A 57671-nucleotide genomic window follows, 5' to 3' on the forward strand; every position below is an offset into this window, starting at 1 on the left:
GGAAGCGCCCCCGGCCGGCGGCGAGGGCTTCACCATCGAGCGTACCTACTACACGCTCGACGGCGAGGAGGCGAACGTCACCGAAGCGCAGCAGAACGAGCGCTACGTCGTCGTGCTGTCGGTCACCGAAGCCGACAGCTGGCCCTCGCAGATCCTTATTAGCGACCTGCTGCCGGCAGGCTTTGAGATCGACAATCCAAGCCTCGTCGACAGCGCACAGCTCGAAAACTTCGACTGGATCGGCGAAACCGAGCCGGCGCATCTCGAATTCCGCAACGACCGTTTCGTGGCGGCGATCGACCGGCCTGCCGACAATGACGAGGAAATCACCCTCGCCTATGTCGTGCGCGCCGTGACGCCGGGCACCTACGCCCATCCGGCGGCGCAGGTCGAGGACATGTACCGGCCGGAATACTCCGCGCGGACCGCGACCGGCCGCATGGAGGTCAAGGCGGCACCCTGATGCCCGGCTGGAAGAAAATCTCCGCGGCCGCCGGCCTCGCCGTCCTCATGACGGCGGGTGCCCTTTGGGGGCTCGACGCCCTCGACGCGGCATATCCGCCGCCGATTGCGGCGGACGACGCCGTATCGGCGGGACTTCTGGATGCAGACGGGCAACTGCTCCGGGCCTTCGCCACCCCCGAAGGGCGTTGGCGGCTGAAGACGACGAGCACCGACGTCGATCCGCGCTTCGTCGAGATGCTGATCGCCTACGAGGATCGCCGGTACTACGACCATCCGGGCGTCGACGTCGTCGCCCTCGCGCGCGCCGCGCTGCAGTTTGTCTCGAACGGCCGCATCGTCTCGGGCGGTTCGACGCTGTCGATGCAGGTCGCCCGCCTCATGGAGCCGCGCCGTGAGCGCTCCTTTTCGGCAAAGTTCCTGCAGATCCTGCGGGCACTGCAGATCGAGCGACGGTTGTCGAAACAGCAGATCCTCGATCTCTACCTCACCCATGCCCCCTACGGCGGAAACCTCGAGGGCGTGCGCGCGGCAAGCCTCGCCTATTTCGGCAAGGAGCCGAAGCGTCTGACGGTCGCCGAGGCGGCGCTGCTGGTGGCGCTGCCGCAGCTTCCCGAACTGCGCCGGCCCGACCGAAACCCGGCCGCCGCTCAGGCCGCGCGCCAGCGCGTCCTCGAACGCATGCAGGCCTACGGCATGATGGAGGCGCGCGAGGTTGCCCGCGCCAACCTCGCACCCGTACCGCAAGAGCGGCTGGCACTGCCCGCCCTTGCCGCTCATCTCGCGGAAGCGGCGCGGCGCGATGACCCGCAGGCCCGCATCCATCACTCGACACTCCGGAAATCCGTGCAGGCAGAACTGGAAGCCGTCGCCGGTCAAGCGGCCGTCGACCTGCCGGCACGGACCTCGCTCGCCATGCTGATGGCCGATGCCACGACCGGCGAAATCGTCGCGGAGGTGGGCTCCGCCGACTATTTCGATGCCGCCCGTTCCGGCTGGATCGACATGACGCGCGCGGAGCGTTCGCCCGGCTCGACCCTCAAGCCCTTCATCTACGGTCTCGCCTTCGAGCAGGGCCTGATTGCGCAAGAGACGATCATCGAGGACCGTCCAGCCGATTTCTTCGGTTACCGGCCGCGCAACTTCGACATGACCTACCAGGGCGACGTCAGCATCCGCCAGGCGCTCCAGCTGTCGCTCAACGTCCCGGCTGTCCGCCTGCTCGACGCCGTCGGCGCGGCCGAACTGCTGTCCCGGCTGCGCCGGACCGGTGTTCGTCTGGCGCTGCCGACCGGCGAGGCGCCGGGATTGGCGATCGCGCTCGGCGGTGCCGGCGTGACGTTGAAGGATCTCGTCCAGGCCTATGCGGCGCTGGCCAATCGCGGCTCGCCGATCCGCCTCGGCGACGGGGTGCGCGACACTGCCGAAACGATCATCGACGGCGCGCCGCTGATGGAGCCGGTCGCCGCCTGGAACGTCACGGATATCCTGCGCGGCGTCCTGCCACCACTCGGCAGCCGTCCGCTCGGCATCGCCTACAAGACCGGCACCAGCTACGGCTACCGCGACGCCTGGTCCGTCGGCTACGACGGACGTTACGTGCTGGGAGTCTGGGTGGGACGGCCGGACAATGCCGCCGTTCCCGGCATCACCGGCTACGGTTCGGCCGCACCGATCCTCTTCCAGGCTTTTGCCAAATCCGGTGTGGGTGGCACACCGCTGCCCTCCCCGCCGCCCGGCGCTGAACGGATCGCGCAGGCCGATCTGCCGCCCGCCCTCCGACGCTATTCGATGGGCGCCAACGGCCTGCTCGCGACATCCTCGCGGGAGAAGGCGCCACGCATCGTCTACCCGCCGGAAGGCGCCCACGTCGAACTCGGAGCCGGCCCCGACGGCAAGCCGCTTCCCCTCGTCGTCAAGCTGCAGGCCGGCCGCGCGCCCTTCCGCTGGCTTGCGAACGGCGTCCCGCTGGGCGACCGCTCGCGCAGGCGCACGGCGGAATGGACGCCGGAGGGCGTCGGCTTCTCGACGCTGACCGTCATCGACGCCGCCGGACGGGCAGCGAGCGTCGGCGTCTTTCTCCACTGAAAACGGCCGTTCGCCGCGGTTGTAACGGAATGGCACGCGATCTCCTCGTCGAGGCCACCTCAAGCTCCTGTTCATTGGGAGAAGATGGCGCCATCCCGTTAACCTGATTCAACTTTTGCGGTTAACAACCGCTCTTTCCAGCTGCAGCGCTCCCCGTTTGCCGCTATCTTGAATGGCCGACCAGACAGTCCTCAACACGGAATACGGGAGGCGGCGGATGAGACTTGCACAGCTGACAATCGGGGTCCTTCTGGTCGGACTTGCGCTGTTCGTGATCATCGGCGAACATTTGGCCGGTGCCAGCGCGGATGCGGTCATCAATGCCAGGCTGACCACGGCGAGAGCGCCGATCGCCGGTCTGCTGACCTTCGACGCGCCGGTCCTCGGAGCAAGGTTGCGCGCCGGCCAGACGCTCGGCTTCATCGACGACGATCTCGCCAACAATTCCCGCCTCTCCGACCTCGCCGACGAAAGGGCGAGGGCCGAGGCCGAGCGCGCGCGGCTCGAAGGCGCACTCGGCGCGGTTCGCGAGGCGATCGCCAAGCTGCAAGAGCGCGCCAACGTCTATCAACGCGAGCGGCAGGAACAGATGAAGGCGGAGCTTGCCGCGTCGAAGGCCGCCGAAGAGGCGTGGCAGGCGCAGATCCATCTCTACCAACATATGCTGGACCGGGCGAGCAAGCTCACCACGACCGGGGCCGAGAGGATGAGCGAGCTCGAACAGGCCGAATCCCGCCTGCAGGTCGCCGAGCGCGAGCTCGAAAGGGCGCAGGCGGAAACCGCCGCCGCACAGGTTGGTCTCAACGCCGGAGGGCGCGGCGTCTTCCTCGGCGACGGCTACAATGACGCGCCCTATTCCGAGCAGCGGATCAGTGAACTGCGCTGGCAGGAATCGGAACTGACGACCGCCCTCACCGCTCAGATCGCCATCCTTGCGGCACAGCGCGAGCGCCTGAATGCAGAGCGCCTGCGCTTTACCCGGACCTCCCACGCCACCCTCTCCGCCAATGTCAACGGCATCCTCTGGACGCTGATGACGACCGGTGGCGAGCGGATCGGGCAAGGACAGGAGCTGTTCCAACTGGTGGACTGCGATTCCACCATGGTGACGCTGAGTGTGAGCGAAAGCACCTACAACACCCTGCAGCACGGCCAGGCCGCCCAGTTTCGCCCGACAGGAGAAACACGCGTCTTCGATGCCACGATCATCCGTCTCGCGGGTTCGGGTGCGGAGAGTGTCTACCGAAATCTCGCCGTCGCCGCGAGCCCGCGGCATCTCGAGCGATTCGATGTCACCCTTTCCGTTCCCGGCCTCCTCGGCGACGACAAGCTGCGCTGCGCGATCGGTCGCACCGGCCGGGCCTTCTTCGAGGCACGGCCGCTCGACTGGCTGCGGCGGCTCTGGCGGTAGCCCATGCTCGAGCTGCATCCGACGGAGCTGCAATCGGCTTACGCAGTGGTCGCGATCGTCTTCGGCATCACCCTCGTCGCCCCTTTCGTGTTGCGCCGGGAGACCGTCTCCCACCGGGCTCTGATCTTTGCCGTCGCCATCATCCTTTCGGCCCGCTACATCGTCTGGCGCGCGACCGAGACGCTCGCCCCCTTCGGGGCGACCTGGGATTGCGTAGTCACCTGGAGCTTCTTCCTGATCGAGGCCGCCGCCCTCGCCTCCTCCTTCAGCGCCTTCGTCATCCTGATGCGCCGCAAGAACCGATCGCCTGAAGCGACGGCGGCCCGCAACTGGTGGCACCCCGCCCCTCCTCCCAAGGTCGTTGTGCTGATTGCCACCTATAACGAAGAAGAGGAGGTGCTCGCCCGGACGATCGCCGGCGCCAAGGCACTCGACCACCCGCACACCGCGGTCTACGTCCTCGATGATGGCCGGCGCGATTGGCTGGCGGACTATTGCCGCGAACAGGCGGTGAACTATCTCCGCCGACCGGACAACAAGGGCTCGAAGGCCGGCAATCTCAATCATGCGATCGCCTGGCTCACCGAGCGTGGCGAGGTCCCTGACTTCGTCGCCGTCCTCGACGCGGACTTTGTTCCGCATCGCAATTTTCTGAGCCGCTCCCTTGCGCTGTTTCATCGCCACAACGTCGGGCTCGTCCAGACACCACAGCACTTCTTCAATCCGGACCCGATCCAGCACAATCTCGGGCTGAGCCGCTCCTATCCCGATGAACAGCGCTTCTTCTTCGATCACCTGCAGCCGAGCCGCGACGCCTGGGACATCGCCTTCTGCTGCGGCACCTCCTCCGTCGTCCGCTGGACGGCACTCGTCGATGTCGGCGGTTTCCCGACCGAGAGCGTGACGGAGGATTTCCTGATGACACTGGTGCTGGAGGCCAAGGGCTGGCACACCGCCTACCTCAACGAGGCGCTGACGGAAGGCCTCGCGCCGGAGGGCCTCAAGGAATACGTCACGCAGCGGGCCCGCTGGTGCCTCGGCCTGATGCAGATCGTCCGCAGCGACTATGGCCCGTTCTCGTTGCGCAAGCCTCTACGCCTGCGCGACCGCTGGAGCGTCCTCGACAGCCTGCTCTACTGGGTGACGACCTACCCCTTCCGTCTCGCCGCCTTCGTCTATCCCCTGCTCTACTGGTATTTCGGCACGATCGCCGTCTATGCCTCGGTGCCGGAAATCCTCTCGCATTTCGGCGCTTACTACGTCTGGACGCTCTTTGCCCTGAACTTCATCTCGCGCGGCCTCGTCATCCCGATCGTCAACGACGTCAGCCAGTTGCTCGGCGCGATCCCGATCATCCGCGCGACCTGGACCGGCCTCATCCGACCTAGGAACCGCAGTTTCAAGGTGACGGCGAAGGGCGGAGATCGCAGCCAGTTCGTCGTGCAGTGGCGCATGATGGCGCCGTTCCTCATTCTCGCGGCGCTGACGCTCCTCGGCCTCGTCATAGGCCTCCTCTCCGACCGCTTCGTCTTCAACGACGCCGGAGAAGGCAAATCCATCGTACTCTTCTGGAGCCTCTACAACCTGATGACGCTTGCCGTGACGATGACGGTCTGCGTGGAGATGCCCCGCGTCGAAAGCCATCTCGACGACCGGCCGCAACGGGTGCGGATGCGCCTCGACGACGGGCTGCACCGCGTCTGGCTGACCGACCTCACCCAGCAATCGGCTCGTGTGCGCGGCTTGGTTCTGGCGGAGGGTTCGCCTGTCGAAGTCGCCGTAAGGGATGTCGGGGATGTCTCGGGCTACGTCATCGAGACGACGTCCGACGGTGGCCTGATCTCGCTCGATACCACCGACCGGCAGTACGAAGCACTGCTCCGTCGCCTCTACGCCGAGGGATCGGCGCCGGGTGTCACACGGACCCGGATCGGCGCGATCCTGCACGATCTCGTCTTCGGTTCTCACGCGCGGTAGACGTCGGGCTCAGTGCCGGTGCAGCCGGGTCTGGAGGCGTACGATCGCCGCCGTGATCATCTGCAATTCACGTGTGCGATTGGTGTCCGGCGGATAGATCTCGGCACCATCGGCGATCTTGCTTGCGATCCGCGCCAGCACACCGAACGGACGGATGAAGGACTCCACGAAGATCATCGTCAGCAAGAGCAACATCAATCCGAAACTCGCGAGGTAGAAGATCATGCCCCGGGAAAGCCGCTCAGCCGACACCGCCGCCACGTCTGCCGGAATGCTCGCAACGAGGCTCCACCCGAGCGAGGGAAGATCGCGGTAGGAAATGCTGGGAACCGATGCGCTGAAATAGAGCCGGCCGTCCGGCCAGCGTTCGAGACTGATGGCCGGCGCTCCTGTTTGCGCCGCCCGAACACTGGGGAGATCAGGCATTTCCTCGACGTCTCCACCCGTCGCCACGATGATATTGCCCTTGGAATCGATGAGCAGAACCTCGATATCCAGCGCCCTTGCAACGTCCCGCAACTGCCCAGCGGCCCACGACCGATCGAGATGAGCAGAAAGCACGCCGCGAACCTGACCGTCGGCGTTGCGGACAGGTGCAGCCAACAGCACGAACGATGGCAGCCTTCCATGCCCTCGCGGCAGTTGAAGGGCTTGCGGCCCGTCCTGCGCCGTAGGTTTCGTAACGCCGGTCTCGAACCACGACGTCGTGGACACGTCCTCGCCGAGCAAGACGTTATTGTAAGATGCCTGAATTGTTCCATCGAGACCGGCATAACCCGCCCACGAAAGCCGCCTCCCCTCGCCCACCAGCATCTGCAGCTTCTGGTGGATCGTCTCGGGGTCGTCCGTGGCCACATCCTGCGCCATGGCCTTGACGGTCGACCACTCCTCGTGCAGGAGATGGGCAAGCGCTGTCTGAACACCTGTTGCGCGGATGCCGATCTCCGTCGCAATGGTCTCGCGTCCATAGGTTTCGAGGCGCTCGCGCATCAGCAGGAACAGCAAGAGGCCGGCGACGACGACACTGGCCGCCACGAAACCAAACGTGACGGCGGTGAGCGACGGTGCCTTCCGGTGTAGTCTCCGTATCGACATCTGCGTTGTTTCCTCGCCTCCCGTTCAACCACCGGAAGCATAGCGCCAGCGGTCCATGGCGCAATAGATGCGATCGAAATCCCTTTCGGTCTCAGTCATTTGTCGCCAGTTTCCCGCAGAAGGACACGCTTTCACCCTTGATCCCGGACGAAGCGGTCGCCATCCTGCCCGGTGAACGCAAGAGAGGAACCACGATGGCCCGAGCCCTGCTGCTGATCGATATCCAGAACGGCTTCTGCCCCGGCGGAAACCTGCCGGTCGCCGGCGGCGACGAAATCGTACCGGTTGCCAACGCCCTGATGGCGAGCGGCAAATACGACCTCGTGGTCGCCTCGCAGGACTGGCATCCACCGGGCCACGGCAGCTTCGCCTCCTCCCATCCCGGCAAATCGCCCTTCGAGATGGGCGAACTCTCCGGCAAGCCGCAGATGCTCTGGCCGGACCATTGCGTGCAAGGGACGCAGGACGCCGCCTTCCATCCGGACCTCGACGTGGGCCGCATTGACCATGTACAGCGGAAGGGTCAGAACCCGGCCGTCGACAGCTATTCCGCCTTCCGCGACAATGACCGTGCGGCGCTGACCGGGCTTACGGACTACCTGAAGGCAAAGGACGTCAGAGAGGTCGACATCTGCGGCCTTGCAACCGACTATTGCGTGAAGTTCTCGGCGATCGATGCCGTGGAAATGCTGCCCGGCGTGAAGGTCCGCTTCGTCGAGGATGCGAGCCGCGGCATCGACCCGGAAGGCGTCAAGACGGCGATCGCCGAGATGCGGGAAAAGGGTGTCGAGATCGTCCGCAGCGCCGACATACTCCTATAGCCGAAGGGCTGCACCCGATTTCATCAATTGCCTTTTTTTCACGCGCGCGCTAGTGAGCCTTCGCAAGTGCGAAAAGGAGGAGGCCGGATGGAAACGGTCAGCACCATCGAGGAGTTGCGCCTGCGCCTGGCACCGCTCAGAAGGGCGGGAAAGACAGTCGGCTTCGTGCCGACCATGGGCTACCTCCATGACGGGCATATGACGCTTGTGGCAAATTCCAGGGCCGGGAACGACGTGACGGTGGTCTCCATCTTCGTCAACCCGCTGCAGTTCGGCGCCAGCGAGGACCTCGACAAGTATCCCCGCGACCTTGCGCGCGACAGCGCGCTGCTCGAAGCCGCCGGCGTTGATTTCCTCTTTGCCCCGGCCGTCGCGGACATGTATCCGCGGCCGATGGAAACGGTGGTCGACGTGCCGAAGCTCGGATCGGAGCTTGAAGGTGCGGCCCGCCCCGGCCATTTCGCCGGCGTCGCCACTGTCGTCACCAAACTCTTCAACATCGTTCAGCCGGACACCGCCTATTTCGGCGAGAAGGACTACCAGCAGGTCGCGGTCATCCGCCGCATGGTCGAGGACCTCGCCCAGCCGGTGCGGATCGTTCCGGTCCCGACCGTGCGCGAGGCGGACGGCCTCGCCTGCTCGTCGCGCAACGTCTATCTCTCGGCGGAGGAGCGCCGTGCGGCCGTGATCGTGCCGCGGACCCTCGACGAAGCCGGCCGCCTGATCCGTGAGGGTGTCCGTAACCCGGCCGAACTCGAAGCCAAGCTCGACGCCTTCATCCGCGGCGAGCCGCTCGCGATACCGGAAGTCGTCGCCGTGCGCCACCCGGTCACGCTGGCGCGGCTTGAAACCATCGAGGACGCCGCACTGATCCTGCTCTATGTGCACATCGGCAGGACAAAGCTGCTCGACAACCGCGTGATCGACATCGCATCCGAAAACGGCATGGAGGCCGCCTGACATGAGCACCCCGCCCCGCCAGAAGCGGCTGACCCCGAATGACATCACGGCACTCAAGGGCCAGCGTCCGGTCGTTTCGCTCACCGCCTACACGACGCCGATGGCGCGCCTGTTCGACCCGCATTGCGACTTGCTGCTCGTCGGCGACAGCCTCGGCATGGTGCTCTACGGTCTCGACACCACGGTCGGCGTCACCGTCGAGATGATGATCGCCCATGGCCAGGCCGTCATGCGCGGCGTCAACCGCGCCTGCGTCATCGTCGACCTGCCCTTCGGCTCCTATCAAGAATCGAAGGAACAGGCCTTCCGCACCGCCGCCCGCATCATGAAGGAAACCGGCTGCGACGGCGTCAAGCTCGAAGGCGGCGAGGAAATGGCGGAAACCGTCGCCTTCCTCGTATCCCGCGGCGTACCGGTCTTCGGCCATGTCGGGCTGATGCCGCAGCAGGTCAACACCTCGGGCGGCTACCGCTCCAAGGGCCACACCGACAAGGAAGCTGACAAGATCCGCAGGGATGCCCGCGCCATCGACGAAGCCGGCGCCTTCGCCATGGTGATCGAGGGAACGGTCGAGCCGCTGGCCCGGGAGATTACCGGGGCGGTATCGGCCGCGACGATCGGCATCGGCGCATCGCCCGCCTGTGATGGCCAGGTGCTCGTGTCGGACGACATGCTCGGCCTGTTCAACGATTTCAGGCCGCGCTTCGTCAAGCATTTCGCCGAACTGGCCGACGTCATCTCCAGGGCGGCCGAGGACTATGCGACGGAGGTCCGCGCGCGGACATTTCCGGGACCTGAGCATACCTTTCAGGTTCGCCCGAAGAAGTAGGACCGGAGGCACGATCTGGCCCGGCGCCTTTCAGTCGCCGGGCGTCTTCTCGAGCTGGTAGATTGCGTCGTTGATGACGTCCACCTGGTTCACGATCACCGACTGCGCGTCGTAAAGTCCGCGATTGTAGAAATGGGCGCCGATCTCCTTGGCGAAAAAGGTCAGGATCGCCTCGGCCTCGAAGCGCCCGACGTCGAGGTCGAATTCGGAGAGGAAATAGTCCCTCACCCGCGCGACGATCGCCGCCTGATCGTCATTGGAGAAATCGAGTTTCGGCATCCGCCTGCTCCTTGGGAGAGGATCGCTATCGCCGGAACCTGCCACGACCGGTAAGGCGAATCAATCGATCCATCAGGCAAATTCAATTGTCCGGCAGGCGCCTCGCCTCTATCTGTTCGGCAAAAGGAAGCCTTCCATGAAATCCGACCTTTTCGACGGCCTGCGCGGCAGTTCGCCGATCCTGATCTCGACAATTCCCTTTGCCGCGCTCTACGGAGCCGTCGCCGTCGCCAACGGGCAAACGGTCGCCGAAGCGACCCTGATGAGCGCGATCGTCTTTGCCGGGGCGAGCCAGCTCGTCGGCATCGAGCTCTTTGGCCACGACGTGCCGATGTGGGTGATCGTGCTGTCGATCTTCGCCGTCAACTTCCGCCACATCCTCTATTCGGCGGCGATCGCGCCCTTCATCCGGCATTTTTCGCCGCTCCAGAAGGCGCTCTCCTTCTTCTTGCTGACCGATCCGCAATTCGCCGAGACGCTGACGCGCGGCGAGACCGGACGGTCCGTCTCGTTCGCCTGGTATTTCGGCTTCGCCGCGACGATCTATGTCGGCTGGGTGGCGACGACGACGGTGGGCGCCTACTTCGGCAGCATGATCGGCGATCCGGCGGCGATCGGCATCGACGTGCTGCTGCCGATCTATTTCATGGGGCTCGTCCTCGGCTTCCGCCGCCGGGCGAACTTCCTGCCGGTGGTCGCCGTCAGCGCCGCCGTCTCCATCATCGCCTACCGCATGGTCGGCACGCCATGGCATGTCAGCATCGGCGCGCTCGCCGGCGTGGCGCTCGCCGCACTGCTGCCGCCGAAGGCTGCAACGCCGCTGCCGGCACCGGCCAGCGCGGAGGCCGGCGAATGAGCGAGTTCCTCACCCCCTACATGACGCTCCTGATCGTCGCCGCCGCGGTCGCGACCTACCTCACCCGCATCGGCGGCTATCTGCTGATCGCGCGGCTGAAGACCGTGCCGCCGCGCCTGGAGGCAGCACTCAGCGCCGTGCCGGCGGCGGTGCTGACGACGCTCGTCGCGCCCGCCTTCTTTGCCGGCGGCACCGACGTCAAGGTCGCCATGGCGGTCGCCCTTGCCGTCGGTCTGCGGTTCTCCGCCATCCCGCTCCTCGTTTCCGGATGGGTCGCGGTGATGGCGATGCGCTATTTCATCGGCTGAACGGCTCGGTCACCCGTTCGAGCCAGGCCCGCGTCTCTTCATCCGAGATGAGCGGCATCAGCTCCTCGCGCGTGCGGCGATGATAGGCATCGAGCCAGTCGAGCTCCTCCGCCGTCAGGAGGTCGGTGACGACGAGGTACTTGTCGATCGGCACATAGGTCAGCGTCTCGAAGCCGAGCATCGGCATGTCGCCGCCCTCGACCGGCTCGGCGTCACGCACATAGACAAGATTTTCGATGCGGATACCGAAGGCGCCGGGGCGATAGTAGCCGGGCTCGTTCGAGAGGATCATGCCCGGCAGCAGTTCCTGCGTCGAAAGTCTTGCAATGCGCTGCGGCCCCTCATGAACCGAAAGATAGGAGCCGACGCCGTGGCCGGTTCCATGGGCGAAATCCGCCCCCGCCTTCCAGAGCGCGATGCGCGCAAGGGGATCGAGGTCGCAGCCGCGCGTCCCCTTCGGGAACCGTGCCGCGCTGATCGCGATCATGCCCTTGAGGGCCAGCGTAAAGAAGCGCTTCTTCTCGTCCGACACCGGCCCGACGGCGACGGTGCGGGTGATGTCGGTCGTGCCGTTCACATATTGCGCGCCGGAATCGATGAGGAAAAGTTCGCCGGAATCGATCGTCCGGTCGGTCTCGGTCGTCACCCGGTAGTGCATGATCGCTGCATGGTCGCCGGTGCCGGAAATCGTGTCGAAGGAAATGTCCTTGAGCGGGTTCTGCATGCGCTCGCCGACGCGCCGACGCGCCTCTTCGAGCGCCTGGATCGCACCGATCTCCGTCACCGTGCCCGGCCGCTGGCGGTCGAACCAGGAAAGGAACTCAACGACGGCGACACCGTCCTGGACATGGGCGACGGCCGAGCCGTTGAGTTCGACCGTGTTCTTGACGGCGCGCGGGATCTTCGCCGGGTCGTTGCCCTCCACCACCGTGCCGCCGTGATCGCGGATCAGTTCCGAGAGCGCGAACGGCGTCAGGTCGGGATCGACGAGGATGCGGGCACCGGAGGCGGCGAGCGCCTGCAGCCGCGGCGAAAGCTCCAGCGGCTCGACCTGCGTGCACAGCCCGGCGAGATAGGTTTCCGCCTCGAGCCCCGTCTTGCGCTTGTCGAGGAAGAGCACGGCATGTCCGTTCGCCTCGATGATCGCGCGGGCCAGCGGATGCGGCGTATGCGGCACGTCGCTGCCGCGGATGTTGAAGATCCAGGCGACCGATGAGGGATCGGTGACGAGTGCGGCGGACAGGTCCTTCTCCCCGAGCTCCCGGGCAATGCGGGCGATCTTCTCCTCGGCCGGAACACCGGAATAGGACTGCGACTGGATCGAGACGGCGCCGAGCGGCTCGGCCGGCCGCTCCGTCCAAAGGGCATCCAGCGGGTTCTCCCTGAGCAGCACCAGCGCACCGTCCTTCTCCGCGAGCGCCTTCTCCAGCCGCCGGACTTCCGCGCCGGTGTGCAGCCACGGATCGATGCCGAGGCGGAACCTCTTCGGCGCGCGGGCCGCGATCCACTTGTGCGGCGGCTCGCCGACGAGATCCCCGCCCTTGAATACGGAAGGATCGACCTGTTCGGCAAGCTGCGTCACATAGCGGCCGTCGACGAAGACGATCGCCTCCGCCATGGTGACGAGCACCTGCCCCGCCGATCCTGTGAAGCCCGTCAGCCAGGCGAGCCGCTCGGCGGATTCGGGAACATACTCGCCCTGATACTCGTCGGCACGCGGCACCAGGAAGCCGTCGATGCCGAGCGCGGCAAACCGCGCCCGTAGCGCCTCGACACGCGCGCGACCGAACTGTGGAGTGGACTTCACCTCGAAGGACTGGAACATGGCGGACTCGCTCTGACTGATGACTGATTTGCCTTATAGCAAGAGCCGAGCCCGGTTCATCAGGTTTTCTCGGATCGGCGAACGCGGGACAAAGCAGCGTCAGCCGACATCAGCGGCAGCCTGCCTCGTTTTTGTTCAGAACAGCAGGGGCAGTGCCCAAGCGGCGAGCGATCCATGCGCAAGACGCATAACACCCATGAGGGATTACCCTCTGCCGCCCCGCGCCGGAGTCACTATATTCAACTCATCGAACGGGCGGGATCGCCGCCCGGCACGAAAGGAACACGAAGATGGCAAGCTCCTTCCTTCGCAGGGCGTATCAGCGGATCATCGAAGCGCGCGAGCGTCAGGCCAGCCGTTATGTCAACGACGCGCTGCTGTCTCTGGACGACAAGACGCTGGAAACCATCGGCACCAGCCGCGCGGAACTCCGCCGCAAGCGGGCGACAGGCTCCGTATTCTGATTGAACGCCGCGCAGGCCCCTCCTCCTCCCAGGTCTGCGCCGGTGCCGGAATACGCGACACGCATGGGCTTCTCCTCCTCCCAGGCCCATGCATCGATCAGTCGATCTGATCGGAAAGGCGGCATCCCCGGATGCCGCCTTTCGTATTTCGGGACCTGCCTTGAGCTATGCGTCAGAAGCAATACTGCAATGCAGCAGAACTTCGACCCCACCCGCCTCAGCCGCGCAGGTGGATCGTCACCCAGCCGTTGCGCCAGATCGTGCGGACGTGCTTCAGCCCGGCGCCGTTATAGGCGGCGATCACCTTCCACCGCTGGCTCGCGAGAATCCCCGACAGGATGACCGAACCGCCGCTCGAAAGGTTGGCGACCAGTTGCGGCGCCATCTTCATCAGCGGTCGTGCAAGAATGTTGGCGATGATCAGGTCGAACGGGCCGTATTTGCTGAAAGCCGTGGAGTGAAAGCCGGGAGCGACCCGGAACTCGATGCCGGCGGCAATGCCGTTTCGGCGGGCGTTTTCCTTGGCGACCCGGACCGCGATCGGATCGATGTCGGTCGCAAGCACCGGGATCGGCAGCAGGCGTCGCACGGCAATCGCCAGAACGCCGCTTCCCGTCCCTAGGTCGAGCGCATTGCGGGGGCGCTCCGCCCGCGTAACGTCGGCGATCATTTCGAGGCATCCCGCCGTCGTGCCGTGATGGCCGGTCCCGAAGGCCTGGCCGGCGTCGATCTCGATGGCGAGGTCGTTGACCTGGACCTTGTCGCGGTCATGCGAGCCGTGGACGAGGAAGCGCCCGGCGCGGACCGGCGTCAGTCCTTCGAGCGACTTGGCGATCCAGTCGATGTCGGGGATGACTTCGCGCTCGATCTCGAGCGACGAAAAATCTTCGGCGAGCATTTCTCGAAGGCGTTCGTGGACCTCCGCCTCCTCCTCCGCCATCAGGTAGATCGAGGCTTCCCAGACGTCGTTCTTCTCGTCGACCTCGGTGGTCGCGATCGCGTAATCCTCCTCGCCGAAGAAGTTGGTCATCAGCTCGAGGATGTCGTTCGCCACTTTTTCGGTGACGGTTACGTAGAGGCGGATTTCACTCACGACGGGCCTTCCTGGTCATGGAAACGGGCAGGACCACCGGCCCTGCCCTCTGTCGTCGTCTCCGGTACAACGCCCGGCCGCCGCTGGCAACCTGGGAGATGCCAGCGAGGCCGGCGTCGGCATCAGCCGTTCTTGAGATTTTCGAGCTTCTGCACCGCCACGTCCGGGTTCTCGCCGTAGGAGATGGTGCCCTTGAACCGGCCCCCGGCGTCGAGCAGAAAGACGGACGCCGTATGATCCATGGTGTAGTCGCCGTTCGGGTCGTTCTCGTCGAGCGGAATCTTCTTGGCGTAGACGCGGAAGCCCTTGACGACCTCGGCCACCTTCTCCGGCGGGCCGCCGATGCCGATCACGCGCTTGGTGACGTTGGAAATGTAGTCGTTGAGCATTTCGGGCGAATCCCGCTCCGGATCGACGGTCACGAAATAGGCCTGCAGCCGGGTGCCGTCCGGATCGACCTTCTCCAGCCATCCGTTGAGCTCGAAGAGCGTCGTCGGGCAGATTTCCGGGCAATGGGTGAAACCGAAGAAGAGCGCCGTCGGCTTGCCGCGGAAGGCCTGTTCGGTGATGGGCTTGCCGGTCTGGTCGATGAGCTGGAACGGCACGCCGAACGGCGCTTCCGCGATCTGCTCCTTCGACTGTGTGACCTGGAAGGTCAGCCATCCGAGCAGCCCGGCGAAAACCAGAACGCCCCCCCAGAGAATGATCCGCAGCGTCTTCATCTATCCCTGTCCTGTTTCTATCGGGCCGAACGCACGGGAGTCGTTCCGCCGCACTTCATGTCCCGCTGATACAACCCGGCGGCGGCCGGCGCAATTCAATAGGCGGTTATCCGGGAAAAGCGCGCGGATTTGTCTCGCTGGCTCAGAAGCAGCTGGAAAGCCCGTTTTCCATATAGGCGAGCACGATCGCCGAGCCATAGTTCAGCCAGCCCGCGAAAACCGCACCCGTCGCCGCTGCGCCGGCGCCGAAAAGCGCGGCCCATAGGGCGATCCGCGGTGATTTTGACGCCTGCTGCTCCATGCGATCACACATATCGCCTCCCGCCGCGTCGGAGAAGTCCCAATCTTGCTCTCAAGCGTTGCGAAAAGCGATGGACAACGGCCACCGATCTGCAATCCTGTGTTCCGGAATGTCTGCCGGAAGTCTTGGGAGGGACGCATGGGAAAACAGGCAATCGGCGCGGCACCGCCGCACAAGATCCGCATCAATACCATCGGCCTCACCGATGTCCGGGCGGCGTTGCGGGAGGGCTGGAAGGATTTTCGGCGCTACCCGCTTTTCGGCCTGTTCTTCGGCGGCATCTATGCCGTGGGCGGTCTCTTCATCGTCGCCATGCTCAGCCTCTATCACCAGCCGTGGATGATCATCCCGATCGCGATCGGCTTCCCGCTGATCGGCCCCTTCGTCGCCGTCGGGCTTTACGAGATCAGCCGGCGGGACGAAGCGGGTCAGCCCGTCACGTGGCGCGGCATCCTCACGGAGGTTTTCCGCCAGCGCGAGCGCCAGCTCTCCTGGATGGCCTTCGTGGTGCTCTTCGTCTTCTGGGTCTGGATCTACCAGGTACGCCTGCTGCTCGCACTTTTCCTCGGCTTCAAGATTTCCGCCTCGCTGCCGGCCTTCCTCACGGTCGTGACCACGACACCGGAAGGCCTGCTCTTCCTGGCGGTCGGCACGATCGTCGGCGCGGTGATCGCGACCGTACTCTTCACCGTGACGGTGATCTCGATGCCGCTGCTGCTCGACCGCGACATCGACTTCGTCACAGCGATGATCACCAGCGTGCGTGCCGTCGTCGAGAACCCCGTAGCGATGCTCGGCTTCGGCGTCATCGTCGCCGCGGCGGCGATCCTGGCGATGGTCCCGCTGTTCGTCGGCCTGCTCGCAGCACTGCCGGTTCTCGGACACGCGACCTGGCATCTCTACCGGCGCGTCGTCGCGCTCAGTTGAGGCCACGACCGGCAAAGCCCCTCGATTAGCGGATGTTTAAGAAATCTCTGCCACTCTCGCGGGGCGAAGATGATTCCGCAAGGATCGTTTGGACATCATGTCCGCCGGGATGGCCGACCCATCTCCTAGGCTCTCCGCAGTGATCATGCACCACCGACGCGAATGCGGGGCACGGCTCCGTCGAGACGCTGCGGACGACGCAATGCCGCCGCGCAGACAGGACCCGATCCGCACGGCCGACAAACCGGGAAGAGTTCAGACATGACGAACGCAATCAAGCAGTCAGGCGCCTATCTGGAAATCGTATCCTTTCATCTCGGCGACCAGGAATTTTGCATCGACATCATGGCGATCCGCGAAATCCGCGGCTGGGCGCCAGTAACGCCGATGCCGCACACGCCGCCTTATGTCCTCGGCCTCATCAACCTGCGCGGCGCCGTCATCCCGGTCATCGACATGGCCTGCCGGCTCGGCATGAAGATGACGGAACCCTCCGAGCGCGCCGCCATCATCGTCACCGACATCGCCGGCAAGCTGGTCGGTCTGCTGGTCGAACAGGTTTCCGACATGATGACGATCCGCGCCGAAGACCTGCAGCCGGCACCGGAAATCATTCCGGAAGCCCAGCGCGCCTTCTGCCGCGGCATCGTCGCGCTCGAAAAGTCGATGGTCTGCTTCCTGAACCTCGACACCGTCATCGCCGACGAGCTGGCGCAAGCTGCCTGAGCCTGACCGGCCTTCCTGACTGATGCGCCCGGCCGCCTCCGCGAGGCGGCCTCCGGCGGCATCACCGCATCCGCATGAACATCCCCGGAATGGAAAAGGCCCTGGAAACGGATCGTTTCCAGGGCCTTCATTTTTCAACGACCTCGGACGCAAGCCCTCGGCCGAGATACTGGCAAGACATGCCTGTGAAATGTGGTGATGGGGTAGATCGCCGATTTCACAACACGTCGGTTGTATCCTGCCTCAAATCCCGTCACATCTGAAGGTAAAAGATGTTACCCTGTCGCATTTGCGATACGGTTGACCGACCTTTTTTGGGTCATTTTGGAACACCGGGCAGTCGCCGGCATCCCGTCTCACCGCGGTTTGCCGTTCTTCCACGTCACCGGCTGATCGAACAGGGGAACGGTCGAGATCGCCATCTTCGCGGATCCGTCCACCACCTGGCGCGAATGGACGAGATAGATGAGCGTGTCGTTCGCCTTGTCGTAGATGCGGTTGACGACGAGCTTTTTCCAGATGAGCGACATGCCTTCGCGGAACACCTCATCGCCCTCTTCCGACAGGTCGATGTCGCCGATCTCGATCGGTCCCGTCTGACGGCAGGCGATGGAATTGTTCGACGGGTCCTCGAACCAGTTGCCCTTGGAAAGGCGGTCGATGATCGAGCGGTCGAAATAGGTCACGTGGCAGGTGACGCCCTTCACCTGAGGATCGGTGACGGCCTCGATGACGATGTCGTTGCCGACCCAGTCCACGCCCACCTTTCCGACCACCTCGGCGGCGGCGGGAATCGTGCCCGCGAGAACGAGCGCTGCGGCGAAAATCGGTTTGCGGAAGGGCATGGCTTCGCTCCTGTACTTGTCTGCGGGTCTTGGGTGAGGATACGACCCGGTCGCGCCTTATGTGGCGTCGGAGCCCGCCCGCGACAAGCTCTGCGCTCCGTGCCGACGCGGTATGGTCACCATCACTGCAGGACAGGCGCCCTTCGCGCCCGCTTGACGAAGGAACAGGCCTCGTAGCCGTCCCTGTGCAGACGTCCGGGCCTGACGCCCGTCCGCTCGGCGAGCGCACCGATCCCGCTGACACCGGCCTCCTCGGCCATCGCAAGCGTGGCGAGCGCGCAGACGCGCGCGTCCTCGGCGGCATTATGATGGTCGAAGGAAAGCCCGAGATGATCGGCGAGGCAGTTCAGCCGGTGAGACGGCAAGTCCGGCCAGTGGCGCTGCGCGAGCTTGACGCTGCAGTAGTAAGAGAGCTCCGGATAGGCGAGGCCATAGAAATCGAGGCTCGCCCGCAGCACCGAAAAGTCGAAGGACGCATTGTGCGCGATCATCGCCGCTCCGTGGAAGTCCTCGAAGAACTCCGCCATCACATCGGGGAATTCCGGCTGGTCGGCGACGTCTTCCGGGCGGATGCCGTGGATCGCGATGTTGAAGGACGAAAACCGCATGCCCGGCGGGCGGATCAGCCGCTCCTCGACGCGCACGACCTCACCGTCTTCGATCCATGCCAGCCCGATCGAGCACGCGCTGGCGCGGGCTTCGCTCGCGGTTTCGAAGTCGATGGCAATGGTCTTGCCGGAGAACGGATAGCTGGACATCATAAAGCCATAGGGCGGACCGGGGATTCGGGCAAGATCACTCAGCATGAGCTTCCGAGCTTGACCCGGCTGCCGACAGCCTCCATTCTGAGACAATGTTCGCCATCCAACAGACCGCAGTGATGACCCTCGTGGCAGTCACCCCTTATCAGGGTGTCTGGGTCGGGTCGCGTCGGTAAGGAACGAACCATCTCAGAAACCCTGCGGAGGCGAGCAGGGTTCGAGACGCCTGCTCTCCCCGCGCAAGCCTAGGAGAGTGCAATGTCCCTTCAAGATCCGAGTTCAAGCGCCCCGTCGAATTGGCCGGACGGGCTGCAGATCCGCGCGAGGACGGCGACGGATGTAGCGGGCTTGGCGGACTTGCACAACATGCCGGGTTACCGGTCCGGAACGCTGCGCCTGCCCTACCAGAGCGCCGACGACGTCAGGCGCGCAATCGAAGCCCAAGGCTCCAGCGTCACGGCTCTCGTCGCCGTAATGGACGGCCGGATCGTCGGAGATTTAGGCCTGCATGGCTTTCAGGGCCGCAGAGCACATGCAGGCATGATCGGTATGGGCGTACATGACGACTACATCCGTCGGGGGATCGGACGCGCGCTCCTCAGCGAGATCGTCAGGATCGCCGACGAATGGCTGAACATCCGGCGCCTCGAACTGACGGTCTTCATCGACAATGCTGGCGCGATCGCCCTTTACGAAAGCTTCGGCTTTCGCGTGGAAGGAACCCTGAGGGACTATGCTTACCGTGCTGGCCGCTACATGGACGCACATACCATGGCGCGTCTGCGTGCCGATCAGGCGGAGAGGAGCGCGTGAGACGGTTCGCGCCTCCGGTTGCCCGCCTTCACCTTATCCGGCCTTTTCCGCGCCGCCCCCTCGACTTTCGCGAGCAACACGGGTAGGAACGGCCCAAACATGCCCGCAAACAGCGGGCGCGGCACATTGGACCGCAAACACTCCTGATTTCGAAAGACGACTTCCATGACTGATTTTGACGGCATCGTTCCGGCGATCGCCGAGGCCTTGCGCAAGCGCGGCTACGAGACGCTCACCCCCGTGCAGCAGGCCATGCTCGATCCCGAGCTCGAGGGACGCGACGCGCTTGTCTCCGCCCAGACCGGCTCCGGCAAGACCGTCGCCTTCGGGCTCGCGCTCGCGTCGACGCTGCTGGCCGGCGAGAGCCGCTTCGGCCGTGCCGAGGCGCCGCTCGCGCTCGCCATCGCTCCGACGCGCGAACTCGCCATGCAGGTGAAGCGCGAGCTTGAATGGCTCTACGAGTTCACCGGCGCGACGATCGCCTCCTGCGTCGGCGGCATGGACATCCGCAACGAGCGCCGCGCGCTCGAACGCGGCGCCCACATCGTCGTCGGCACGCCGGGTCGCCTGCGCGACCACCTCAACCGCGGCGCGCTCGACCTCTCGGCGCTGCGTGCCGTCGTCCTCGACGAGGCGGACGAGATGCTGGATCTCGGCTTCCGCGAGGATCTCGAATTCATTCTCGAAGCCTCGCCGGACGACCGCCGGACGCTGATGTTCTCGGCGACCGTGCCGCGCTCGATCGCCGATCTCGCCCGGAGCTACCAGCGCGACGCCCGCCGCATCGCCACGACCTCCGAGCAGAAGCAGCATGTCGACATCGAATATCGGGCGCTCGCCGTTGTCCCTTCTGACCGCGAGAATGCCATCATCAACGTGCTGCGCTACTACGAGGCGCGCAACGCGATCGTCTTCTGCTCGACCCGCGCGGCGGTGAACCACCTGACGGCGCGGCTCCACAATCGCGGCTTCTCGGTCGTCGCCCTCTCCGGCGAGCTCAGCCAGAACGAGCGCACCCACGCGCTGCAGGCGATGCGCGACGGCCGCGCCCGCGTCTGCATCGCGACCGATGTCGCCGCCCGCGGCATCGATCTGCCGGGACTCGAACTCGTCATTCACGCCGACCTGCCGACCAATTCCGAGACGCTGCTCCATCGCTCCGGCCGCACCGGCCGCGCCGGCAACAAGGGCATCTCGGCGCTCATCGTGCCGGTCAACCAGCGCCGCAAGGCCGAGCGCCTGCTCTTGGGCGGGCGGATCACGCCCGTCTGGGCGAACCCGCCATCCGCCGACGAGGTTCTCGCCCGTGACGGCGAGCGCATCCTCGCCGACCAGGCCTTCGCCGAGACCGTGGCCGAGGACGAGCAGCCGATGATCGCCGATCTTCTCGCGGCGCACGGACCGGAGAAGGTCGCCGCCGCCTTCCTCCGTCTCTATCGCGCCGGTCGCTCGGCACCGGAAGACCTCCTCCCGGTCAATCTCGAAGCGAGCAGGCAGCGCCGCGAGCCGGACTACGCCAATCCGTCGAGCGCCGTCACCAAGCCACGCGGCGATTTCGGCCCGAGCGTCTGGTTCTCGCTCTCGGTCGGCCGGCGGCAGAACGCCGAGCCGCGCTGGCTGATCCCGATGCTCTGCCGCAACGGCAAGATCACCAAGAACGAGATCGGCGCGATCAAGATGCAGCCGGAAGAAACCTTCGTCGAGATCGCACAGGACGGCCTCGACACCTTCCTGCAGGCGATCGGAACGAGCGGCGCACTGGAACGCGGGATTACTGTCCGGCAGCTTCCCGGCACGCCCGACTTCTCCGCACCGCCCAAAGAGAGAGCCCCTCGGCCGCCGCGCGAACGCGAGGAATTCGCGCCGCGTGGCGACAAACGACCCTACGCAAAGAAAACCGAAGAAACCGGTCGCCGGCCGCGCAGGGACGATCTTTCGGCGGTGGATGCCGAAGTCTGGGCCGATGCTCCGGCACGGCCGAAACGCTTCGACGACCGCAACGACCGCCCCGCGCAGAAGCCTTACGCCAAGAAGGCGAAACCCGAATGGTCCGACCGGGACCGGGCCTCCGACGATCGCAGGAGTGACCGGCCGAAGGGCGACGGGAAAGCCTTTGCCGGCAAGAAGGATTTTTCCGGCAAAAAGGACTTCGCAGGAAAGCCGAAAGGCAAGTTCGGCGGGGCCGGCAACGGTGCGCCGAAGAAGGGAAAGCCTTCGGGGAAGAGGGGCTGACGCGCCCCCGGCGTATCACCTCGCTTCTCGACCGGATATGTGCTCGCTCGCCGTCGAACGAGCATGTCTGCCGCGGCCGTTTACCGTTCCTTCATCATCGGGTGAGGGAACGTCCGGCGTGACGCGGCCCATGAAGGCGCCGTTAACGGATGGCGCGGTAGTCATGTCCACAAATCTGCATCGAAGGTTGATGACAATCACTCAGAGATAACCCATGATTGAATCTCTGGCCAGTCCGGTATCAAAGGCCCTACGTTCTCGCGAGCGCGCATGCTGATGGATTTCCTGGAACGATGGCTGACGCCGAACATCAGCCTGACGGACTTCAACGACCGCGCGATCGTGCTGCGATATGCGTGGCACCTCTCCGCCCGCATGGCCCTCGTCGCCTGGGTGCTGATCGTCCTCCTCCACCTCCTCTTCCACGCACTCGGCCTGCTGCCGTACTCTGTCTGGCAAGGCATCGTCATCGGCACGGTCATGGGCGTCCCGCTCACGATGGCACTCGGCGTGTTCACCACCCACGTCGTTGGACGCTCGATCGCTGCACTCGCGGATGCACGGCTCGAATACCTCCGCCAGAGCCGCACCGACATGCTGTCCGGGCTCTCCAATCGCCGCGCCTTCACCGAGGCGCTCACCGACGACGAGCGCGGTGTCCTGTTGCTGCTCGACATCGACCGCTTCAAGCAGATCAACGACCGTTACGGCCACCTCGCCGGTGACGAAGTCATCGTGGCCGTCGCCCGTGCGCTTGCCGGCCTCGCCGGAGACCACCACCTCGTCGCCCGCATCGGTGGCGAGGAGTTCGCGATGTTCTTCCGCAGCATGACGATTGAAGAGGCGAAACGGGCGGCCGACAAGGCGCGGCAGACCGTCGAGACAAGGGCGATTTCCGCAGGCGGTCAGACGATCCGCGTCACCATCTCCGGCGGCCTTGCGGCGATCGACCCCGGACGTGACTACGCGGCGGCCTACTCCGCCGCCGACAAGGCGCTCTATCTCGCCAAGGGTTCGGGCCGCAACCGGATCGTCGATGAAGGCGAACTCACCGCGCTGGCGGCAGCCAACCTGCCGGTGACGGAATCCTCCGCGCAGGCGGGATGAGGTCTTCGCTCGTCGGGCGGATGAGTTTTTTCTCCCCCCTGGCGGGGGAGAATGGAATTTCAACACCTTAGCTGAAAGCTAAGTGTTAGAAATTCCAAGTGAGGGGGCAGCCACTCTCACTCCGCCGCTTCGATCTTCTCCCGCATATCCCGCTCCAGCATCTCGCCGTGCTTCTTCTTCGCCAGGAGTTCGCGGGCCTTGGCGTATTCCGGGTCGTTCCAGAACATCAGACAGCCGTTGCAGCCGCGCCCGCAGCAGCCTTCCGCGCCCTTGCGCGAGGTCTTGGAGCGCTTCTCCATAACGTCCTCGGAAATCGCCTCCTGCAGCTTCTTCACGCCGTTGCGGTAGGCGCCCTCGTAGACCGTCTGGCCGAGCTCGATCTTCTGCGCCACCTTGTCGACGCGCAGGCGCTGCCATTCCTCCTCGGTGAGCGGTGCCTCCTTGCGGATGATGGTGAAGGGCGGGAACTTGGCGATCAGGTCCTCGACCTTTTCGCGGTCGAAGGCGGTAAACGGAACGAGGATCGGCCGCTGCGGCCCGGCATTGACGGTTTCGAGCGCCACGTCCGGCGCATCGGCATGGCGGAACTCGTAAAGCCGCAGGAATACGGTCTCGTCCATCGCCTTCGGCGGGATGAGTTCCAGCACGTCGCCGGCTTCGAGCTTGTTCTTCACGGAGACGACGAAGCCGTCCTCGCGAACCTCCTGGATGATGCCGGCGAACTCCCAGGTGCCGAAGGTCTTGGTGTTCTCGTAGTTGTGCGCATAGTTCTGCAGCCGGCCCTCGTGGAAGGCGATGGTGAAGCCGCGGCTGCCGACGGTTTCGAGTTCGCGCATATAGGGTTCCGGCGACCAGTTCTCCGGATCGGCATAGTAGTCGTCGATCGCCCGGCGATAGGTGCGCGCGACCGTCGCGACGTAATAGGGCGACTTGTTGCGGCCCTCGACCTTCAGGCTGTCGATGCCGAGCTTCAGGTAATCGTCCAGCTTCGGCATCAGGCACATATCCTTGGAGTTCAGGATATAGGAGCCGCGCGAATCCTCCTCGATCGGCATCAGCTCACCGGGGCGAGCGCCCTCCTCCAGCACGAATTCGAAGAGCCCCTCATTGTGCTCGTTGATTTCGAGTTCCTTGATCGTCCCGTCGCGGAGCCTCAGGTGCACCTTGTACTGCCAGCGGCAGGAATTGGCGCAGTTGCCCTGGTTCGCGCCGCGCTCGGCCATGAAGTTGGAGAGCAGGCAGCGTCCGGAATAGGTCATGCACATGGCGCCGTGGACGAAGGTTTCGAGCCGCACGTCCGGGCACTTCTCACGGATCTCGGTAAGTTCGGAGAAGGTCACCTCGCGGGCGAGCACCACGAGCTCGGCGCCCTGTTCCTTCCACGCATCGACCGTGAGCCACGAACAGACATTTGCCTGCGTCGAGACATGCAGCTTCAGTTCCGGCGCGTGCTTGCGCAGGTAATGGAAGACGCCGGGATCGGCGACGATCACCCCGTCCGGCTGGACCTCCCTGAGCGTCGTGACGTAGTCGGCGACCTTCGGCACGTCCTTGTTGTGGGTGAAGAGGTTGAGCGTCAGGTAGACCCGCACCCCGTGCTCATGGGCGAAGCGGATGCCCTCCTTCACGTCGTCCAGCGAAAGCTGCGACTTGGTCCGGAGCGACATGTCGGGCGTGCCCATGTAGACGGCGTCCGCCCCGTAGAGCACAGCCACCTTCAACCGCTCGAGCGAGCCGGCGGGCATCAGGAGTTCGGAACGTCTGGCATTTGCTGTCATCGGATGGGTCAACCTTCTCGCGCGCGCCCTTGGCCCGCAATCTGGCAGGCCTATACACCAGAAGCGACGAAGGAGCCAGCGAGACGCGACCTGTTCGCAAATGCCGTGGCCCCTAGGGCCGATCGACATTCAGGATTTGGAGCGTGGTATGAGGGAAAATCGTTCATGGCCAGGAGAAAAACCGAAGGTGGAGTCGATCTCCATCGAGGTTTTGCGACGCCGGCATGGGCGATTTTCACCATATCCCTTCGGGACGCTGCGGATTTTTCCTCCGGATGCGTCGGAACGGCCTTGTGGAGGTGAGCTCCACTGCGGCCGCTCCTCCTGTCCGGCGACAAAATCCGTCACGCGCCACGCCCGAAACCTGAATGTCGATCGGCCCTACCCCCCGATCAGCGCCAGCCACTCGTCCTCGTCCATCACCGCGACGCCGAGTTCGCGCGCCTTGTCGAGCTTCGAGCCGGCTCCGGGACCGGCGACCACATAGTCGGTCTTCTTCGACACCGAGCCGGCGACCTTGGCGCCGAGGCTTTCCGCCCTCGCCTTCGCCTCGTCACGGGTGAATTTTTCGAGCGAGCCGGTGAAGACGACGGTCTTGCCGGCGACCGGGCTACCGGCGGCGACCGGCAGTTCGGCGGCCAGCGGCGTCACCTCGTCGAGCAGCCGCGAGACGACTTCCATATTGCGCGGCTCCTTGAAGAACTCGATGATCGAGGTGGCGACCACCTCGCCGATGCCTTCGACGGCGTTGAGCTCGTTCCAGGCGTCGCCATGCATCGGCGCCGCCTCCTGCATCGCGTGCTGGAACGCGTCGTAGGTGCCGTAGGAGCGCGCGAGCAGCTTGGCCGTCGTCTCGCCGACATGGCGGATGCCGAGCGCGAAGATCAGTCGGTGGAGCGCGATTTCGCGCCGGCTGTTGATCGCCTCGAAAAGCTTCGTGACGCTCGTGCGCCCCCAGCCGTCGCGGTTCTCCAGCTTGTTCAGCGCCGCCTGCTGCCGCCGTTCGAGCGTGAAGATGTCCGGCGCGGTCTTGATCTCCAGCGAGGGATCGCCGCAATCGAAGAAGAAATCGACCTGCTTGGTGCCGAGACCCTCGATGTCGAAGGCGTTGCGGGAAACGAAGTGCTTCAGGTGCTCCTTCGCCTGCGCACTGCAGACGAAGCCGCCGGTGCAGCGGCGCACGGAATCCATCCGGCCGGTCTTCTCGTTGACTTCGCGCACCGCATGGCTGCCGCAGACCGGGCAGGTCTGCGGAAACTCGTAAGGCACGGCATCGGCCGGCCGCCGGTCGAGAACCACGTCGACGATCTGCGGAATGACGTCGCCCGCCCGCTGCACGATCACCATATCGCCTTTCCGGATGTCGCGGCCCTCGCGGATCGGTTCACCGGAATTGCCGATGCCTTTGATGTAATCCTCGTTATGGAGCGTCGCATTGGTGACGACCACGCCGCCGACGGTGATCGGCTCCAGCCGCGCGACGGGGGTCAGCGCGCCGGTCCGCCCGACCTGAATGTCGATGTCGAGAAGCCTGGTCAGCGCCTGCTCTGCCGGGAACTTGTGCGCGGTCGCCCAGCGCGGGCTCCGCGAACGGTAGCCGAGCCGCTCCTGGAGGTCGAGGCGGTCGACCTTGTAGACGACGCCGTCGATGTCGTAGTCGAGGTCGGCGCGCATCAGGCCGATTTCCCGGTAGTGCGCGAGAATCTCCTCGATCGAATGCAGCCGCTTCATCAGCGGATTGACCGGGAAACCCCATTCGCGGAACCTCTCGACGATCCCCATCTGGGTATCCGCCGGCATGTTGGTCATCTCGCCCCAGGCATAGGCGAAGAATTTGAGCTTGCGGCTTGCCGTCACCTTGGGATCGAGCTGCCGCAGCGAACCCGAGGCGGTGTTGCGCGGATTGACATAGGTCTGTTTGCCTTCGGCCTCCATCTGCGCATTGAGCGCGAAGAAGTCGCTCTTCGCCATGTAGACCTCGCCGCGGACCTCGACGACGTCCGGTGCGCCCGCCGGCAATTCGCGCGGGATCTCGCGGATCGTCAGGATGTTCGCGGTGACGTTCTCCCCCGTCGTGCCGTCGCCGCGGGTCGCCGCCGTCACCAGGCGGCGGTTCTCGTAGCGGATCGACATCGAGAGGCCGTCGATCTTCGGCTCAGCGGTAAAGGCGATCGAATTGTCCGGCAGCCGGCCGAGGAATCGGTAGACCGAGGCGACGAAGTCTTCCACGTCCTCGTCGGTGAACACGTTGTCGAGCGAAAGCATCGGCCGGGCATGGGTGATCTGGGCGAAGGCACCGGCAGGTTCCGCCCCGACACGCCGCGACGGGCTGTCCTCGCGGACGAGTGCCGGAAACCGCGCCTCGATCGCGTCGTTGCGCAGTTTCAGCGCATCGTAAGCGGCATCGGAAATCTCCGGCCGGTCCTTGCCGTGATAGAGTGTGTCGTGATGGGCGATCTCTTTTGCGAGCCGCGCGAGCTCGGCGGCTGCCTGCTCCTCGGTCAGATCTTCGACTGCTATCGTGTCATTCGCCATCGCCGCTCTCCAGAATGGGACCTGCCGGTATTAGCCGAATTCTCGCGAATGAAAAGACACCTCCGCTCAGTCGACAACCGCTTTCGAAATATCGATTCGGGCGGTGATCGGCAGGTGATCGGAGGCCTCGCGGGCAAGTGGCGAATCGTGCACGACGACATTGGCGACCAGCCCCGACCGGTTGGCCATGATGCGGTCGAGGGCAAGCACCGGCAGACGCGCCGGATAGCTCGGCACCGGCGGAGGCAGCGGGCCGAAGACCTTTTCGAACCGCATGAGCGAGGAGCCTTCGCCGAGCCGCCACTCGTTGAAATCGCCCATCAGCACCGTCGGCTTTTCCTCCCGCTCCGTCATGATGTCGACGATCACGTCCGCCTGCTGGCGCCGTGCCCAGCGCAGGAGCCCGAGATGGGCGGCGATGACGCGAAGCCCGAGCCCGCGGTGGAGATCGATTTCCGCGACGACGGCGCCGCGCGGTTCGAGCCCCGGCAGCGCGACCTGGTGGACGTCCTTGACCGCCCCTTCCTTGAAGAGCAGCACGTTGCCGCGCCAGCCGTGGGATTTCGGCTTGTGCAGGACCGGGATGTGCGTGAGACCCAGCTCCAGCCTGAGCCGCGGCAGGTCGAGGAGGCCCGAACGCTCGCCGAAGCGCTCGTCCGCCTCCTGCAGCGCGATGACGTCCGGGTCCATCTCGCGGATCACTTCCATCACCCGTTCGGGATCGAACCGTCCGTCGGTGCCGACGCATTTGTGGACATTGTAGGAGGCGACGACCATGCTCTCCTCGGAGCGGTGATGCGGCGTGTGCGCCGCCGGCCGGTCGTGCCGGTTGCGGATCGAGGTGATCATCGTCCGCGCGATGTTCCCGGTCTTTCTTCTCATGCCTGAACCGCTCTTTCCCAAGACAAACATCGACCTTCCTCAAAGATAGGGCGAACCGAGCCAGAGAACACGGTCGAAAAGCCTCAAGACGAAAGGTCGGAGCCGAAGCGCCTCGAGCGTGATCTCCTCCGCGCCGCCTCGCGCGGCGGCGATCCTCGCGTCGATGTGTTCGGCGAAATGCCGGTCGTACACTTCGAGGTCCACCTCGAAATTGAGCCGCAGCGAACGAGAATCGAGGTTTGAGGAGCCGATGAAGCTCCATTGCCCGTCGATGGTCATCAGCTTGGAATGGTCGAACGGCCCCTTGGCGCTCCAGATCCGGCAGCCGTCCTTCAGGATCTGGTCGAACTGCGCCATCATCGCGTGGCTGACGATGGCGAGATTGTTCTGCGAAGGAACGATGATGTCGACCGCCACCCCGCGCCTTGCCGCAGTCGCCAGCGCCCCGAGCAGGATGTTGTCGGGCAGGAAATAGGGCGAGACGATCCGGATCGAGCGCTCGGCGACCGAAAACGCGCCCATCAGAACCTTGTGATTGCATTCGAGGTTGGTGTCCGGCCCGGATGAGATCACCCGGACATAGGACGGCGTTCCCGGTGCTGCCTCGCCGACCGACACGTTCCAGGCATCGCTCTTCAGTTCCTCCCCCGTCTCGAAGGCCCAGTCCTCCGCCGCCACCGCGAACAGATCGGCGACCACGGGTCCGGTCAGCCGGAAATGCGTGTCGCGGGCGCCATCCTTGCCCATGAACCCTTCGCGGATATTCATGCCGCCGGCGAAGGCGACCGCGCCGTCCACCACCATGATCTTCCGGTGCGTGCGAAGATTGGCGTAAGGCAGGCGGAGCCCGAGGATGACCTTGCCGTTGAAGGCGGCGACCGCGACGCCGGCGTCCTTCAGGTAGCTCAGAATGCTCGGCGTGCTGTAACGGGCACCGACCGCATCGACCAGTACCCGCACATCAACGCCGCGCCTGCGGGCGGCGATCAGGCAGTCGGCGATCCTGAGCCCCGCCGTGTCGCGATCGAAGATGTAGGTTTCGACGAGGATCGAGCGCCGTGCACCCTCGATCGCCGCCGCCATGGCGTCATAGGTCTCGTCGCCGGAGGAGAGGATCGAAAGGCTGTTGCCGGACGAGAGCGAATAGCCGGTCACCCGGTCGCCGAGGACCTTCAGCGCCGCCATCGGCCGGCCGAACTGCCGCTCGACCTCGCCGGCCGGCAGGTGGAACTGCGACAGGACGCGCCGGAGCGCCTCGTGACGGTGGGTCCGCCGCTGCAGGATAGACTTCCGGCGCATGCGGTTGACACCGACGAGCGCATAGACGAGCGCACCGACGATCGGAGACAGGATGATGATGCCGACCCAGCCGATCGCCGAACGCACCTCGCGCTTCGTCATCGCCGCGTGAACGGCCGCGATCGTGCCCATCCCGATCGACAGGACGGCAAGGACCTCCGGCCAGTAGCTTTGCAGCGTTTCGAACATCGAAGCGGAGGGAAACAGGTTTGCAGAAGGAATGCAATCGTCGGTTACCGCGAAAGCGGTCCGCCGTCAGTTTTCTCCGGCGAGAAGCCGTGCCGCCGCCGCCCGCGCCTCGTCGGTCACCGACGCGCCGGCGAGCATGCGCGCGATCTCCTCGCGACGGTGCTCGGGTTCCATCGTCGCGACCCTGGTCGCGATCTTGTCGCCGGCTTCACCGACCGGCCCCTTGGAAATGAGCAGATGGGTCGCGGCACGGGCGGCCACCTGCGGCGCATGGGTGACGGAAAGCACCTGCACCGTCGAGGAGAGCCGCTTCAGGCGCTGGCCGATGGCATCCGCCACGGCGCCGCCGACGCCGGTGTCGATTTCGTCGAAGACGAGGGTGGGCGCGGAACCGCGATCGGCGAGCGCCACCTTGAGCGCCAGCAGGAAGCGCGAGAGCTCGCCGCCCGACGCCACCTTCATGATCGGCCCCGGCCGCGTGCCGGGATTGGTCTGGACGTGGAATTCGACGGTATCGATGCCCTCGGCGGTCGCAGCCTCCGGGTCGGACATCACCTCGACCATGAAGCGGGCGCGCTCGAGCTTCAACGCCGGAAGCTCCGCCATTACCGCATCGGAAAGGGCCGTCGCCGCATTCGCGCGCTTCGAGGAGAGTGCGGTCGCACGGTGGTCGTAGGCGGCCTTCGCCTCGGCGACCGCAGTCTCCATCTGCCCGAGGCGCTCCTCGCCCGCGTCGAGATCGGCGAGCTCCGCGACCATCCGCTCGGCGAGCGCCGGAAGCTCGGTGACCGGCACGGAGTACTTGCGGCCCGCCGCCCTGAGCGCGAACAGCCGCTCCTCGACCCGCTCCAGTTCGCGGGGGTCGAATTCGGTCCGGCGTAGCGCCGCCTCGACCTCCATCTGGGCGTTGGAGAGGTTGTCGAGTGCCGCGTCGAGAAGCTGCACGGTGTCTTCGAGAAGGCCGGGCGCCTCGTGGCTCTTGCGCTCCAGGCGCCGCATCAGCGAGGCGATCATCGGCACGGGGGAACTGTTGCCGTTCAGGAATTCGGATGCCTCCGCGATATCGCCGGCGATGCGCTCCGCCTTCTGCATCTGCGAGCGGCGGTCGGCGAGTTCGTCCTCCTCGCCGTCGCGCGGCGAGAGGATCTCCAGTTCCTCGACGGAGGCGCGAAGATATTCCGCCTCGCGGGCTGCTGCCTCGACCCGTGCGCGGTGCGCCTTCAACTGCCGATCGGCATCCTTCCAGCGGCGGTAGGCCTCGGAGAGGCCGCCCACCTCGTCCGTCAGTCCGGCAAAGGCATCGAGAAGGGTACGGTGCGCGTCGGTGTCGACGAGCGCACGGTCGTCGTGCTGGCCGTGGATCTCGACGAGCAATTGCCCGGCCTGGCGCATCAGCTGCACGCTCACCGGCTGGTCGTTGATGAAGGCGCGGGTGCGGCCGTCCGCCGATTGTACCCGCCGGAAGATGAGGTCACCGTCCTCGTCGACGCTGTTTTCCTGCAACAGCAGGCGCACCGGATGGGCGTGAGCCACGTCGAACACGGCCGTCACCTGGCCCTTGTCCTCGCCGTGGCGCACCAGAGAGCCATCACCACGGCCGCCGAGCGCCAGCGACAAGCTGTCGAGCAGGATCGACTTGCCGGCGCCCGTCTCGCCGGTCAACACCGAGAGCCCCGCCTCGAAGGACAGGTCGAGCCGCTCGATCAGAACGATATCGCGGATCGATAGCTGGACCAGCATGGGCTTTCAGATCTCGCCTGGTTTGAGACTGACGATCAGCTCCCGAGCAGGAGCTTCTTGCCGGCACGGGAAATCCAGGAGCCGGCATTCTCACGCGGCTCCAGACCACCGGTTTTCAGGAGCTTGTAGGAGTCGGCATACCACTGGCTGTCGGGGTAGTTGTGCCCGAGCACGGCCGCGGCGGTCTGCGCCTCCTCGACGACGCCGAGCGCGTAATAGGATTCCACGAGACGGGCAAGCGCCTCTTCGACCTGGTTGGTCGTCGGATACTTCTCGACGACGACGCGGAAGCGCGAGATCGCCGCCAGATATTCCTTGCGCTCCAGATAGTAGCGGCCGATCTGCATTTCCTTGCCGGCGAGCTGGTCGCGCGCGAACCGGATCTTCGCCTGCGCGTCGTCGACATATTCGGAGTCCGGATACTCGTCGACCACCTTCTGCATGGCTTCGATCGTCTGGTTCGAGGCCTTCTGGTCCTGCGTCACATTGGTGATCTGCTTCCAGTAGGAAAGGCCGACCAGGTACTGCACATAGGCCGAGTCGTCCGCACGCGGGTAGAGGCTGAGATAGCGCTTGCCTGTCGCGGTCGCTTCCGTATAGCGCCCGAGCCGGTACTTCACGAAGGTGCTCATCACCAGCGACTTCTGCGACCATTCCGAGAAGGGGTGCTGGCGGTCGACGGCGTCGAACTTGCGCCCCGCCTCGGCCATGTTGCCGGCCTTGATGTTGGCAAGGCCCTGATTGTACAGCACTTCCGCCGGCTCGGTTTCGGCCGCGAGCTTGGTGATGTCGATGTCGGGATCCGACTGGCACGATGCCAGCAGGGAACCTGTCGCAGTGATCATCAAGAACACGCCGGCGATCCGGGCGGCGGTTCCAAGCATTCCCGACTTAACTTCACTCATTCGACAGTTCCCGATTGCAGCGCTGCGTGAATACCGCCGCTTCCAACTGGCGTTTCTAGCCATAAAAGCGTGGGGAGAGCAACGCAATGATGGTGATTTGACGCAATTTTGTGGCAAGCTCCGAAGGAAATCCCGAATTTGGACGATCGCCCGCAGAGGCTCTGCCGCAGTTCCTCTCTTCCCCGCCGTTCAAAAAAGAAAAGCCGCCTCGACGGGCGGCCTTTCGTGTCATCTGCGCGATGTCAGGCAGACCATGGCGCGAATTCCGGAACGTTGACCGCCACGAACTCCCGCGCGCGCACCTGCTGGCTGCGCACCGGCGCTTCCACGACCTCGTAGGCGCTGCGATCGTCGAGCAAGGCCTTGAGCGCATTGGCGTTCAGCTTGTGGCCGCCGCGGTAGGAACGGTAGCAGCCGATGAACTGCGCACCCGCCATGGCAAGGTCGCCGACGGCGTCGAGCGTCTTGTGGCGAACGAACTCGTCGCCGGCATAGCGCAGGCCTTCCATGTTGACGACGGTGTCGTCGTCAGAAATGACGACCGAGTTTTCGAGCGACGAACCGAGCGCGAATCCGGCGGCCCACAGGCGCTCGACGTCGCGCATGAAGCCGAAGGTGCGGGCGCGCGACAGCTCGTTGCGGAAGGCCGCAGCCGTCATCTCGCCCTGCCACATCTGGCGGCCGATCAGCGGGCTGTCGAAATCGATCTCCACTTCGAAGCGGGTGCCGTCATGCGGGCGGAACTCGGCCCAGGATGCGCCCGATTCGATGCGCACCGGCTTCGTGACGCGGATGTAGCGGCGCTTCACGCCGAGATTCGTGACGCCGACCTGGTCGATCGCCTCGATGAACGGTGCCGAGCTGCCGTCCATGATCGGCATTTCCGCCCCGTCGACCTCGATGATCAGGTTGTCGATGCTAAGCGCATAGATCGCCGCCATCACATGCTCGACCGTCGCGATCGAACTGGCCGCCGAGGTCCCGAGCACGGTGCAGAGATCGGTATTGCCGACCTGCGAGGAAACCGCCCTCAGTTCCGTGATCGCCCCGTTCCCATGCTGACGATGGAAGACGATACCCGTGCCGGCCTCGGCCGGCAGGAAGTTGATGGTTACTGGCGTCCCCGAATGCACGCCGATTCCGGTCAGCGTGACCGGCGCCGCGATGGTGGTCTGAAAACCCAGCAATCCGATTGCCATAGAATAGTGCCTTTATCTGCCGCGGCGGCGGCGTCTCGCCTGGCGAACGCGCCTGCCGCTTATCGTTCTGGAGGGCATGAAATCGGCATTGCACACCGAATCCACCCCTGTCCCGAACCCATACATATGGAGAGCGCTCCGATAGCACAAATCACTGTTTCTTTCGCATTGTTACGAAGGCAAACAATTGGAACCATTGCACAATCACTGCTCTTTCGCAGGTGCGGAAAGTGGAAGCGCCCGGGCCTTGCGACCCGGGCGCCGAAATCACTCCACTTCGAGACTCAGTTCGACTGGCGGCGCAGGAAGGCCGGGATCTCGAGCTGGTCGTCCTCATGCGCCACGCGCGTCTGCGGCACCGTACGGCCCTGGTCGTCGAGCTGGCCGCGGCGCGGCGCATAGAGGCTCGCTTCCGGAGAGAGCGCGCGGCGCTGCTGCGAGGCAGCGGCCGGAGCGGACGCCGTCATGTCGGCGTTGACCGGCTCTTCCTCGTGATGACGGCCGAGCGAGCTCGTGATCCGCTTGAGGAGACCCATCGGGCCGCGTTCGTCCTGCGGGGCCGGAGCGACGCTCGCCCGCTGATCCATCTCGGCGCGGACGACCGGCGGGAAGTCCTCGACCTTCGGCATGCGGACCGGCTCGACCGTCTGGCGGACCGGCTGGGCGACCGGCTCGACGCGGGCCGGGGCAGCCTCGACCGGCGCGGCCGGACGGCTCATGACCGGTGCCGGAGCGGCGGCCGGCTCACGGACGACGGGCTGCTGCGGAGCAGCCGGTGCCGGTGCGGTGAAGAGCTTGCTCTGCGGGCGGAATTCCGGCTGCGCCGGGGCTGCGGCCGGGGCCGGAGCCATCTGGCGGGCCATGGCGATCTCGAGTTCACGCTCCATCTCCGCTTCGGCGGAGCGGATGGTGTCGGCAACCGGATCGGCGGCCTTCGGGGCCTGTGCCACGGCGGGGCGAGCCGGGGCCGGAGCGACGGCTGCGGCCGGGCGCATGACCGGCCGTGCGGCCGGCGCTTCGTAGGTCTTCGGAGCCATGGCACCGGCGGTGCGATCGATGCCGGTTGCGACAACCGACACGCGGATCAGGCCTTCCAGCGCTTCGTCGAAGGTCGCGCCGAGGATGATGTTGGCGTCCGGATCGACTTCCTCGCGGATGCGGGTCGCGGCTTCGTCGACTTCGAAGAGCGTGAGGTCGCGGCCACCGGTGATCGAGATCAAGAGGCCCTGTGCACCCTTCATCGAGGTCTCGTCGAGCAGCGGGTTGGCGATCGCCGCTTCCGCCGCCTGCATCGCACGGCCCGGGCCGGAAGCTTCGCCGGTTCCCATCATCGCGCGGCCCATCTCGCGCATCACCGAGCGGACGTCGGCGAAGTCGAGGTTGATCAGGCCTTCCTTGACCATCAGGTCGGTGATGCATGCCACGCCGGAATAGAGCACCTGGTCGGCCATGGCGAATGCGTCGGCGAAGGTGGTCTTGTCGTTGGCGATGCGGAAGAGATTCTGGTTCGGGATGACGATCAGGGTATCGACGGACTTCTGCAGTTCCTCGATGCCGGCTTCCGCCAGCCGCATGCGGCGCTGGCCTTCGAAGTGGAAGGGCTTGGTGACGACGCCGACGGTGAGGATGCCCTTGTTGCGGGCGGCCTGGGCGACGACCGGAGCCGCACCCGTGCCGGTGCCGCCGCCCATGCCGGCGGTAACGAAGCACATGTGGGTGCCGTTCAGGTGATCGATGATCTCATCGATGCATTCCTCGGCGGCTGCGCGGCCGACTTCCGGCTGCGAACCGGCGCCGAGACCTTCGGTGACGCTGGCGCCGAGCTGGATGATCCGCTCGGCCTTCGTCATCGTCAGCGCCTGCGCGTCGGTATTGGCGACGACGAAATCGACGCCCTGGAGCCCGGCGGTGATCATGTTGTTGACGGCGTTGCCGCCACCGCCACCGACCCCGAATACCGTGATCCGAGGCTTCAGCTCGGTGATGTCTGGCTTCTGCAGCTTAATGGTCATGTTACCCGTTCCTTCTTTCTCCGGCCGCATCGCCACGCCGGCCTGATCTCTTCAACTCTTCTTGCCTTGCGCCGCCACGGCGAGGCAGAAACTCAAAAACTCTCTTTCAGCCATTGCCCGACGCGGGCGATCCGGCTGTTTCCGTTGCCGAAGGGCGAAAACAGCCCGCCCTGCCCTGCATGTGTCTCCTGGTCGGCGACCTGCGGATAGATCAGAAGACCGACCGCGGTCGAAAACGCCGGCCCCTTGGCCGCCACCGGCAGGCCCGCGACCCCCATCGGGCGGCCGATCCGCACATTGCGTGCGAGCACGCGGCGGGCGGCTTCCGGAAGGCCGGTCAGCTGGCTTGCGCCGCCGGTGAGGACGACGCGCTTGCCGACGACCGGGCTGAAACCCGACTGCTGGATCCGGTCGCGCAGCATTTCGAGAATTTCCTCGATACGGGCGCGGATGATTCTCGTCACCAGCGAGCGCGGCACCTGGGTCGGCTGGTCGCGATCGTCCTCGCCGATAGGCGGAACCGAGATCACGTCGCGCTCGTCGGTGCTGTTGGAGAGCGCCGAGCCGTGGACGACCTTCAGGCGTTCGGCATCCTCGATCCGGGTCGACAGACCGCGTGCGAGGTCGGTGGTGACGTGATGGCCGCCGATCGCGATCGCATCGGTATGGATGAGCTTGCCTTCGGCGAAGACGGAGATGGTGGTCATGCCGCCGCCCATGTCGATTGCCGCGCAGCCGAGTTCGACTTCGTCGTCGACGAGGGCCGCCAGCCCGCTGGCATAGGGGGTTGCGACCACGCCTTCGACCGACAGATGCGCACGGTTGATGCAGAGTTCGAGATTGCGCAGCGCCGGCCGTTCCGCGGTGACGACGTGCATGTCGACACCGAGCTCGTCGCCGTACATGCCGAGCGGATCGCGGATGCCGCGCTCGCCGTCGAGCGAGAAGCCCGTCGGCAGCGAATGCAGGACGATGCGGTCGTGACGCTGCGACTGCTGACCGGCGGCGACGAGAACCTTCTTCAGGTCGCTCGATTCGACTTCCTGGCCGCCGAGATCGATGGTCGCCGTATAGACGTCGCTGGCGAGCCGCCCGGCGGAGACGTTGACGATCAGGCTCTCGACGGTGAGGCCGGCCATGCGCTCGGCCGCATCGACGGCGAGCCGGACGACGCTCTCGACGGCATCGAGATCGGCGATCACGCCGCACTTCACGCCGCGGGAGCGCTGGTGGCCGATGCCGATGATCTCGACATTGTGGGTGCGGCCCGGCAGGACCGAACTTTCCTTGCGTGGCGTCAGCCGGCCGATCATGCAGACGACCTTGGTCGAGCCGATGTCGAGGACCGACACGACATGCGACCGCTTCGCCGAAAGGGGCTTCAGGCGCGGCAGACCGAAACTGGAGCTACCGAAAAGGCTCATATACTCTGCTCCGCCTTCTTGAGGGCCTTGGCCCGCTGTTCCAGCACCACCTGACGACGCGCCTGCGCTTCGGGCGTCAGCTGGATCGTCGTGCGATCGGGAAGCCGCAGGTCGATCGCCGCGATGTCGCGTGCCAGCACCTGCTGCTCGGCATCGAGCTTGGAGAGCAGTGCCAGCGCGTCGTCGAGGTTCTCCTCGGGAAGTTTCACCACCACGCCATTGTCGAGATGGATGTCCCACCGGCGGCTTGCGACGCGAATGAAGGCCTTCACGCGGCCGGCGATCTGCGGCCACTTGGCAAATTCCTGCTCGACGGAAGCGGCCGCCGTCTCGGCGTCACGGCCGACGAAGAGCGGCAGCGTCGCGAACTTGTTGTCGCGCAGCGGGCCGATGACGCTGCCGTTGCGCTCGATCAGCGAAAGTTCCGTGCCGTGCTGCCAGATTCCGTAAGCCTTGCGCTCATGCAGTGCGACCTGGATCGTCGAGGGGTAGACCTTGCGGACCTCCGCACTCTCCACCCAGGGAAGCCTGGAAAGCTGGGCACGGGCCGCATCGATGTCGAGGGAGATGAGCGACGTCGTGCCGTCGAGCCCGAGCAGCTGCAGGATGTCGATTTCCGAGGTCTGCTCGTTGCCGGCGACCTTGACGTCCTCGATGGCGAAGCCCGCGAACGAGGTCAGCGACTGCGCAACCTGCGCCCCATGCCCGCCCGCGACGACGCCGTAGAAACCCACGAAGGAGCAATAGCCGACGAAGGAGAGACGCCCGACATAATGCGGGATTCCGATTCGACCGGAGCAGAGCCCGAGCGCGAAGCGCGTAGCACGGCGCAGCGGACGCGGAAGCACCACCGCCTCGCCCGCCGGCGACGCAGCCGAAATCCCGGCCCGGGACTTATGCTTTCTGCCGCCTAGCGCAAGCACGATGCTTCCTCCACCATCCAACGAACGAATTCACCAAAGCCGAAACCGGCGTGAGCGGCCATCTCAGGAACCAGCGAGGTCGGGGTCATGCCGGGCTGGGTATTGATCTCCAGCCAGATGAGCTCACCGTCTTCGGAGAACCGGTCGTCGTAGCGGAAGTCCGACCGACTCACGCCGCGGCAGCCGATCGCCTGATGCGCCTTCAGGGCCAATTCTTGTATTTTTTGGTAAATTTTCGGTGAAATTTCCGCCGGCAACACGTGCCGGGAACCGCCGGCGACGTACTTCGAATCATAGTCGTAGAAGCTGTGTCCCTGCGGGACAATCTCGGTGACGCCGAGCGCCCGGTCGCCCATGACGCCGCAGGTAAGCTCACGGCCAGCCACATAGTGCTCGACCATGACCCGGTCGCCGTAACGCCATTCGGACGACGTCAGGACTTGCGGCGGATGGGACTGATCCTCCTTGACGATGACGACGCCGAAGCTCGAGCCCTCGCGCACCGGCTTGACGACATAAGGAGGCTTGATCGGATGCTCGGAACCGATGTCGAAGCGCGACATCACCCGCGCTTCCGCAACCGGAATCCCGGCGTTCGCCGCGACGATCTTCGCCTGCCCCTTATCCATGGCCAGCGCCGAGGCGAGCACGCCGGAATGGGTATACGGGATCTGCAGATATTCGAGGACACCCTGGATGGTGCCGTCCTCGCCGAAGGGACCATGGAGCGCATTAAAGGCGACATCCGGCCGCAAATCAGCGAGCACCTGACCAATGTCACGACCGACGTCGATCTTGGTGACGCGATAGCCCTCGCCTTCCAGTGCCTCGGCGCATGCATTCCCGGAGGACAGGCTCACAGGCCGCTCCGAAGAAAGACCACCCATCAGGACGGCTACATGCTTGCCACTCATTTACGCCCCCGGCTGCGAAAGACCGAACATTGTTGAGGTCCGCCGCCACCTGGGCGAGACATGACCCGTTGTCTGAGTAAAACGACATTAAGGTTAATGAAGCGTTTACTTTCGTTAACCGGCGCGCATCGGGTGCTGATTTTTTTTCAAGCGCCGGACACCGGACGCACTTGCTATAATATTGATATCTATTTGTTTTTATTGATTTCCGCGGACGAACGGAAGTAGCCGGCGGCAAGCCTCCGACGCTCCACGGCGACGGGCAAGAGGGGCCGGAAACGAAAAAACGGGCGGAATCGCCGCCCGTTTTCGATGATTCCCTCGAAGACCGGAGGGACCTGTCCGCCCCTCGCCCTCGGGCGTATTTATTCTTCGGTGACGCCCATGAACGGCTTGATCTCTCGTCCCGGCATGAAAATGCCGAGCCGCTTGATCTCCCACTGCAGCTTGATGCCGGAATTCTCAAAGACCCGCTGGCGCACGGTCTCGCCGAGATATTCGAGATCGTAGCCGGTCGCGTGGCCGATATTGATCATGAAGTTGCAGTGGAGCGACGACATCTGCGCGCCGCCGATCATCAACCCGCGGCAACCCGCCTCGTCGATGAGTTCCCAGGCCGAATGGCCTTCCGGATTCTTGAACGTCGAGCCGCCCGTCTTCTCCTTGACCGGCTGCACGGTCTCGCGGTGATGGCGCACGGCATCCATGTCGGCACGGATCTTCGCCTTCTCCTCGGGATAGCCTTCGAAGACCGCGCTGGTGAAGATCAGGTCCGCGGGCGCCGTGGAATGCCGGTAGCTGTAGCCCATGTCGGCCGCGGAAAGCACGTGGATGTTGCCCTTGCGGTCGACCGCCTCGACCTCGACCAGACGTTGGGAGGTGTCGCCGCCATTGGCGCCGGCATTCATGCGCAGCGCGCCGCCGATGCTTCCCGGAATGCCGTAATAGAAGTGGAAGCCACCGATATTGTGGTCCATCGCCATGGCGGCGAGGTGCTTGTCCGGGGTGATGGCGCCGGCGCGGATGCGGTTCTCGCCCGCAAGCTCCACCTGGCCGAAGCCCTTGGCGGAGAGCCGCAGCACGACGCCCGGTATCCCGCCGTCGCGCACGAGCAGGTTGGAACCGACACCGACCACGGTCAGCGGCACATCTTCCGGCAGAAGCTTGAGGAAGGTGACGAGGTCGTCGAGGTCGTGCGGATGGAACATCAGCTCGGCCAGGCCGCCGGCCTGGAACCAGGTGACCCGGTCCATCGGCGCATCCGGCGTCAGACGCCCGCGCAGTTGATTGACGCCGTCTCCGAGCGAGGCGAGCAGCTTTTCTCCATCGACCTGTTTCATTTCCGACCTTCCGAAATCGCTTCCAGTTCCTTGGGCAAGGCGGCAGCCCACTGGGTTATGTTGCCCGCTCCGAGGAGCACGACGAAGTCACCGGGTTTGGCCAGCTCCGCGACGATCGGCGCGAGACCTTCCGGTCCCGGCAGATACCGTGCGTCGCGGTGGCCGCTCGCCTTGATGCGCGAGACCAGCGCCTCGGCGTTTGCCCCTTCGATCGGGTCCTCGCCCGCCGCATAGACCGGCGCCAGCATGATGCAGTCGGCATCGTTGAAGCAGTTGGCGAAGTCCTCGAAGAGGCTTGAAAGACGGGTATAGCGGTGAGGCTGGTGGATAGCAATGACCCGCCCGCTACACGCTTCGCGTGCTGCCTTGAGCACGGCCTTGATCTCAACCGGGTGATGGCCGTAGTCGTCGAAGATCGACACGCCGTTCCAGGTCCCGGTCAGCGTGAAGCGGCGCTTGACGCCGGAAAAGCCCGACAGTCCCTTACGGATCGCCTCTTCCGGAATGTCGAGCCGGTTGGCGACGGCAATTGCCGCGCAGGCGTTCGAAATGTTGTGACGGCCGGGCATCGGCAGCGTCAAGTCCTTGAAGGTGAAGACCCGGCCCGTGCGCCGCCGGCGGATCTCGACGTCGAAGGTCGAGTGGGTTCCTTCGAGCCGGACGTTGGAGAAGCGGACATCGGCCTGCGGGTTCGCACCATAGGTGATGACCTTGCGGTCCTCGATCTTGCCGACGAGCGCCTGCACTTCCGGATGGTCGAGGCACATCACGCCGAAGCCGTAGAAGGGCACGTTCTCGACGAACTGGCGGAAGGCCGCGCGCACCGCGTCGAAATTGCCGTAGTGGTCGAGGTGCTCGGGATCGATGTTGGTGACGACAGCCACTTCCGCCGGCAGCTTCAGGAAGGTGCCGTCGGATTCGTCGGCCTCGACGACCATCCACTCGCCCTCGCCCATCCGGGCATTGGTGCCGTAGGCGTTGATGATGCCGCCGTTGATGACCGTCGGGTCGAGACCGCCCGCTTCGAGAAGCGCGCCGACCATCGACGTGGTCGTCGTCTTGCCGTGGGTACCGCCGATGGCGATCGCGTTGCGGAAGCGCATGAGCTCGGCGAGCATTTCCGCACGGCGCACGACCGGCAGCAGCTTTTCGCGCGCCGCGACCAGTTCCGGATTGTCCTTCTTGATAGCCGTCGAGACGACCACGACTTCCGCATCACCGAGGTTTTCCCCCTTGTGACCGACGAAAACCTCGATGCCCTTGGCGCGCAGGCGCTGGACATTGGCGCCGTCGCTCTGGTCGGAGCCCTGCACCCGGTGGCCAAGATTGTGCAGGACCTCGGCGATCCCGCTCATGCCGATCCCACCGATGCCGATGAAATGGACCAGGCCGATTGTGGTCGGCATTTTCATGACTTGGCTCCCTTCACATGCGCTCGCGTCTTGCCGGCAATAGCCTCTACGAGATCGGCAAGCAAGTTCGATGCATCAGGCATGCCAGATCGCCGCGCCGCCGTTGCCGTGTCGGAAAGACGCTCCGGCTCGCTCATCGCCGCCTTCAAGAGGCCAGCGAGCCGCTCGACGGAGAGGTCCTTCTGCTGGATCACCTCAGCGCCGCCGTTCGCCGCGAGCGCTGCGGCATTCGCCGCCTGGTCGTGGTCGAGTGCGTAAGGATAGGGCACGAGGATCGAGGGTCGCCCGATGATCGAGAGTTCCGAAACCGTCGAAGCGCCCGAGCGGCAGACGACGAGATGGGCGGCGGCGATGCGCGCCGCCATGTCGGTGAAGAACGGCGAGACGTCCGCGGTGATCCCGAGCGCCCGGTAGCGGGCGGCCACCGGCTCGGCATCCTCCGGTCGCGCCTGCTGGGTCACCGTCAGCCGGTGCCGAAGCGGTTCATCGAGAAGCGCGACGGCGTCCGGCACGGCGGAGGAGAAGAACTGCGCGCCCTGGCTGCCGCCGAACACGACGAGACGGAAGGGCTGCCCTTCCCGCGACGGGGCGTAGGGAATGCTCGACGCCGCGACGACCGCCGGCCGCACCGGATTGCCGGTGACCGTCGTCTTTTCCGAGTATGCTCCGCCTTCCGGCAGGAAGCCGCCCGCGATCGCCGTCACGCGGCTTGCGAGCACCTTGTTGGCGCGGCCCATGACGGCGTTCTGTTCATGGATCGCCGTCGGTATGCCGAGACGGACCGCCGCCAGCAGCGGCGGCAGGGTCGGATAGCCGCCGAAGCCGATGACGGCGAGCGGCTTCAGCTCCCGGATCAGCCGGCGGGCGGCACGGTAGCCGCGCCAGAGCGTCAGCAGCGCCCGCGCGACGGCGACCGGGCTCTTGGAGCCGATCGTGGCGGACGGCACGGTGTGGATGATCTCGGCGGGGAACATGCCGGCATAGCGTTCGGCCCGGTTGTCGGTGACGAGATGAACCGTATAGCCGCGATCCACCAGCGAGTGGCTGAGCGCTTCGGCCGGAAAGAGGTGTCCGCCGGTTCCGCCGGCGGCGAGAAGGATAAGGCCCTTTGCCATTGCCATTACTCCGCCGGAACGCCACGGACCGAGCGGAACAGGCTCCGCTCCTGCGCACGCTTTTCCGGCCGCCGCCGCGTGAGCGCCAGGATGAAACCCGCCGTCACGCAGATCGCGATCATCGACGAGCCGCCGTAAGAGATCAACGGCAGCGTCATGCCCTTCGCCGGCAGGAGTTCGAGGTTCACCCCGATGTTGATCAGCGACTGGACACCGATCTGCAGCACGAGGCCAGCAACGGCGAACCGGTTGAAGTCGTTGCGCTCCTTGAAGGCGTGGTTGAGGCCGCGCAGCACCAGGAAGGCAAAGATCGAGACGAGAACGATGCAGAAGACGATGCCGAATTCTTCCGCCGCGACCGAGAAGATGAAGTCGGTATGGCTGTCGGGAATGATCCGCTTGACCATGCCCTCGCCCGGCCCTTGTCCGAACCAGTCGCCGCGGATGATCGCCTCGCGTGCGGTATCGACCTGGAAGGTGTCGCCCTCGCCCGTCAGGAAGCGGTCGATACGGCCCGCGACGTGCGGCAGCGTCAGATAGGCGCCGACGAGGCCGACACCGCCGAGCCCGCCGAGCACCATGATCCAGAGCCACGGCATGCCGGCCATGAAGAACATCCCGCCCCAGACGACCGAGGTCAGGATCGTCTGGCCGAGGTCAGGCTGGGCAATCAGCAGCGCGGCGACCATGCCGAAGAGGATGATCGCGAAGAAGTTGCCCGGGATCTCGGGCTGGCGGGCATGTTCGGCGAAAAGCCAGGCGCAGACGACCACGAAGGCGGGCTTCATGAACTCCGACGGCTGGATCGAGATGCCGGCGAGCGTCACCCAGCGCCGTGCGCCTTTGACCTCGATGCCGAAGAACAGCGCCAGCACCATCATGAGCAGCGAGACGGCCAGGATGACGATCGCGGTCCGCCGCACCTGCCGCGGCGAGAGGAAGGACAGGCCGAACATCACGCCGAGCGCCGGCAGCATGAAGGCCGCGTGGCGCTTGACGAAGTGGAAGCTGTCGAGGCCGAGGCGCTCGGCAACCGCCGGCGAGGCCGCGAAGGAGAGCATGAAACCGATGCCCATCAGCAGGACGAATGTCACAAGGAACAGACGGTCTATGGTCCAGAACCACTCGGCCACAGGCCCCCTCTCAACGCGGCTCACCATGTCAGTTGCCTCCTTCAGGAGCGTCGATCAGCATTTCAATCCCGTCGAGCGCCGCGACGTGGCGGACGAAGGCGTCGCCGCGGACCTCGAAGTTCTTGTACTGGTCGAAGCTTGCGCAAGCCGGGGAAAGCATCACCGCGACGGGCTGGCCGTCCGCCGCCGCATCGGCGGCGGCGTGGGCGACCGCCCGTTCGAGCGTGCCGGAAATCTCGTAAGTCACCGCCTCGCCGAGCGTGGCTGCAAAGGCGGACGCCGCCTCGCCGATCAGGTAGGCCTTGGCGATGCGCGGAAAGAGCGGTGCGAGGCTCGCGATGCCGCCCTCCTTGGGCAGCCCGCCGGCGATCCAGTAGATACGGTCGTAGCTCGAAAGCGCAGGTGCGGCGGCCTCCGCATTGGTCGCCTTGCTGTCGTTGACGAAGACGACCTCGCCGCGGCGCCCGACCGGCTGCATGCGGTGCTTGAGGCCGGCAAATGAGCGGAGCCCGGCCCGGACCTCGTCGAGGGAGACGCCGACGGCGAGACAGGCGGCGATCGCCGCTGCCGCGTTCTGGGCATTGTGGCTGCCGCGCAGTGTCTGGATACCGTTGAGATCGGCGACGACCGAGGTCGCGCCGCCTTGGGCCTCGATGATCCGGTGGCCGTCGTTATAGAAGCCATCGGCGAGCGGCTGCCGCTTCGAAATGCGCATCACCCTGGTACCGGCGCGCTCGACGCGATCGGCGATCAGCTCGCAATAGCTGTCGTCGACGCCGATCACCGCCGTATCGCTGCCGGCAACGAGACGCTCCTTGACGTCGGCATAGTGCTGGATCGTGCCGTGGCGGTCGAGATGGTCCGGCGTGACGTTGAGCAGGATGCCCGCGGTCGGGTCGATCGTCGGCGCGAGGTCGATCTGGTAGGAGGAGCATTCGACGACGAAATAGCGTCCCTCCTTCGGCGGATCGAGGGTCAGCACCGCCCGGCCGATATTCCCGCCGAGCTGCGTGTCCCTGCCGCTCGCCGAAAGGATGTGGGCGATCAGCGCCGTGGTGGTCGACTTGCCGTTGGTGCCGGTGATCGCGATGAACGGGCAATCCGGCGCGTGAGCCCTGCGCTCGCGCACGAAGAGCTCGACGTCGCCGATCACCTCGACGCCCGCGGCCCGCGCCAGCCCGACCGTCCAGTGCGGTTTCGGATGGGTGAGCGGCACGCCCGGCGACAGCACGAAGGCGGCAAAGACGCTCCAGTCGGCGTCATGCAGGTCCTGCGTCACAACCCCTTCAGCGCCGGCCTTCGCCACGCTGTCGGGATTGTCGTCCCAGGCGATAACCTCGGCCCCGCCCGCAATCAGCGCCTTCGCGGTCGCGAGCCCCGACCCGCCAAGCCCGAAGAGTGCGACCTTCCTGCCCCTGGATGTGGAGACCGGGATCATCGCCCCCTCACCGGAGTTTGAGGGTCGAGAGGCCGAGCATGGCGAGCCCCACGGCGATGATCCAGAAGCGGATCACCACCTGGCTCTCGGTCCAGCCGAGTTTCTCGAAATGATGGTGGATCGGCGCCATCAGGAAGACGCGCTTGCCGGTCATCTTGAAATAGCCGACCTGGATGATGACCGACAGCGTCTCCATGACGAAGAGGCCGCCGATGATCGCCATGACGATCTCGTGCTTGGTGGCGACGGCGACGGTGCCGATGAGCCCGCCGAGCGCGAGCGATCCGGTGTCACCCATGAAGATCGCCGCCGGCGGGGCGTTGAACCAAAGGAAGCCGAGGCCCGCACCGATGACGGCGCCGAGAACGACGGCGAGTTCGCCGGTGCCCGGCACGAAATTGATCTGCAGGTAGTTCGAGAAGACCGCGTTACCGGTCAGATAGGCGATGATGCCGAAGGACGCCGCCGCGATCATCACCGGCACGATCGCCAGCCCGTCGAGGCCGTCGGTCAGGTTGACGGCGTTCCCGGCGGCGACGATGACGAAGCCGCCGAAGAGCACGAAGAAGATGCCGAGGTCGATCAGGAAGTCCTTCAAGAAGGGAAAGGCGACCGAGGAGCCGAAGGTCGAACCCTGCGGGCCGGAGGTCAGCGCCGTGTTCATCATGAAGTAGACGGCAATGCCGGCGATGACGAATTCGATGCCGAGGCGCGCCTTGCCGGAGAAGCCCTTCTCCGTCTGCTTCGTCACCTTCAGGTAGTCGTCGTAGAAGCCGATCGCGCCGAAGCCGAGGGTCACGAGCAGCGTCGAGACGACGTAGACGCTCGAAAGATCCGCCCAGAGCAGCGAGGAGACGACGATCCCCGCGAGGATCATCAGACCGCCCATCGTCGGCGTTCCGGCCTTCTTGAAATGGGTCTGCGGTCCGTCGGCACGGATCGGCTGTCCCCTGCCCTGCCGAATGCGCAGCGAGGCGATCATCGCCGGCCCGAAGAGAAAGACGATCAGCGCCGAGGTGAACAAGGCAGCACCGGTCCGGAACGTGATGTACCGGAAGAGATTGAAAAATTGGAGGTGGTCCGCCAGTTCCACAAGCCAGATCAGCATAAGAGCCCTTTCCGAAACCCCTGATTAATCGCGGCGCCCGATGTCGGCGACCGCCGGAAACTTGTCAAGCAAGGCCGAGACGATCTTCCCGAAACCGGTGCCGAGCGAGGACTTGACCATCAGCACGTCGCCGGGGCGGACGGACGCCACCACGAAATCGGCAAGCTCCGCGGTCGTCTCGCGGTATTCCACCTGAACGCTCTCCGGAAGCGCATCGCGAAGCGCCGCCATTTCCGGACCGGCGAGCCAGACATGCTCGATGCCGGCAGCAAGCAGCGGCCCGGCAAGCTCGGCATGGACCTTGGCTGAAAACTCGCCCATCTCCAGCATGTCGCCGATGACGGCGATCCGCCGTCCGTCGCCCGAGGGATGAGCCGCCGCGAGCACGGCGATCGCCGCGCGCATGGAGGCCGGATTGGCGTTGTAGCTCTCGTCGATCAGCGTGAAGCTGCCGTTGCCGGCCTTCAGCGTATGCCGCTCGCCGCGTCCCTTGACGGCGGAAAGCGATCCGAAGGCATCCGCCGCCGCGGCGACGTCGGCGCCGACGAGCGACACGGCCCCGAGCACCGCAACGGCGTTCTCGGCGATGTGGCGGCCCGGCGCACCGATGACGATTTCCCGCGTTTCGCCGCCGAAGGAGACCCATAGCGTCGAGCTTTCCGCAGCGCCGTCGAACTCCGCCAGGCGGAACTCCGCCTTGGCGTGCTGGCCGAAGCTGTGGACGTTCTCGACGCCCGCCTCCTGCGCCGCCTTCTCGAGAAAGCCGAACTGCGCGTTGTCACGATTGAGCAGCACGTGCCCGCCGGGCTCGACGCCCTCGAAGATCTCGGCCTTGGCGGCAGCGATCTCCTCGAGGCTCGCGAAGTTGCCGAGATGGGCGGCGGCGATCGTGGTGACGATCGCCACATGCGGGCGCACGAGCTGCACCAGGGGGCGGATTTCGCCCGGATGGTTCATGCCGATCTCGAAGACGCCGAATTCGGTATCCGCCGGCATGCGGGCGAGCGTCAGCGGCACGCCCCAGTGATTGTTGAACGAGGCGACGGCCGCGTGCACCTTGCCCGACGGCTCCAGCGCGCGGCGCAGCATCTCCTTGGTCGTCGTCTTGCCGACCGAGCCGGTGACGGCGATGATCTTCGCGGACGAACGGTCGCGCGCGGCGGCGGCGAGCTTCTCCAGGGCCGCCAGCACGTCCTCGACGACGATCATCGGAACGGTGACGCGCCCGAGCGCCGGAAGCTTCGCCTCGGCGACGACGAGCAGGGAAGCGCCGTTGGCAACGGCAAGGCTTGCGAAGTCGTGTCCGTCGACCCGATCACCCTTGATGGCGAAGAAGGCCTCGCCGGCGGTGATCGTGCGGCTGTCGATCGAGATGCCGGTGATCCCTTCGGGCGGCGTGCCGAACGGTCGGCCCGCCATCGCCTCGATCATCTCGTCCGTCGTCCAGAGAAACGTCAATGTCCAAGCTCCTCCAGCGCCTTGCGCAGTTCGGCATGATCGGAGAACGGCAGCGTCACATCGCCGACCACCTGCCCTTCCTCATGCCCCTTGCCCGCGACGATCAGGGTATCGCCGGAAGACAGCATCGAGACCGCATGGCGGATCGCTGCGGCGCGGTCGCCCATCTCGATCGCGGTCGGCGCAGCGGCCATGATCTCCGCGCGGATTTCGGAGGCGACCTCCGAGCGTGGATTGTCGTCGGTCACGATCACCACGTCGGCGAGCCGGCAGGCAATCTCGCCCATGATGGGGCGCTTGCCGCGGTCGCGGTCGCCACCGCAGCCGAAGACGACGATGACGCGGCCGGTGGTGAAGGGACGGACCGAATTGAGGACGTTTTCGAGCGCATCCGGCTTGTGGGCGTAGTCGACATAGGCGAGCGCCCCGTCGGCGGTATGGGCGACGAGTTCGAGACGACCGGCCGCGCCCTGCAGCTTTTCGAGCGCCTTCATCGCGATTGCGACCGGAACGCCGGTGGAGATCGCAAGCCCCGCCGCGACCAGCGCGTTGGCGACCTGGAAATCACCCGCGAGCGGAATGTGGACCTCGTGGATCTCGTCGCCGAAATGCACTTCGGCCACCTGCTTGTGACGCAGGTGCTCGACACGCTTCAGCGCCAGGAAATCGCCGTTGCGGCCGACGGTGCGCACGTCATGGCCGGCGGCGCGTGCAACGCGGATTGCCTCGCCCGACCAGGGATCGTCGGCGAAGATCACCGCCGGTGAGCCCTTGGGCAACAGGGTGTCGAAGAGCCGCATCTTGGCCGACATGTATTCCTCGACCGTCGGATGGTAGTCCATGTGGTCGCGGCCGAGATTGGTGAAGGCGGCGGCCGAAAGCCGCACACCGTCGAGGCGGCACTGGTCGAGACCGTGGCTGGAGGCTTCCATCGCCGCGTGGGTCACGCCTTCCGCCGCAAGCTCGGCGAGCAGCTTGTGCAGCGCCACCGGATCGGGCGTGGTGAGCGAGCCGTAGTCGTTGCGCGAGGGCGAAACGACGCCGGTGGTGCCGATCTGCGCGGCCGGATGGCCGGCCTCGGCCCAGATCTGCCGGGTGAAGGAGGCAACAGAGGTCTTGCCGGCCGTGCCGGTGACGGCGACCATGGTCGCGGGCTGGGCACCGTAGAAGCGTGCGGCCGCGAGCGCCAGGAAGCGGCGTGGATTGGAAACCGTGAAGACCGGAACGTTCGCCTCGACGGCATGACCTGCGACGACCGCGACGGCACCGCGTGCGACGGCATCCGCCGCATAGGCCGCACCGTCGGCTTTCGTTCCCGCGACGGCCACGAACAGCATTCCGGGCGTGACCTTGCGGCTGTCGGCGGAAATGCCCGTGATCGCGAGTTCCCCGACCTCGCCGCCAAGCTGTTCTTTCAGCGTTCCAAACTCGTCATCGGCCAGATCGCGCAGTCGCATGTATTTTCGTTTCCTTGCAGAACAGGCGACTCGCGTGCGAATCGCCTGCATAATTCGAGCATTATTCCTAATAAGAGACGAGCAGCGCCGAGCCGTCTTCCCCGAATTTGGGTTCTACACCGAGAATTGCGGCGCTTCTGCGAATGATGTCCGCCACCATCGGCGCGGCCGAATTGCCGGCGAGCGCCGCGCCGTTGCCCTTGTCCGTCCTCGGCTCATCGATGACGGTGAGCACGACATACTGCGGATTGTCGATCGGGAAGGCAGCGAGGAAGGCGTTGAAGTTCTTGTCGCTGACATAGCGGCCGTTGACGACCTTGTCCGCCGTGCCGGTCTTGCCGCCGACGTTGAAGCCCTCGACGCGCGCTTTCTTGCCGGAACCCTTGATGCCGTTCACCTCGAACAGATAGCGCATGTCGTCGCTGGTCGACGGACGGAGGACCTGCTGGGCCACCTGGTCGGCCTGTTCCCGCGTGCGCGTCAGGAAGGTCGGCTGAATGAGCTTGCCGCCGTTCATCAGCGCGACGCCTGCAACCGCGGTCTGCAGCGGCGTCGTCGAGACCCCGTGACCGAAGGAAATGGTGATCGAGTTGATCTTCTTCCATTCGCGCGGCTGGCTCGGGGTCGCGACCTCCGGCAGCTCGGTCTGCATGCGCGTGGTGAGGCCCAAACGCTCCAGGAACGCCTTGTGCCCTTCCGTGCCGACCGTGTCGGCGATCTTGGCGGTGCCAATGTTGGAGGAATACTGGAAGATCTCGGGTACGCTCAGGATGCGGTTCTTGCCGTGGAAGTCCTTGATCGTGTAGCGGCCGATGCGGATCGGATAACGGGCGTCGAAGGTGTCGGAGAGCTTCACCTTGCCCGAATCGAGACCCATGGCCAGCGTGAAGGACTTGAAGGTCGACCCCATCTCGAACGTCCCGTTCGACATGCGGTTGAGCCAGCCTTCCTGCGCGCTCGCCGCCGGATTGTTCGGATCGAAGTCCGGAACAGAGACCATCGCCAGCACTTCGCCGGTATGGACGTCGAGGACGACGCCGCCGGCGCCGAGCGCCTCGAATTTCTTCACCGCGTCGACCACCACGTCATGCACGATGTTCTGCACGCGAAGGTCGATCGACAGGCGAACCGGTTCAAGCGGCGTGTCGGTCGTCATGCCGAGCGCGGTGAGGTCGGCCAGCCCCTGGCTGTCGATGTAGCGCTCCATGCCGGCCATGCCGCGGTTGTCGATATTGACATAGCCGACGATGTGCGAGGCCGTGGTGCCGCCGGGATAGAAACGGCGCTTCTCGGGGCGGAAGCCGATGCCCGGAATGCCGAGCGCCAGGATCTGGCTCTGCTGCTTCGGCGTGAGCTGGCGGCGCAGCCACTGGAAGCGGGAGTCGGAGGAGAGCTTCTTGTAGGTTCCCTTGATGTCGAGATCGGTCAGCACCGTCGCGAGCTTCTCGACCGCTTCGTCGGGATCGACGATCTTGTGCGGCTCGGCAAAGAGCGAGACGGTGCGGATGTCAGTCGCCAGGACCTCGCCGTTGCGGTCGAGGATGTCCGGTCGCGACGCCATCAGCCGGTCCGCCGGCACGATGCTGGAGACGGTCTCGGGGTGGGCGTAACCGTACTGGACCAGCCGCCCGCCGATCACGCCGTAGGCGACGACGAAGCCGGCGATCATCAGGCCGACACGCTTGCGGGCGAGTTCCGACTTGCGTTTGCCGGTCCCCTTGATGGCGACGGCCTTGCCGACGACGGCGCGGTCGCCGCCGGTCGCGAAATGCGCCTGGCTTTTCAAGAGCATGATGCGTGAGAGGAAAGACATCAGGGCTTCACCGATCCTGTTGTGATGAGATCCGAGACGGGATCCTTGCTCTTCTCGCCCTCGGCCACCTCCGGCTTGGGCAACTCACTCTTCAACATCGGCAACTCGACGGGCCGCACGAGCTGTTCGGGCGCCGTCGGCTGCAGCTGCAGTTCCGGCCCGTAGACGGCAAGCAGCCGCTCGAGCCGGTTCGGCTGGGTCAAGAGCGCCCAGTCGGCCTTCAGGAGATCGATCGTATCCTTTTCGAGCTTGATCTCGGCCTCGATACGGCGAACCTCCTGCAGTTTCTCGTCCGCGTGGTGCTTGATCGAATAGGTGACGGTCGCCGCCGCGACCATGGAACCGATCATTATGAGATCAAGGGTCTTCAGCATGGCTCATCCTCCGATCCGGTCGAGGCTGGCGAGGTCCGGCAGGTCGAAGATCGACATGTCCGCCTTCGGTACCGGCGCGTGGGTGCGGATACCGGCCCGAAGTTTGGCGGAGCGGGCGCGCGGATTGGCCTCGGCCTCCGCTTCGCTCGCCGCGACCATGCCCTTGCCGACGGGCTCGAAGGTCGCCGGCACCCCCTGCACCATCGGCAGGTGGCGCGAGCCGGACGCCTTGCCCGAACGCTCGGTGAAGAATTTCTTGACGATCCGGTCTTCGAGCGAATGGAAGGTCACCACCACCAGCCGGCCGCCGGGCTTCAAGGCCCGCTCGGCGGCAAAGAGCGCCTGCGCAAGCTCCCCGAGTTCGTCGTTGACGAAGATGCGCAGCGCCTGGAAGACGCGGGTCGCCGGGTGGATCTTGTCCTTCGCCTTGCGCGGCGTCACGATCTCGATCAGGCCGGCAAGGTCGCGCGTCGTACGGAAAGGCTCGCTCGCCCGCTTCTTCTCGATTGCGCGGGCGATGCGCCCCGCCTGCTTTTCCTCGCCGAGGAAACCGAAGATGCGGATGAGGTCGCCGACCTTGGCGCGGTTGACGACGTCCGCCGCCGAGACCCCCTCGGCCGACATGCGCATGTCGAGCGGTCCGTTCTTCTGGAAGGAGAAGCCACGCTCGGCCTCGTCGATCTGCATCGAAGACACACCGATGTCGAGCACGACGCCGTCGAGCCCGTCTGCGGGCGCATGGAGGTCAAGCTCGGAAAAGCGGGAATGGATGAGCGTGAGATGGCCGCCGCGCGCCGCCACCAGCGGCTGGCCGGCGGCGATCGCCGTCGGGTCGCGGTCGAGCGCAATCACGTCTGCGCCGGCATCGAGGATGGCGCTCGTATAGCCGCCAGCCCCGAACGTGCCGTCGAGGATGATCTTGCCGGATGCCGGTTCGAGCGCCGCGAGCACCTCGGGCAGCAGGACTGGAATGTGGCGAACCGGTCCGCCATCGGCACCAGAGATTTCCGCGCCAGGATTAGCCACCATTCCAAGTCCCCGCCTTACTGTGGCCGCAACCCTCGTAGCTTGCGTGCCTGCCTCGCCGCCGCCTGCGCCTCGAGAAAGGCCTGCGGCTGCCAGAGCTGAAAATGATCCGCCCGCCCGACGAACGCGACCTCCGAGGTGATGCCCGTAAAGTCGCGAATGAAGTCGGTCACCATCAACCGCCCTTCGGCATCGAGCTTCATGAAGACGCCGCCACCATGCACAAGCAGCGACATCTCGTTCGCCAGCGGCGAAAACGGATCCTCGACGGAAATCTGCCGTTCGTAACGCTCCAGCAGATCGGGCCCGCCGACATTGATCGCCGGAAACACGAAATCCTGGAGACAATAGAGCTCCTGAATATCGCGCTTCGCCAGGACAGACCTGAACGCCGCCGGAACGGACACCCGCCCCTTCGTATCGATCCGGTTTGTCACATTGGACAAGAAGCGGTCCATCAAAGCCTACCGCCGCTCCTTCAGACGGGAGGCGAACCATCCACCCCCCGAAACGCGAGAACACGTACACCGTGCCCGAAGGCAGGGAGAACTGCCGATCACCCGCCGCGGGTGACGTTCCCTGAACTTCGATTCTTGGGGTGGAGAACCACCCTGAAACGGTACTCGTATGGGATAGCATGGGACAGTATGGGCGTCAATGGGACAGGGTGGTTTGAAGCTCTCGAAGAGCGTCAAACGTTTATAAGCGGTTAAGCTTAACGAAAGGTTATGGAGACGCCCGCCGACAGCCGATCGCACCGCCCTGCAGGGCTTCGATCGGACACGCGTTCCTCGAAGGCTTTCAATAAGTTGGCGACGAAGGCGCCGACGACCGCCGAAGCCGCCGCGGGAGAAAAAGGGAAAGTGCCAGTCGGCCTGTAAGCCGGGTTCTGTATGGCTCCGGTCGCCCGGAACGTGGCAGCCATTCATCTGGGACAGCGTTTGCACGCTGCCTCACGCAACCCACCCGGATGACTGGCCCGGAAACAGGCTGTGGCACCGCTTGCGCGGCACCCGCGTCATCCCTATTCGGTCTTGCTCCCGGTGGGGTTTACCGTGCCGTCCCTGTTACCAGCGACGCGGTGGGCTCTTACCCCACCCTTTCACCCTTACCCCGCCGGCTTTTGCGTCCTCATGCGGACGGAAAAGCAGGCGGGGCGGTTTGCTTTCTGTGGCACTATCCCTAAGGTCACCCTCGCCGGACGTTATCCGGCACCGTGTTTCCGTGGAGCCCGGACTTTCCTCACCCTACCGCCTTTCGGCACTGGTAGAGCGCGGCTGCCCGGCCGACTGGCAAGCGCTAGATAGTGGACTGCCGCGGCAAATGCCACAGAAAACGTCAGTCCGGAGGTGCTGCCGCGCACTTTATTGGAAACGGGGTGCGAAAACCGCCTGGTCTTCCGGCGACAATGCGCCGTCGAGCAGCAGCCGCGCGCCGAGCCGGCCGATCTCGTCGGAGCTCTTCGCCGCAGCCCCGCAGCCTCCGGTGAGGACCGCGATCCTCTCCTCGTCGACATAGCCGATCGCCGGATAGCCGTTCGAGGTGAACGAGGTAACGCAGGCACCCATGGTGACCGTCGCCTTCGCGACGCCCGGCACCAGCTCGGCCGCGATCCGCACCAGATGCCTGCGGGTCGTCTCGCGCCCGCCGCTGCGATACCAGGCACGGACCTCCGGCTCGCTCGTGAGTTCGAGGTCGTCGGGATCACCGCCGATCTTCAGGTACACCTTGCCGTCGGGATAGCGAACCGGCGGCAAGAGATAGATGTGGTCGAGCGGATCGTCGGGATGGTGGATGAGCGACGGCATGCCGGCGAAGGCTTCAAGATCGGCTTCCGGTATCTCGAAGAAGGCGACGGTGCGGGCATAGACCTTGAGGTCGACCGGCCGCGGCAACAGGTCCTTTGCGATTGAGAAGCCGCCCGTGGCGACCAGCACGCGGTCCGCATAATAGGTGTTGCCCTCGGCGGTCCGGACCGCCACGCCACGGATGTCGTCGCGGACGGAAACCACAGTCTCCGCGATCAGCGTCGCCCCTTCCCTGTGCGCGAGACAGGATTGCGCCCGCACCATCTGCCGCGGATTGACGTATCCCGCCCCCGCCGCCTCGTGGACGCCCTCCTGCCCGGCACCGAAGGAAAAATAGGGAAAGCGCTCGGCAAGGGTCGTGCATTCGAGCATCTGCGGCGCAATTCCGGTGCGATGGGCGGCCTCGCAGATGCGCTCGATATAGGGATCCCGCCCACCCCGCTTCGGCCCGACGATGAGATTGCCGACCTCGTGGTAGAAATCGATGCCGCTCTCCCTTTCGAGGTCGCGGTAGCGCGCGATTGAACGGTTGGCGAGTGCCGCCCAGACAGGGTCCGGATCGATCGTCCGGGTGATCCGCGCCTCGTCGTAATGGCTGGCGAAGACACCTTCGTGACGTGCGGCATCGGCCGGCTCGTCCGGTCCGATGACGGCAACGCCTTCGCTCTCGAGGCTCAGATGCCGCGCGGCGGCGGCCCCCATCATGCCCCGCCCGACGACGATGAATTTGAAGCGATCGCTCATGCCCGTTCCCGCCCGATCATCCGTGATTATGATTCCAGTTCAGATATTTGCCAATCCAACTTGAATCAGTCTCTCACAAATTGCGAGCTCGGTTTACGACGAAGATCAAACTCCGGGACATCGCCGCCGGCGGCGTGTTCTCCCGCGGACGATCTGCCGCGGGAGATGAACGCCCGGCGATCAGCTGCCGATCAGCGCCAGCACCTTGCCGCAATAGCGCTTCGAGACGGGGTTCATGCGCTTTGCCGCGTGGCCGGCATTGTATTTGAGGATCGTCGAGCAGGTCCTGCCGTCACCGAGCTCATGGGCAGCAGCCAGATACTTCATGCCGTAGCGAATATTGGTTTCCGGGTCGTAGAGCCCCTTCGAGGAGCCGGAATAGCCCATCATGCGCGCCGTCGAGGGCTTGATCTGCATGAGGCCGATTTCGCCGGCGCTGCCGTGTGCCCTGGGATTGAAGTTGCTTTCGATGCGGACGACGGCATGGGCGAGGTTCACCGGAACGCCGTAGGCCTTGGCATATTTCGAAATGATCTGGGTGTAGGGGCTCTGGGAAAAGGATGGCGCGCTTGGAAAACCTGCGTCTCGTTTGACGACCTTCAGCGGCGCCGAGAAGCTGCGTTTGTCGTCGTTGCGGGCATGTGCCGCGCCGATACCGGACATGAGGATAGCGGTGCATGCCGCGGCAGCAACAATCAATTTCTGCATGTGAAAAGCCAGTCTCCGAACCAGTGGGGCTATGGCGCGTATTTTTCCTTGCGCAAAAGCGTCCTACCGCGCCATCCCGTTCAGGGAGCGACGCCGCACCTGCCCTCATCGTTGTTATTTGCGGCCGTCACCTCGTTGGGAACTTTGCCGCCGTTTCAGCGAGAGCTTTTAAAGCCGGGCAATATGGAATTCCTGTGACCTGCCGGGATTTAGGGGATTTCAGCGCCACGGCGGCAGCGGGCGGACGGTCTTCGTCCGAGGTCGTTTCAGGCGTATTTCGCAAGCGCGGAGAGCAGCCGGTGCAGCGTCTCTATGGTCGAACTGTCGGCGATGCCGTCGACCCGTTCAGGACGGAAATGACGCTGGAAGGCGGCGACGACGCCTTCCGTCGCCTCGGAATATTGTCCTGAAATTTCAATATCGTAGCCGTAGAGTGAGAGCATCGATTGCAAAGCCTCGACAGGCCGGCCGCAATCACCCTTTTGGAAAAATCTTCCACCACTGACCGGCGCGGGCGCCACCCAGTGGCCGACGCCTGCGGCGTAAAGCCTCTCCCATGGAAAATTTTCGCCCGGATCGACCTTGCGAACAGGGGCGACATCGGAGTGCGCGAGCACCCGTTCCGGGGCGATATTCCACCGTTTGCCGCAATCGTGACACAATTCGACGACTGCTTCGATCTGTTCGTCGGTGAAGGGCGGCAGTCCGGCCGGATGACCGGGATTGGCGATCTCGATGCCGATCGACATGGAATTGACGTCGCTTTCGCCCGCCCAGCAGCTCTTGCCCGCGTGCCAGGCACGGCGGCTCTCCGGCACCAGCTGCACGATCCGCCCGTCCTCGTGGACGAAATAGTGGCTCGAAACCTGGCTCTCCGGCCGACAGAGCCATTCGAGCGCCCCCTCCTCCGACGGCATGCCGGTATAGTGGAGGAGGATCATGTCCGGCAGCCGCCCACCGGCGCGCTCGCCATGGTTCGGAGAGGGCCGGACCCGCGCACCCTTGAAGTCGGGAATGAAGACGGTCATGCGGCGCGGCGTTCTTTCTCGATCGCCGCGTAGGCGGCGTTGAGCCTGGCCATCCGGTGATGGGCGACGGCGTGGAACTCGGTGGGCACGCCGCGGGCATGCAGCCGGTCCGGGTGATGTTCGGCAGCGAGCGCCCGGTAGCGCTTGCGGATCGTCGCGAAATCGTCCGAGGGCTGCACGCCGAGCACGGCATAGGGATTGCCGTCCGGGTTCACGTGGCGCTCGGTGATCACCTCGAACCGCTCCTCCGAGATCTCGAAGATGTCGGCGATGCGCGAGAGGAAGGCCATTTCCTTCTCGTGCACCAGCCCGTCGGCCTTCGCGATGTGGAAGAGTCCGTCGACGATGTCCTCGAGAACGGGACAACCCTTCTTGCCCGTGCCGCACATCTTCATGATCTTGCCGGCATAGGCCTCGTAGCCGGCGACGTCCTGGCGCGCGAGGTTGTAGAGGCGGGCGACGTTCTGCGCTTCCTTTGCGGGAAAATCGAAGATTTCGCGGAAAGCGTCGACCTCGCTCACCGTCACCACGCCGTCGGCCTTGGCCATCTTCGCGGAAAGGGCGATGATCGCCACCGAGAAGGAGACCCGCCGGCGGGTTTCGGGATCGCCTTCGAACACCGTGCGGACGGCCTCGACGATGCTCGACAGAACATTGCCTGCTGCGTCGCCGATCGCGCCGAGCAATTTGTCCCACAACGACGATATCTGTTCGCAGGCGAAATCGAAGAGCATGATCAAGCATCACCAGATAACCGGCGAAAAAGCAAGCCGAGCCCGTCTTCGACCAGGTTAAAGTTTGTTCACAATCCGGTGGTCCAACCGTGGCCACAGACAATGGTTCCCGCCGTCGCGGAAGGGCCGGATGCCGGCGATCCGCAGAGCGGCGTTCTTATCCACAGCCTTGCTCGCAGGCCGCTTCCGGATTGAAACGATTATATCCGCGCGGCCGCCGCATTTGTCGCCGCACGAGCCGGAAACGCCCGGATTTCCTGATTTTTTCCCTTT

Annotated in this window: 51 protein-coding genes and 1 other RNA gene; 16 read left to right on the top strand and 36 right to left on the bottom strand. The window is 65.0% G+C overall.

Features of this window, described 5'->3' with window-relative positions; genetic code table 11:
- The 4 genes from NHF53_RS11460 to NHF53_RS11475 all read left to right on the top strand — a co-directional run.
- On the top strand, positions 1–463 hold a 463-nt coding region (locus NHF53_RS11460; RefSeq protein WP_252834278.1), incomplete at its 5' end, for a hypothetical protein.
- Complete coding sequence (pbpC, locus tag NHF53_RS11465) at positions 463–2550, top strand: penicillin-binding protein 1C (RefSeq protein WP_252834279.1); 2088 nt, start codon at positions 463–465, stop codon at positions 2548–2550. The genes NHF53_RS11460 and pbpC, both read left to right, overlap by 1 nt.
- A 217-nt stretch (positions 2551–2767) precedes the next feature.
- On the top strand, positions 2768–3961 hold the full coding sequence (locus NHF53_RS11470; protein WP_252834280.1) for an HlyD family secretion protein: 1194 nt from the start codon (positions 2768–2770) through the stop codon (positions 3959–3961).
- A 3-nt stretch (positions 3962–3964) separates the two neighbouring features.
- A complete protein-coding gene (locus tag NHF53_RS11475; protein WP_252834281.1) occupies positions 3965–5938 on the top strand; it encodes a glycosyltransferase in 1974 nt (657 codons plus the stop codon).
- Between the two features lie 9 nt (positions 5939–5947).
- Here NHF53_RS11475 and NHF53_RS11480 read toward each other — a convergent pair whose 3' ends face one another.
- Complete coding sequence (locus NHF53_RS11480) at positions 5948–7033, bottom strand: cache domain-containing protein (protein ID WP_252834282.1); 1086 nt, start codon at positions 7031–7033, stop codon at positions 5948–5950.
- 194 nt (positions 7034–7227) lie between these two features.
- On the opposite strand from NHF53_RS11480, the gene pncA reads away from it, so the two are divergent.
- From pncA to panB, 3 genes are all read left to right on the top strand, one after another.
- On the top strand, positions 7228–7854 hold the full coding sequence (pncA, locus tag NHF53_RS11485) for a bifunctional nicotinamidase/pyrazinamidase (RefSeq protein WP_252834968.1): 627 nt from the start codon (positions 7228–7230) through the stop codon (positions 7852–7854).
- Positions 7855–7941: 87 nt separating this feature from the next.
- Positions 7942–8814 carry a pantoate--beta-alanine ligase gene (panC, locus tag NHF53_RS11490; RefSeq protein WP_252834283.1) on the top strand — a complete coding sequence of 291 codons (873 nt, stop codon included), beginning with the start codon at positions 7942–7944 and terminating at the stop codon, positions 8812–8814.
- A gap of 1 nt (position 8815) precedes the next feature.
- Positions 8816–9643 (top strand): 3-methyl-2-oxobutanoate hydroxymethyltransferase, encoded by an 828-nt coding sequence (gene panB, locus NHF53_RS11495; RefSeq protein WP_252834284.1) that lies wholly within the window; start codon positions 8816–8818, stop codon positions 9641–9643.
- Between the two features lie 30 nt (positions 9644–9673).
- On the opposite strand, the gene NHF53_RS11500 is transcribed toward panB, so the two are convergent.
- Complete coding sequence (locus NHF53_RS11500) at positions 9674–9922, bottom strand: DUF2164 domain-containing protein (protein ID WP_114361467.1); 249 nt, start codon at positions 9920–9922, stop codon at positions 9674–9676.
- Positions 9923–10058: 136 nt separating this feature from the next.
- On the opposite strand from NHF53_RS11500, the gene NHF53_RS11505 reads away from it, so the two are divergent.
- Positions 10059–10778, top strand: coding sequence for an AzlC family ABC transporter permease (locus tag NHF53_RS11505; RefSeq protein ID WP_252834285.1), 720 nt, complete (start codon positions 10059–10061; stop codon positions 10776–10778).
- Entirely contained in the window at positions 10775–11086 is a 312-nt protein-coding gene (locus NHF53_RS11510) for an AzlD family protein (protein WP_252834286.1), read from the top strand. Before NHF53_RS11505 ends, NHF53_RS11510 begins: the two co-directional genes overlap by 4 nt.
- On the opposite strand, the gene NHF53_RS11515 is transcribed toward NHF53_RS11510, so the two are convergent.
- The gene (locus NHF53_RS11515) at positions 11076–12911 is read right to left on the bottom strand and encodes an aminopeptidase P family protein (RefSeq protein ID WP_252834287.1); all 1836 of its coding nucleotides are present in this window, start codon (positions 12909–12911) and stop codon (positions 11076–11078) included. The two genes, NHF53_RS11510 and NHF53_RS11515, sit on opposite strands and share 11 nt — an antisense overlap.
- A 290-nt stretch (positions 12912–13201) precedes the next feature.
- Here NHF53_RS11515 and NHF53_RS11520 point away from each other — a divergent pair, with 290 nt between their 5' ends.
- Positions 13202–13375: a hypothetical protein gene (locus tag NHF53_RS11520; RefSeq protein WP_170141776.1), complete on the top strand. Its 174-nt coding sequence runs from the start codon at positions 13202–13204 to the stop codon at positions 13373–13375.
- A 217-nt stretch (positions 13376–13592) separates the two neighbouring features.
- On the opposite strand, the gene NHF53_RS11525 is transcribed toward NHF53_RS11520, so the two are convergent.
- The 3 genes from NHF53_RS11525 to NHF53_RS11535 form a co-directional block, all read right to left on the bottom strand.
- The gene (locus NHF53_RS11525; protein WP_252834288.1) at positions 13593–14468 is read right to left on the bottom strand and encodes a 50S ribosomal protein L11 methyltransferase; all 876 of its coding nucleotides are present in this window, start codon (positions 14466–14468) and stop codon (positions 13593–13595) included.
- A gap of 122 nt (positions 14469–14590) precedes the next feature.
- On the bottom strand, positions 14591–15190 hold the full coding sequence (locus tag NHF53_RS11530; RefSeq protein ID WP_252834289.1) for an SCO family protein: 600 nt from the start codon (positions 15188–15190) through the stop codon (positions 14591–14593).
- Positions 15191–15332: 142 nt separating this feature from the next.
- Positions 15333–15503, bottom strand: coding sequence for a hypothetical protein (locus tag NHF53_RS11535; protein ID WP_252834290.1), 171 nt, complete (start codon positions 15501–15503; stop codon positions 15333–15335).
- 126 nt (positions 15504–15629) lie between these two features.
- Between NHF53_RS11535 and NHF53_RS11540 the strand changes: the two genes are divergently transcribed.
- Positions 15630–16418: a DUF2189 domain-containing protein gene (locus NHF53_RS11540; RefSeq protein WP_252834291.1), complete on the top strand. Its 789-nt coding sequence runs from the start codon at positions 15630–15632 to the stop codon at positions 16416–16418.
- A 261-nt stretch (positions 16419–16679) separates the two neighbouring features.
- Entirely contained in the window at positions 16680–17144 is a 465-nt protein-coding gene (locus NHF53_RS11545) for a chemotaxis protein CheW (protein ID WP_112688099.1), read from the top strand.
- Between the two features lie 356 nt (positions 17145–17500).
- On the opposite strand, the gene NHF53_RS11550 is transcribed toward NHF53_RS11545, so the two are convergent.
- Entirely contained in the window at positions 17501–17989 is a 489-nt protein-coding gene (locus tag NHF53_RS11550) for a CreA family protein (RefSeq protein WP_252834292.1), read from the bottom strand.
- 122 nt (positions 17990–18111) lie between these two features.
- Positions 18112–18747: a 3'-5' exonuclease gene (locus NHF53_RS11555; RefSeq protein ID WP_252834293.1), complete on the bottom strand. Its 636-nt coding sequence runs from the start codon at positions 18745–18747 to the stop codon at positions 18112–18114.
- Positions 18748–19008: 261 nt separating this feature from the next.
- On the opposite strand from NHF53_RS11555, the gene NHF53_RS11560 reads away from it, so the two are divergent.
- From NHF53_RS11560 to NHF53_RS11570, 3 genes are all read left to right on the top strand, one after another.
- Entirely contained in the window at positions 19009–19563 is a 555-nt protein-coding gene (locus NHF53_RS11560) for a GNAT family N-acetyltransferase (RefSeq protein WP_252834294.1), read from the top strand.
- A 165-nt stretch (positions 19564–19728) separates the two neighbouring features.
- A complete protein-coding gene (locus tag NHF53_RS11565) occupies positions 19729–21795 on the top strand; it encodes a DEAD/DEAH box helicase (protein WP_252834295.1) in 2067 nt (688 codons plus the stop codon).
- Between the two features lie 270 nt (positions 21796–22065).
- Positions 22066–22902 (top strand): GGDEF domain-containing protein, encoded by an 837-nt coding sequence (locus NHF53_RS11570; protein WP_252834296.1) that lies wholly within the window; start codon positions 22066–22068, stop codon positions 22900–22902.
- Between the two features lie 116 nt (positions 22903–23018).
- On the opposite strand, the gene NHF53_RS11575 is transcribed toward NHF53_RS11570, so the two are convergent.
- The 6 genes from NHF53_RS11575 to NHF53_RS11600 all read right to left on the bottom strand — a co-directional run bounded on the left by NHF53_RS11575 (position 23019) and on the right by NHF53_RS11600 (position 32170).
- Positions 23019–24680: a U32 family peptidase gene (locus tag NHF53_RS11575; RefSeq protein ID WP_252834297.1), complete on the bottom strand. Its 1662-nt coding sequence runs from the start codon at positions 24678–24680 to the stop codon at positions 23019–23021.
- A 381-nt stretch (positions 24681–25061) separates the two neighbouring features.
- Complete coding sequence (gene ligA, locus NHF53_RS11580) at positions 25062–27215, bottom strand: NAD-dependent DNA ligase LigA (RefSeq protein WP_252834298.1); 2154 nt, start codon at positions 27213–27215, stop codon at positions 25062–25064.
- Between the two features lie 66 nt (positions 27216–27281).
- The gene (locus NHF53_RS11585; protein ID WP_252834299.1) at positions 27282–28097 is read right to left on the bottom strand and encodes an endonuclease/exonuclease/phosphatase family protein; all 816 of its coding nucleotides are present in this window, start codon (positions 28095–28097) and stop codon (positions 27282–27284) included.
- Between the two features lie 39 nt (positions 28098–28136).
- On the bottom strand, positions 28137–29585 hold the full coding sequence (gene cls, locus NHF53_RS11590) for a cardiolipin synthase (RefSeq protein WP_252834300.1): 1449 nt from the start codon (positions 29583–29585) through the stop codon (positions 28137–28139).
- Positions 29586–29651: 66 nt separating this feature from the next.
- The gene (gene recN / locus NHF53_RS11595) at positions 29652–31325 is read right to left on the bottom strand and encodes a DNA repair protein RecN (protein ID WP_252834301.1); all 1674 of its coding nucleotides are present in this window, start codon (positions 31323–31325) and stop codon (positions 29652–29654) included.
- Positions 31326–31360: 35 nt separating this feature from the next.
- Entirely contained in the window at positions 31361–32170 is an 810-nt protein-coding gene (locus tag NHF53_RS11600) for an outer membrane protein assembly factor BamD (RefSeq protein ID WP_374591082.1), read from the bottom strand.
- Between NHF53_RS11600 and NHF53_RS11605 the strand changes: the two genes are divergently transcribed.
- Positions 32163–32507 carry a hypothetical protein gene (locus NHF53_RS11605; protein WP_252834987.1) on the top strand — a complete coding sequence of 115 codons (345 nt, stop codon included), beginning with the start codon at positions 32163–32165 and terminating at the stop codon, positions 32505–32507. The genes NHF53_RS11600 and NHF53_RS11605 overlap by 8 nt on opposite strands.
- Here the strand turns inward: NHF53_RS11605 and lpxC are convergent.
- From lpxC to NHF53_RS11715, 22 genes are all read right to left on the bottom strand, one after another.
- Entirely contained in the window at positions 32473–33429 is a 957-nt protein-coding gene (gene lpxC, locus NHF53_RS11610) for a UDP-3-O-acyl-N-acetylglucosamine deacetylase (RefSeq protein WP_252834303.1), read from the bottom strand. The two genes, NHF53_RS11605 and lpxC, sit on opposite strands and share 35 nt — an antisense overlap.
- Before the next feature lie 284 nt (positions 33430–33713).
- Positions 33714–35441 carry a cell division protein FtsZ gene (gene ftsZ / locus NHF53_RS11615; protein WP_252834304.1) on the bottom strand — a complete coding sequence of 576 codons (1728 nt, stop codon included), beginning with the start codon at positions 35439–35441 and terminating at the stop codon, positions 33714–33716.
- Between the two features lie 92 nt (positions 35442–35533).
- Positions 35534–36865, bottom strand: coding sequence for a cell division protein FtsA (gene ftsA / locus NHF53_RS11620; RefSeq protein WP_252834305.1), 1332 nt, complete (start codon positions 36863–36865; stop codon positions 35534–35536).
- Positions 36862–37788 (bottom strand): cell division protein FtsQ/DivIB, encoded by a 927-nt coding sequence (locus tag NHF53_RS11625; protein WP_374591085.1) that lies wholly within the window; start codon positions 37786–37788, stop codon positions 36862–36864. The genes ftsA and NHF53_RS11625 overlap by 4 nt, the downstream gene beginning before the upstream one ends.
- Positions 37776–38702, bottom strand: coding sequence for a D-alanine--D-alanine ligase (locus tag NHF53_RS11630; RefSeq protein WP_112688071.1), 927 nt, complete (start codon positions 38700–38702; stop codon positions 37776–37778). The genes NHF53_RS11625 and NHF53_RS11630 overlap by 13 nt, the downstream gene beginning before the upstream one ends.
- A 365-nt stretch (positions 38703–39067) precedes the next feature.
- Positions 39068–40042: a UDP-N-acetylmuramate dehydrogenase gene (gene murB / locus NHF53_RS11635; RefSeq protein ID WP_252834306.1), complete on the bottom strand. Its 975-nt coding sequence runs from the start codon at positions 40040–40042 to the stop codon at positions 39068–39070.
- Positions 40039–41454, bottom strand: coding sequence for a UDP-N-acetylmuramate--L-alanine ligase (murC, locus tag NHF53_RS11640; protein WP_252834307.1), 1416 nt, complete (start codon positions 41452–41454; stop codon positions 40039–40041). Before murC ends, murB begins: the two co-directional genes overlap by 4 nt.
- Positions 41451–42569 (bottom strand): undecaprenyldiphospho-muramoylpentapeptide beta-N-acetylglucosaminyltransferase, encoded by a 1119-nt coding sequence (gene murG / locus NHF53_RS11645; protein ID WP_252834308.1) that lies wholly within the window; start codon positions 42567–42569, stop codon positions 41451–41453. Before murG ends, murC begins: the two co-directional genes overlap by 4 nt.
- Positions 42570–42574: 5 nt before the next feature.
- On the bottom strand, positions 42575–43729 hold the full coding sequence (ftsW, locus tag NHF53_RS11650) for a putative lipid II flippase FtsW (RefSeq protein WP_252834309.1): 1155 nt from the start codon (positions 43727–43729) through the stop codon (positions 42575–42577).
- Between the two features lies 1 nt (position 43730).
- Positions 43731–45140: a UDP-N-acetylmuramoyl-L-alanine--D-glutamate ligase gene (gene murD / locus NHF53_RS11655; protein ID WP_252834310.1), complete on the bottom strand. Its 1410-nt coding sequence runs from the start codon at positions 45138–45140 to the stop codon at positions 43731–43733.
- Positions 45141–45147: 7 nt separating this feature from the next.
- Positions 45148–46248: a phospho-N-acetylmuramoyl-pentapeptide-transferase gene (gene mraY / locus NHF53_RS11660; RefSeq protein WP_114361442.1), complete on the bottom strand. Its 1101-nt coding sequence runs from the start codon at positions 46246–46248 to the stop codon at positions 45148–45150.
- A gap of 24 nt (positions 46249–46272) precedes the next feature.
- A complete protein-coding gene (locus NHF53_RS11665) occupies positions 46273–47706 on the bottom strand; it encodes a UDP-N-acetylmuramoylalanyl-D-glutamyl-2,6-diaminopimelate--D-alanyl-D-alanine ligase (RefSeq protein WP_252834311.1) in 1434 nt (477 codons plus the stop codon).
- Positions 47703–49163, bottom strand: coding sequence for a UDP-N-acetylmuramoyl-L-alanyl-D-glutamate--2,6-diaminopimelate ligase (locus tag NHF53_RS11670; protein ID WP_252834312.1), 1461 nt, complete (start codon positions 49161–49163; stop codon positions 47703–47705). The genes NHF53_RS11665 and NHF53_RS11670 overlap by 4 nt, the downstream gene beginning before the upstream one ends.
- 67 nt (positions 49164–49230) lie before the next feature.
- Positions 49231–50976, bottom strand: a complete 1746-nt coding sequence (locus NHF53_RS11675; RefSeq protein ID WP_252834313.1) for a penicillin-binding protein 2 — start codon at positions 50974–50976, stop codon at positions 49231–49233.
- Positions 50976–51350 carry a hypothetical protein gene (locus tag NHF53_RS11680; RefSeq protein ID WP_114361438.1) on the bottom strand — a complete coding sequence of 125 codons (375 nt, stop codon included), beginning with the start codon at positions 51348–51350 and terminating at the stop codon, positions 50976–50978. Before NHF53_RS11680 ends, NHF53_RS11675 begins: the two co-directional genes overlap by 1 nt.
- A gap of 3 nt (positions 51351–51353) precedes the next feature.
- A complete protein-coding gene (rsmH, locus tag NHF53_RS11685; RefSeq protein ID WP_252834314.1) occupies positions 51354–52379 on the bottom strand; it encodes a 16S rRNA (cytosine(1402)-N(4))-methyltransferase RsmH in 1026 nt (341 codons plus the stop codon).
- Positions 52380–52393: 14 nt separating this feature from the next.
- Positions 52394–52834, bottom strand: coding sequence for a division/cell wall cluster transcriptional repressor MraZ (gene mraZ, locus NHF53_RS11690; protein WP_114361436.1), 441 nt, complete (start codon positions 52832–52834; stop codon positions 52394–52396).
- 404 nt (positions 52835–53238) lie between these two features.
- Positions 53239–53669: RNase P RNA component class A (gene rnpB / locus NHF53_RS11695), an RNA gene on the bottom strand.
- 71 nt (positions 53670–53740) lie between these two features.
- The gene (locus tag NHF53_RS11700; protein ID WP_252834315.1) at positions 53741–54928 is read right to left on the bottom strand and encodes an FAD-binding oxidoreductase; all 1188 of its coding nucleotides are present in this window, start codon (positions 54926–54928) and stop codon (positions 53741–53743) included.
- Between the two features lie 180 nt (positions 54929–55108).
- Positions 55109–55591, bottom strand: a complete 483-nt coding sequence (locus NHF53_RS11705; RefSeq protein WP_374591181.1) for a lytic transglycosylase domain-containing protein — start codon at positions 55589–55591, stop codon at positions 55109–55111.
- Positions 55592–55902: 311 nt separating this feature from the next.
- Positions 55903–56664 (bottom strand): N-acetylmuramoyl-L-alanine amidase, encoded by a 762-nt coding sequence (locus NHF53_RS11710; RefSeq protein ID WP_252834316.1) that lies wholly within the window; start codon positions 56662–56664, stop codon positions 55903–55905.
- Positions 56661–57398 carry a DnaJ family molecular chaperone gene (locus NHF53_RS11715; protein WP_252834317.1) on the bottom strand — a complete coding sequence of 246 codons (738 nt, stop codon included), beginning with the start codon at positions 57396–57398 and terminating at the stop codon, positions 56661–56663. Before NHF53_RS11715 ends, NHF53_RS11710 begins: the two co-directional genes overlap by 4 nt.
- Between the last annotated feature and the right edge of the window lie 273 nt (positions 57399–57671).

This window comes from Ciceribacter sp. RN22 (genome assembly GCF_024054295.1).
Classification (GTDB): domain Bacteria; phylum Pseudomonadota; class Alphaproteobacteria; order Rhizobiales; family Rhizobiaceae; genus Allorhizobium; species Allorhizobium lividum.

Bases quoted from the DNA above. Each gene is read 5' to 3' on its own strand.
- pbpC (WP_252834279.1), top strand. From the start codon at position 463: ATGCCCGGCTGGAAGAAAATCTCCGCGGCCGCCGGCCTCGCCGTCCTC.
- NHF53_RS11470 (WP_252834280.1), top strand. From the start codon at position 2,768: ATGAGACTTGCACAGCTGACAATCGGGGTCCTTCTGGTCGGACTTGCG.
- NHF53_RS11475 (WP_252834281.1), top strand. From the start codon at position 3,965: ATGCTCGAGCTGCATCCGACGGAGCTGCAATCGGCTTACGCAGTGGTC.
- NHF53_RS11480 (WP_252834282.1), bottom strand. From the start codon at position 7,033: ATGTCGATACGGAGACTACACCGGAAGGCACCGTCGCTCACCGCCGTC.
- pncA (WP_252834968.1), top strand. From the start codon at position 7,228: ATGGCCCGAGCCCTGCTGCTGATCGATATCCAGAACGGCTTCTGCCCC.
- panC (WP_252834283.1), top strand. From the start codon at position 7,942: ATGGAAACGGTCAGCACCATCGAGGAGTTGCGCCTGCGCCTGGCACCG.
- panB (WP_252834284.1), top strand. From the start codon at position 8,816: ATGAGCACCCCGCCCCGCCAGAAGCGGCTGACCCCGAATGACATCACG.
- NHF53_RS11500 (WP_114361467.1), bottom strand. From the start codon at position 9,922: ATGCCGAAACTCGATTTCTCCAATGACGATCAGGCGGCGATCGTCGCG.
- NHF53_RS11505 (WP_252834285.1), top strand. From the start codon at position 10,059: ATGAAATCCGACCTTTTCGACGGCCTGCGCGGCAGTTCGCCGATCCTG.
- NHF53_RS11510 (WP_252834286.1), top strand. From the start codon at position 10,775: ATGAGCGAGTTCCTCACCCCCTACATGACGCTCCTGATCGTCGCCGCC.
- NHF53_RS11515 (WP_252834287.1), bottom strand. From the start codon at position 12,911: ATGTTCCAGTCCTTCGAGGTGAAGTCCACTCCACAGTTCGGTCGCGCG.
- NHF53_RS11520 (WP_170141776.1), top strand. From the start codon at position 13,202: ATGGCAAGCTCCTTCCTTCGCAGGGCGTATCAGCGGATCATCGAAGCG.
- NHF53_RS11530 (WP_252834289.1), bottom strand. From the start codon at position 15,190: ATGAAGACGCTGCGGATCATTCTCTGGGGGGGCGTTCTGGTTTTCGCC.
- NHF53_RS11535 (WP_252834290.1), bottom strand. From the start codon at position 15,503: ATGTGTGATCGCATGGAGCAGCAGGCGTCAAAATCACCGCGGATCGCC.
- NHF53_RS11540 (WP_252834291.1), top strand. From the start codon at position 15,630: ATGGGAAAACAGGCAATCGGCGCGGCACCGCCGCACAAGATCCGCATC.
- NHF53_RS11545 (WP_112688099.1), top strand. From the start codon at position 16,680: ATGACGAACGCAATCAAGCAGTCAGGCGCCTATCTGGAAATCGTATCC.
- NHF53_RS11550 (WP_252834292.1), bottom strand. From the start codon at position 17,989: ATGCCCTTCCGCAAACCGATTTTCGCCGCAGCGCTCGTTCTCGCGGGC.
- NHF53_RS11555 (WP_252834293.1), bottom strand. From the start codon at position 18,747: ATGTCCAGCTATCCGTTCTCCGGCAAGACCATTGCCATCGACTTCGAA.
- NHF53_RS11560 (WP_252834294.1), top strand. From the start codon at position 19,009: ATGTCCCTTCAAGATCCGAGTTCAAGCGCCCCGTCGAATTGGCCGGAC.
- NHF53_RS11565 (WP_252834295.1), top strand. From the start codon at position 19,729: ATGACTGATTTTGACGGCATCGTTCCGGCGATCGCCGAGGCCTTGCGC.
- NHF53_RS11570 (WP_252834296.1), top strand. From the start codon at position 22,066: ATGCTGATGGATTTCCTGGAACGATGGCTGACGCCGAACATCAGCCTG.
- NHF53_RS11575 (WP_252834297.1), bottom strand. From the start codon at position 24,680: ATGACAGCAAATGCCAGACGTTCCGAACTCCTGATGCCCGCCGGCTCG.
- ligA (WP_252834298.1), bottom strand. From the start codon at position 27,215: ATGGCGAATGACACGATAGCAGTCGAAGATCTGACCGAGGAGCAGGCA.
- NHF53_RS11585 (WP_252834299.1), bottom strand. From the start codon at position 28,097: ATGAGAAGAAAGACCGGGAACATCGCGCGGACGATGATCACCTCGATC.
- cls (WP_252834300.1), bottom strand. From the start codon at position 29,585: ATGTTCGAAACGCTGCAAAGCTACTGGCCGGAGGTCCTTGCCGTCCTG.
- recN (WP_252834301.1), bottom strand. From the start codon at position 31,325: ATGCTGGTCCAGCTATCGATCCGCGATATCGTTCTGATCGAGCGGCTC.
- NHF53_RS11600 (WP_374591082.1), bottom strand. From the start codon at position 32,170: ATGATCACTGCGACAGGTTCCCTGCTGGCATCGTGCCAGTCGGATCCC.
- lpxC (WP_252834303.1), bottom strand. From the start codon at position 33,429: ATGGCAATCGGATTGCTGGGTTTTCAGACCACCATCGCGGCGCCGGTC.
- ftsZ (WP_252834304.1), bottom strand. From the start codon at position 35,441: ATGACCATTAAGCTGCAGAAGCCAGACATCACCGAGCTGAAGCCTCGG.
- ftsA (WP_252834305.1), bottom strand. From the start codon at position 36,865: ATGAGCCTTTTCGGTAGCTCCAGTTTCGGTCTGCCGCGCCTGAAGCCC.
- NHF53_RS11630 (WP_112688071.1), bottom strand. From the start codon at position 38,702: ATGAGTGGCAAGCATGTAGCCGTCCTGATGGGTGGTCTTTCTTCGGAG.
- murB (WP_252834306.1), bottom strand. From the start codon at position 40,042: ATGAAACAGGTCGATGGAGAAAAGCTGCTCGCCTCGCTCGGAGACGGC.
- murC (WP_252834307.1), bottom strand. From the start codon at position 41,454: ATGAAAATGCCGACCACAATCGGCCTGGTCCATTTCATCGGCATCGGT.
- murG (WP_252834308.1), bottom strand. From the start codon at position 42,569: ATGGCAAAGGGCCTTATCCTTCTCGCCGCCGGCGGAACCGGCGGACAC.
- ftsW (WP_252834309.1), bottom strand. From the start codon at position 43,729: ATGGTGAGCCGCGTTGAGAGGGGGCCTGTGGCCGAGTGGTTCTGGACC.
- murD (WP_252834310.1), bottom strand. From the start codon at position 45,140: ATGATCCCGGTCTCCACATCCAGGGGCAGGAAGGTCGCACTCTTCGGG.
- mraY (WP_114361442.1), bottom strand. From the start codon at position 46,248: ATGCTGATCTGGCTTGTGGAACTGGCGGACCACCTCCAATTTTTCAAT.
- NHF53_RS11670 (WP_252834312.1), bottom strand. From the start codon at position 49,163: ATGCGACTGCGCGATCTGGCCGATGACGAGTTTGGAACGCTGAAAGAA.
- NHF53_RS11675 (WP_252834313.1), bottom strand. From the start codon at position 50,976: ATGTCTTTCCTCTCACGCATCATGCTCTTGAAAAGCCAGGCGCATTTC.
- NHF53_RS11680 (WP_114361438.1), bottom strand. From the start codon at position 51,350: ATGCTGAAGACCCTTGATCTCATAATGATCGGTTCCATGGTCGCGGCG.
- rsmH (WP_252834314.1), bottom strand. From the start codon at position 52,379: ATGGTGGCTAATCCTGGCGCGGAAATCTCTGGTGCCGATGGCGGACCG.
- mraZ (WP_114361436.1), bottom strand. From the start codon at position 52,834: ATGGACCGCTTCTTGTCCAATGTGACAAACCGGATCGATACGAAGGGG.
- NHF53_RS11700 (WP_252834315.1), bottom strand. From the start codon at position 54,928: ATGAGCGATCGCTTCAAATTCATCGTCGTCGGGCGGGGCATGATGGGG.
- NHF53_RS11705 (WP_374591181.1), bottom strand. From the start codon at position 55,591: ATGTCCGGTATCGGCGCGGCACATGCCCGCAACGACGACAAACGCAGC.
- NHF53_RS11710 (WP_252834316.1), bottom strand. From the start codon at position 56,664: ATGACCGTCTTCATTCCCGACTTCAAGGGTGCGCGGGTCCGGCCCTCT.
- NHF53_RS11715 (WP_252834317.1), bottom strand. From the start codon at position 57,398: ATGCTCTTCGATTTCGCCTGCGAACAGATATCGTCGTTGTGGGACAAA.